General features: G+C 62.8%; 51 protein-coding genes and 5 pseudogenes (2 of these 56 running past the window's edge). 27 read left to right on the forward strand and 29 right to left on the reverse strand.

All coding sequences use genetic code 11. The annotated features are described in order from the left end of the window. The 3 genes and pseudogenes from F3Y30_RS08265 to F3Y30_RS08275 form a co-directional block, all read right to left on the reverse strand. Window positions 1–130 (reverse strand): annotated as a pseudogene (locus tag F3Y30_RS08265) (biotin transporter BioY) (it extends 433 nt beyond the left edge of the window). Between the two features lie 26 nt (window positions 131–156). Next, on the reverse strand, window positions 157–768 hold the full coding sequence (locus tag F3Y30_RS08270) for an energy-coupling factor transporter transmembrane protein EcfT (protein WP_203425980.1): 612 nt from the start codon (window positions 766–768) through the stop codon (window positions 157–159). After that, on the reverse strand, window positions 765–1442 hold the full coding sequence (locus tag F3Y30_RS08275; protein ID WP_203425981.1) for an ABC transporter ATP-binding protein: 678 nt from the start codon (window positions 1440–1442) through the stop codon (window positions 765–767). The genes F3Y30_RS08270 and F3Y30_RS08275 overlap by 4 nt, the downstream gene beginning before the upstream one ends. A gap of 121 nt (window positions 1443–1563) precedes the next feature. On the opposite strand from F3Y30_RS08275, the pseudogene F3Y30_RS08280 reads away from it, so the two are divergent. Next, a pseudogene (locus F3Y30_RS08280) lies at window positions 1564–2756 on the forward strand (winged helix-turn-helix domain-containing protein). 17 nt (window positions 2757–2773) lie between these two features. On the opposite strand, the gene F3Y30_RS08285 reads toward F3Y30_RS08280, so the two are convergent. The 5 genes and pseudogenes from F3Y30_RS08285 to F3Y30_RS08305 all read right to left on the reverse strand — a co-directional run bounded on the left by F3Y30_RS08285 (window position 2774) and on the right by F3Y30_RS08305 (window position 10701). Further along, window positions 2774–3940: a sulfotransferase domain-containing protein gene (locus F3Y30_RS08285; RefSeq protein ID WP_203425982.1), complete on the reverse strand. Its 1167-nt coding sequence runs from the start codon at window positions 3938–3940 to the stop codon at window positions 2774–2776. A gap of 100 nt (window positions 3941–4040) precedes the next feature. Further along, window positions 4041–5234, reverse strand: coding sequence for a sulfotransferase domain-containing protein (locus F3Y30_RS08290; RefSeq protein ID WP_203425983.1), 1194 nt, complete (start codon window positions 5232–5234; stop codon window positions 4041–4043). Between the two features lie 13 nt (window positions 5235–5247). Then, window positions 5248–6348: a 3,4-dihydroxy-2-butanone-4-phosphate synthase gene (ribB, locus tag F3Y30_RS08295; RefSeq protein WP_203425984.1), complete on the reverse strand. Its 1101-nt coding sequence runs from the start codon at window positions 6346–6348 to the stop codon at window positions 5248–5250. An 11-nt stretch (window positions 6349–6359) separates the two neighbouring features. Further along, window positions 6360–7456 (reverse strand): annotated as a pseudogene (gene aroC / locus F3Y30_RS08300) (chorismate synthase). Window positions 7457–7575: 119 nt separating this feature from the next. Beyond that, the gene (locus F3Y30_RS08305; protein WP_203425985.1) at window positions 7576–10701 is read right to left on the reverse strand and encodes an EAL domain-containing protein; all 3126 of its coding nucleotides are present in this window, start codon (window positions 10699–10701) and stop codon (window positions 7576–7578) included. 385 nt (window positions 10702–11086) lie between these two features. Here F3Y30_RS08305 and F3Y30_RS08310 point away from each other — a divergent pair, with 385 nt between their 5' ends. Further along, on the forward strand, window positions 11087–11347 hold the full coding sequence (locus F3Y30_RS08310) for a DUF1344 domain-containing protein (RefSeq protein WP_203426532.1): 261 nt from the start codon (window positions 11087–11089) through the stop codon (window positions 11345–11347). Between the two features lie 40 nt (window positions 11348–11387). On the opposite strand, the gene F3Y30_RS08315 is transcribed toward F3Y30_RS08310, so the two are convergent. The 4 genes from F3Y30_RS08315 to F3Y30_RS08330 all read right to left on the reverse strand — a co-directional run bounded on the left by F3Y30_RS08315 (window position 11388) and on the right by F3Y30_RS08330 (window position 14557). Beyond that, window positions 11388–11969 carry a histidine phosphatase family protein gene (locus F3Y30_RS08315; protein WP_203425986.1) on the reverse strand — a complete coding sequence of 194 codons (582 nt, stop codon included), beginning with the start codon at window positions 11967–11969 and terminating at the stop codon, window positions 11388–11390. Window positions 11970–11980: 11 nt separating this feature from the next. After that, window positions 11981–12799 (reverse strand): enoyl-ACP reductase FabI, encoded by an 819-nt coding sequence (gene fabI / locus F3Y30_RS08320; RefSeq protein WP_203425987.1) that lies wholly within the window; start codon window positions 12797–12799, stop codon window positions 11981–11983. Between the two features lie 122 nt (window positions 12800–12921). Next, entirely contained in the window at window positions 12922–13977 is a 1056-nt protein-coding gene (locus F3Y30_RS08325; protein ID WP_203425988.1) for a DnaJ C-terminal domain-containing protein, read from the reverse strand. A 163-nt stretch (window positions 13978–14140) separates the two neighbouring features. Then, window positions 14141–14557 carry an RT0821/Lpp0805 family surface protein gene (locus F3Y30_RS08330; RefSeq protein ID WP_246752911.1) on the reverse strand — a complete coding sequence of 139 codons (417 nt, stop codon included), beginning with the start codon at window positions 14555–14557 and terminating at the stop codon, window positions 14141–14143. Window positions 14558–14640: 83 nt separating this feature from the next. Between F3Y30_RS08330 and pdxH the strand changes: the two genes are divergently transcribed. Beyond that, window positions 14641–15261, forward strand: coding sequence for a pyridoxamine 5'-phosphate oxidase (gene pdxH, locus F3Y30_RS08335; RefSeq protein WP_203425989.1), 621 nt, complete (start codon window positions 14641–14643; stop codon window positions 15259–15261). A gap of 9 nt (window positions 15262–15270) precedes the next feature. Here the strand turns inward: pdxH and F3Y30_RS08340 are convergent, their stop codons facing one another. From F3Y30_RS08340 to F3Y30_RS08350, 3 genes are all read right to left on the reverse strand, one after another. Continuing rightward, window positions 15271–16320: a polysaccharide deacetylase family protein gene (locus tag F3Y30_RS08340; protein ID WP_246752912.1), complete on the reverse strand. Its 1050-nt coding sequence runs from the start codon at window positions 16318–16320 to the stop codon at window positions 15271–15273. A 521-nt stretch (window positions 16321–16841) separates the two neighbouring features. Beyond that, complete coding sequence (gene tldD / locus F3Y30_RS08345; RefSeq protein WP_203425990.1) at window positions 16842–18257, reverse strand: metalloprotease TldD; 1416 nt, start codon at window positions 18255–18257, stop codon at window positions 16842–16844. 129 nt (window positions 18258–18386) lie between these two features. Next, window positions 18387–18917, reverse strand: coding sequence for an invasion associated locus B family protein (locus F3Y30_RS08350; protein ID WP_203425991.1), 531 nt, complete (start codon window positions 18915–18917; stop codon window positions 18387–18389). 403 nt (window positions 18918–19320) lie between these two features. Here F3Y30_RS08350 and coxB point away from each other — a divergent pair, with 403 nt between their 5' ends. The 12 genes from coxB to rnhA all read left to right on the forward strand — a co-directional run bounded on the left by coxB (window position 19321) and on the right by rnhA (window position 28906). Next, the gene (gene coxB / locus F3Y30_RS08355) at window positions 19321–20205 is read left to right on the forward strand and encodes a cytochrome c oxidase subunit II (protein WP_203425992.1); all 885 of its coding nucleotides are present in this window, start codon (window positions 19321–19323) and stop codon (window positions 20203–20205) included. Window positions 20206–20224: 19 nt separating this feature from the next. Then, the gene (gene ctaD / locus F3Y30_RS08360) at window positions 20225–21901 is read left to right on the forward strand and encodes a cytochrome c oxidase subunit I (RefSeq protein ID WP_203425993.1); all 1677 of its coding nucleotides are present in this window, start codon (window positions 20225–20227) and stop codon (window positions 21899–21901) included. A 93-nt stretch (window positions 21902–21994) separates the two neighbouring features. After that, complete coding sequence (locus F3Y30_RS08365) at window positions 21995–22939, forward strand: heme o synthase (protein ID WP_203425994.1); 945 nt, start codon at window positions 21995–21997, stop codon at window positions 22937–22939. Beyond that, complete coding sequence (locus F3Y30_RS08370) at window positions 22939–23079, forward strand: hypothetical protein (RefSeq protein WP_203425995.1); 141 nt, start codon at window positions 22939–22941, stop codon at window positions 23077–23079. Before F3Y30_RS08365 ends, F3Y30_RS08370 begins: the two co-directional genes overlap by 1 nt. Before the next feature lie 3 nt (window positions 23080–23082). Beyond that, the gene (locus tag F3Y30_RS08375) at window positions 23083–23682 is read left to right on the forward strand and encodes a cytochrome c oxidase assembly protein (protein WP_203425996.1); all 600 of its coding nucleotides are present in this window, start codon (window positions 23083–23085) and stop codon (window positions 23680–23682) included. Window positions 23683–23746: 64 nt separating this feature from the next. Then, complete coding sequence (locus F3Y30_RS08380) at window positions 23747–24625, forward strand: cytochrome c oxidase subunit 3 (RefSeq protein WP_203425997.1); 879 nt, start codon at window positions 23747–23749, stop codon at window positions 24623–24625. Window positions 24626–24814: 189 nt separating this feature from the next. Continuing rightward, window positions 24815–25198 (forward strand): DUF983 domain-containing protein, encoded by a 384-nt coding sequence (locus F3Y30_RS08385; protein WP_203425998.1) that lies wholly within the window; start codon window positions 24815–24817, stop codon window positions 25196–25198. Further along, window positions 25191–25934 carry an SURF1 family protein gene (locus F3Y30_RS08390; protein ID WP_246752913.1) on the forward strand — a complete coding sequence of 248 codons (744 nt, stop codon included), beginning with the start codon at window positions 25191–25193 and terminating at the stop codon, window positions 25932–25934. Before F3Y30_RS08385 ends, F3Y30_RS08390 begins: the two co-directional genes overlap by 8 nt. An 83-nt stretch (window positions 25935–26017) precedes the next feature. Then, a complete protein-coding gene (locus F3Y30_RS08395; protein ID WP_203425999.1) occupies window positions 26018–26383 on the forward strand; it encodes a DUF1304 domain-containing protein in 366 nt (121 codons plus the stop codon). A gap of 1 nt (window position 26384) precedes the next feature. Next, window positions 26385–27398 (forward strand): 4-hydroxy-3-methylbut-2-enyl diphosphate reductase, encoded by a 1014-nt coding sequence (ispH, locus tag F3Y30_RS08400; RefSeq protein WP_203426000.1) that lies wholly within the window; start codon window positions 26385–26387, stop codon window positions 27396–27398. Window positions 27399–27503: 105 nt separating this feature from the next. After that, complete coding sequence (locus tag F3Y30_RS08405) at window positions 27504–28469, forward strand: homoserine kinase (RefSeq protein WP_203426001.1); 966 nt, start codon at window positions 27504–27506, stop codon at window positions 28467–28469. Next, window positions 28466–28906 carry a ribonuclease HI gene (rnhA, locus tag F3Y30_RS08410; RefSeq protein WP_203426002.1) on the forward strand — a complete coding sequence of 147 codons (441 nt, stop codon included), beginning with the start codon at window positions 28466–28468 and terminating at the stop codon, window positions 28904–28906. The genes F3Y30_RS08405 and rnhA overlap by 4 nt, the downstream gene beginning before the upstream one ends. 262 nt (window positions 28907–29168) lie before the next feature. On the opposite strand, the gene F3Y30_RS08415 is transcribed toward rnhA, so the two are convergent. Then, window positions 29169–30491: an MFS transporter gene (locus F3Y30_RS08415; RefSeq protein ID WP_203426003.1), complete on the reverse strand. Its 1323-nt coding sequence runs from the start codon at window positions 30489–30491 to the stop codon at window positions 29169–29171. 242 nt (window positions 30492–30733) lie between these two features. Between F3Y30_RS08415 and F3Y30_RS08420 the strand changes: the two genes are divergently transcribed. Then, a complete protein-coding gene (locus F3Y30_RS08420) occupies window positions 30734–31612 on the forward strand; it encodes a LysR substrate-binding domain-containing protein (protein ID WP_246752914.1) in 879 nt (292 codons plus the stop codon). Here F3Y30_RS08420 and F3Y30_RS08425 read toward each other — a convergent pair. Both F3Y30_RS08425 and F3Y30_RS08430 read right to left on the reverse strand, forming a co-directional pair. Beyond that, entirely contained in the window at window positions 31609–32094 is a 486-nt protein-coding gene (locus tag F3Y30_RS08425) for a peroxiredoxin (protein ID WP_203426005.1), read from the reverse strand. The genes F3Y30_RS08420 and F3Y30_RS08425 overlap by 4 nt on opposite strands. Window positions 32095–32183: 89 nt before the next feature. Next, window positions 32184–33008 (reverse strand): protein-disulfide reductase DsbD domain-containing protein, encoded by an 825-nt coding sequence (locus F3Y30_RS08430; RefSeq protein ID WP_203426006.1) that lies wholly within the window; start codon window positions 33006–33008, stop codon window positions 32184–32186. A 187-nt stretch (window positions 33009–33195) separates the two neighbouring features. Here F3Y30_RS08430 and F3Y30_RS08435 point away from each other — a divergent pair. From F3Y30_RS08435 to F3Y30_RS08445, 3 genes and pseudogenes are all read left to right on the forward strand, one after another. Next, window positions 33196–33800: pseudogene (locus F3Y30_RS08435) on the forward strand (YqgE/AlgH family protein). Between the two features lie 100 nt (window positions 33801–33900). Then, window positions 33901–34962, forward strand: a complete 1062-nt coding sequence (locus tag F3Y30_RS08440) for a putative zinc-binding metallopeptidase (protein ID WP_203426007.1) — start codon at window positions 33901–33903, stop codon at window positions 34960–34962. A 170-nt stretch (window positions 34963–35132) separates the two neighbouring features. After that, on the forward strand, window positions 35133–35450 hold the full coding sequence (locus F3Y30_RS08445) for a hypothetical protein (protein ID WP_203426008.1): 318 nt from the start codon (window positions 35133–35135) through the stop codon (window positions 35448–35450). Window positions 35451–35497: 47 nt separating this feature from the next. On the opposite strand, the gene F3Y30_RS08450 is transcribed toward F3Y30_RS08445, so the two are convergent. The 4 genes and pseudogenes from F3Y30_RS08450 to thrC all read right to left on the reverse strand — a co-directional run bounded on the left by F3Y30_RS08450 (window position 35498) and on the right by thrC (window position 41883). Continuing rightward, window positions 35498–38413 (reverse strand): EAL domain-containing protein, encoded by a 2916-nt coding sequence (locus tag F3Y30_RS08450; RefSeq protein WP_203426009.1) that lies wholly within the window; start codon window positions 38411–38413, stop codon window positions 35498–35500. 64 nt (window positions 38414–38477) lie between these two features. Beyond that, window positions 38478–39071, reverse strand: coding sequence for a GNAT family protein (locus F3Y30_RS08455; RefSeq protein ID WP_203426010.1), 594 nt, complete (start codon window positions 39069–39071; stop codon window positions 38478–38480). A 93-nt stretch (window positions 39072–39164) separates the two neighbouring features. Further along, window positions 39165–40462: pseudogene (locus F3Y30_RS08460) on the reverse strand (pitrilysin family protein). Window positions 40463–40479: 17 nt separating this feature from the next. Next, the gene (thrC, locus tag F3Y30_RS08465; protein WP_203426011.1) at window positions 40480–41883 is read right to left on the reverse strand and encodes a threonine synthase; all 1404 of its coding nucleotides are present in this window, start codon (window positions 41881–41883) and stop codon (window positions 40480–40482) included. Window positions 41884–42160: 277 nt separating this feature from the next. Between thrC and F3Y30_RS08470 the strand changes: the two genes are divergently transcribed. Then, window positions 42161–42712 carry a hypothetical protein gene (locus tag F3Y30_RS08470; protein WP_203426012.1) on the forward strand — a complete coding sequence of 184 codons (552 nt, stop codon included), beginning with the start codon at window positions 42161–42163 and terminating at the stop codon, window positions 42710–42712. 88 nt (window positions 42713–42800) lie between these two features. On the opposite strand, the gene F3Y30_RS08475 is transcribed toward F3Y30_RS08470, so the two are convergent. Together F3Y30_RS08475 and F3Y30_RS08480 are read right to left on the reverse strand one after the other, a co-directional pair. Then, the gene (locus F3Y30_RS08475) at window positions 42801–43490 is read right to left on the reverse strand and encodes an HAD family hydrolase (RefSeq protein ID WP_203426013.1); all 690 of its coding nucleotides are present in this window, start codon (window positions 43488–43490) and stop codon (window positions 42801–42803) included. A 221-nt stretch (window positions 43491–43711) separates the two neighbouring features. Then, a complete protein-coding gene (locus F3Y30_RS08480; protein WP_203426014.1) occupies window positions 43712–44389 on the reverse strand; it encodes a winged helix-turn-helix domain-containing protein in 678 nt (225 codons plus the stop codon). Between the two features lie 75 nt (window positions 44390–44464). Here F3Y30_RS08480 and F3Y30_RS08485 point away from each other — a divergent pair, with 75 nt between their 5' ends. The 3 genes from F3Y30_RS08485 (at window position 44465) to F3Y30_RS08495 (ending at window position 46531) form a co-directional block, all read left to right on the forward strand. Next, complete coding sequence (locus tag F3Y30_RS08485) at window positions 44465–44791, forward strand: NIPSNAP family protein (protein ID WP_203426015.1); 327 nt, start codon at window positions 44465–44467, stop codon at window positions 44789–44791. Beyond that, window positions 44788–45141 (forward strand): antibiotic biosynthesis monooxygenase, encoded by a 354-nt coding sequence (locus F3Y30_RS08490; RefSeq protein WP_203426016.1) that lies wholly within the window; start codon window positions 44788–44790, stop codon window positions 45139–45141. Before F3Y30_RS08485 ends, F3Y30_RS08490 begins: the two co-directional genes overlap by 4 nt. 262 nt (window positions 45142–45403) lie before the next feature. Further along, a complete protein-coding gene (locus F3Y30_RS08495; RefSeq protein WP_203426017.1) occupies window positions 45404–46531 on the forward strand; it encodes a site-specific DNA-methyltransferase in 1128 nt (375 codons plus the stop codon). A 134-nt stretch (window positions 46532–46665) separates the two neighbouring features. Here F3Y30_RS08495 and F3Y30_RS08500 read toward each other — a convergent pair whose 3' ends face one another. Together F3Y30_RS08500 and mutY are read right to left on the reverse strand one after the other, a co-directional pair. Next, a complete protein-coding gene (locus F3Y30_RS08500) occupies window positions 46666–47283 on the reverse strand; it encodes an HAD family phosphatase (protein ID WP_203426018.1) in 618 nt (205 codons plus the stop codon). Between the two features lie 11 nt (window positions 47284–47294). Further along, window positions 47295–48377, reverse strand: a complete 1083-nt coding sequence (mutY, locus tag F3Y30_RS08505) for an A/G-specific adenine glycosylase (protein ID WP_203426019.1) — start codon at window positions 48375–48377, stop codon at window positions 47295–47297. Between the two features lie 103 nt (window positions 48378–48480). On the opposite strand from mutY, the gene F3Y30_RS08510 reads away from it, so the two are divergent. The 3 genes from F3Y30_RS08510 (at window position 48481) to F3Y30_RS08520 (ending at window position 53546) form a co-directional block, all read left to right on the forward strand. Further along, window positions 48481–49005 (forward strand): DUF721 domain-containing protein, encoded by a 525-nt coding sequence (locus F3Y30_RS08510; RefSeq protein WP_246752915.1) that lies wholly within the window; start codon window positions 48481–48483, stop codon window positions 49003–49005. 149 nt (window positions 49006–49154) lie between these two features. Further along, window positions 49155–50000 (forward strand): DsbA family protein, encoded by an 846-nt coding sequence (locus F3Y30_RS08515; RefSeq protein WP_203426021.1) that lies wholly within the window; start codon window positions 49155–49157, stop codon window positions 49998–50000. Between the two features lie 81 nt (window positions 50001–50081). Next, window positions 50082–53546 (forward strand): chromosome segregation SMC family protein, encoded by a 3465-nt coding sequence (locus tag F3Y30_RS08520; RefSeq protein ID WP_203426022.1) that lies wholly within the window; start codon window positions 50082–50084, stop codon window positions 53544–53546. Window positions 53547–53553: 7 nt separating this feature from the next. Here F3Y30_RS08520 and F3Y30_RS08525 read toward each other — a convergent pair whose 3' ends face one another. Then, a complete protein-coding gene (locus F3Y30_RS08525; RefSeq protein ID WP_348649867.1) occupies window positions 53554–54741 on the reverse strand; it encodes a peptidoglycan-binding protein in 1188 nt (395 codons plus the stop codon). Next, the gene (locus F3Y30_RS26700) at window positions 54654–55361 is read right to left on the reverse strand and encodes a caspase family protein (RefSeq protein ID WP_348649865.1); all 708 of its coding nucleotides are present in this window, start codon (window positions 55359–55361) and stop codon (window positions 54654–54656) included. The genes F3Y30_RS08525 and F3Y30_RS26700 overlap by 88 nt, the downstream gene beginning before the upstream one ends. A gap of 168 nt (window positions 55362–55529) precedes the next feature. Between F3Y30_RS26700 and F3Y30_RS08530 the strand changes: the two genes are divergently transcribed. Continuing rightward, window positions 55530–55676: a hypothetical protein gene (locus tag F3Y30_RS08530; protein ID WP_203426024.1), complete on the forward strand. Its 147-nt coding sequence runs from the start codon at window positions 55530–55532 to the stop codon at window positions 55674–55676. 6 nt (window positions 55677–55682) lie between these two features. Here F3Y30_RS08530 and F3Y30_RS08535 read toward each other — a convergent pair whose 3' ends face one another. Beyond that, on the reverse strand, window positions 55683–56032 hold the 3' end of the coding sequence (locus tag F3Y30_RS08535; protein ID WP_203426025.1) for a hypothetical protein. The gene runs 1936 nt beyond the window's last position; only the last 350 of its 2286 coding nucleotides appear in the window; its start codon lies off the right edge, out of view — the gene reads right to left on this strand; it ends in the stop codon at window positions 55683–55685.

Here is a 56032-nt window from a genome sequence, read left to right on the forward strand (position 1 = left end):
CAAGCATGATCCCGAGGGACTGTGCCGTGATCGGCACGGGGATGAACCCGAGAGTGACGGGAGGAACGATGCCGAGCGCCACGATGATCGCCGCGAACAGGGCAACAAGGACGATGTCTCTGGTATTCATACGCGAATCCTCAAAGCGTTCACTGCTCAGTTTTCTTGCCGCCGAAAGCCCCGTGCGTCAATCGCCATGGCAATCGTGTCGGCATCCTTCAGTGTCAGGATGATCAGGGGAACCACCAGTGTGAGTGGCCTGAGGGGTAATCCGCGCGCCCTGTGGGCATCGCGGATGTCCTCGTACGTTGCGAAGATCTCCGGGACGAAGCGGATGACGAGGCCGACAGCGAGGCTTACATCCGCGGCCCGCACCAGTCCGGTGCGTTCCAGGGGCCGGAGCAGCCGCGTTATCTCGTCCATGAAGGCAGAAATGCCGGTCGTCGCGGTCACCGCTGCGGCGAGGAACACCAGGCATGAGAGGCGAAAGAGTACCGCCAGCGCTTCCTGATGCGAATGGAATATGTAGTTTGCCGCGGCAAGCATGATCACGGTCAGGAGCACGAAGCGCACCCGTCGCACTGCCTCCGCGAAAGGCAGGCCTACAGTGAAGTAGAGGAGGGCGGATACGGCGCAGACCGGTGCCAGCAGCCAGAGGTTCGACGTCAGGAACAGAAGCACGCCGGCGGCAAACAGGATCCCGAGCTTCCGGCGTACTGTCATCCGGTGGAAGAGCGTGTCTCCCTCGATCTCGAGACTGTCGATCATGCGGCGATCTCCCGGTATCTGGCGATCGCTTCGTCGGGTGAAGCATCTGCCGCCAGACGGCCCTCGTGGAAGAGAAGCACACGATCGTATCCCGAGAGCAAAGCGAGGTCGTGGGTGATCACGATCGCCTGTTCGTGAAGCTCGCTGATGGTACGCTCGATCAGGGCTCGGTTGCGCAGGTCCAGCTGGTTGGTCGGCTCGTCGAGGATCAGCACATCCGGTTCGGTCACCAGGACGCTGGCGATCGCGCCGAGCTGCGTTTCCCCTCCGGACAGTTCGTGAACCCGCCGCTTACCGAGATGCTCGATGCGAAACCGCGCCAGCACGCCTTGCGTGCGCGCGGCGATGTCGTCCTTCGCGAGGCCGCGGTTCTTGAGGCCGAAGGCGATGTCTTCCGCAAGCACTGGCAGGATCATCTGGTGCTGCGGGTTCTGGAAGATGAACCCGACGCGGCCGCGTGCGGCCTCGCTGTCGGCAACCGTGTCCAGCCCCCCGACGGTGACATTGCCCTCCGTCGGCTGCACCAGCCCGTTGATCAGGCGCGCAAAGGTCGTCTTGCCGGATCCGTTGAGGCCGATGACGCCGATCCGCCTTTCGGAAAGGCTGAGCGTCAGGGGATGAAGGGCAGGGCGCCCCGCAAAACTGACCGATGCGGCAGCGAAAACGATGTTCAATGTGCGTCCCCGTCTCAAGGTTTCGCCGTTCTATAGCGCTGGATGACCGTTGTTCAAACGAAATCACCTTGCCGGATAAAACCGGGTTGGAATGAATGGGAATATATGCCTATCATTCCCCATGTCGAATCTTCTCGCCAACAGTGATGCGCGGCGCATCTTTCTCACGAAACAGGGCCTTTGCGGGCATCCCGGCCGTGCGCTCGACAAGCAGGGCCTGCTCAAGCTCATCCACGACATGGGTTTCGTGCAGGTCGACAGCATCGCCACGGTCGAAAGGGCGCATCACCAGATCCTGTTCTCGCGCAATCAGACATACCGGCGCGAGCACCTTGCGCAATTGCTCGAGGAGGACGGCGAGCTTTTCGAGAACTGGACGCACGACGCCTCCATCATACCAAGTGCCTTCTTCCGCTATTGGAAGCACCGCTTCCGCCGCGAGGACGACTCGATCATCGAACGCTGGCGCAAGTGGCGGGGGGAGGGATTCGAAGAAGCCTTCGACGAAACCTATGAACGCATCGCCAAGGGTGGTGCGGTCATGTCGCGCGAACTGAAGGCCGACGATCACCAGTCGGGCGGATGGTGGAACTGGCACCCGAACAAGACGGCGCTCGAGTATCTCTGGCGAACCGGCAAGGTCGCGATCGCGCGGCGGGAGAACTTCCAGAAAGTCTATGATCTGTCGGAGCGTGTCCTTCCGGCCAGGCACCACGAACCCAGTGTCGAGCACGACGAGTTCGTCGACTGGGCATGCCGGAGTGCGCTCGAGCGGCTGGGCTTTGCCACCCATGGGGAGATTGCGGCCTTCTGGGATCTGATTTCCCCGGAGGAGGCGAGGGACTGGGTGCAGTCCCATCGTGATGAGCTGCATTCGATTGCGATAGAGCCTGCGGACGGCGGCAAGCCCCGGATCTCCCATGCCTTCGACCGCGCCGCTGAATTGCTGGACGCTGCAGGCGAGCCACCGGGCCGGATTCGTGTCCTATCCCGTTCGATCCCCTGATCCGTGACCGGAACCGGACCGAACGGCTTTTCGGCTTCGTCTATCGCATCGAGGTGTTCGTGCCGGAGCCGAAGCGCCAGTACGGATACTACGTCTTTCCGCTGCTCGAGGGAGACCGTCTCGTGGGCCGGATCGACATGAAGGCCGACCGAAAGTCTGGAAACCTCGATGTGCGGCGCCTGTGGCTCGAGGATCGTGTGAAGCCGTCAGCAGGGCGCCTGGAGAGACTCGAGGCCGAACTCGACCGGATCGCCCGCTTTACCGGTGTCGAGAAGGTGCGTTTCCTGGATGGCTGGCGCGAGGCCTGAGGGCGGCCGGCCGTAGGTCAGTAGTTCCCGAGCGCCTTCTTCAGCATGCGCCAGCGGATGATGGCGCGTTTGGTGAGATGTGCCAGAACAAGCGCCGGATTGGTTTTGCGCGTCTTGCGCCCCGCTTTTTCGAGAAGACGCGCGACCGCCGGAACCTGCCTCAGCTGCTTTTCGTCGTAATAGGTCCAGCGTGAAGGCTCGGTCGAGAAGAGCTTGCGCCCCACCGGCGGCGGCTGCATGAACGAGCCGTACTTCAACAGCAGGCGCCGCTCCATCATCAGGAATTCCGGCGTCGTGCGAGAGACTTCCACCGTGCGCTTCGCTGCCGAGCCCTCGTTTCTGACCGTGACGAGGATCTCCGCCTTTTCCTTTTCGCTGAACAGGAACTTCATCACATACCCGATGTGCATGAAGCGGCGGCTGTTCTTGATCCCGGTCGGTTGGCCGCGATCGATCGACATCATGCGGATGAATTCCGTCATCTCGATCGGGAGCCGTTCGTTGGCTGTGTCCTTGTAGGGCTTGATACCCTCGATTCCCAGAACGTTTGAAAGGAAGTACGTGAAGATATCGCGGTTCTGGCGGAGCAGCTCGTCGTACCGCAGGATCGTGACATCCGCCCCGCTGTTGTTCAGCAGCAGGCCGATCTCGAGCGCCGGATTGAGCATCTTGGATTGAAGCGGATTGGCAAAGTCCGGCTTCATCCTTTCCGGGAGACCCTGCTTGCCGCCCGTCTTCGCCTTTTGCGCCCAGAACGAATAGTAAGCGTCCAGGGGATCGCGAAGGGTGTAGACGATATGGAGCCGGCGGTCACCGGTCAGTTCCAGGATGGCCTTGTAGTGTGCAGGCTTGAACTTGCGGAACCCCTCGGAGGAAAGGAGCAGGTTCAGCTGCAGGGCGTCCGCCCTCTCGATGACCCGCTTGAGGTCCTCGTAGGCCTTTCCGCGGCGTCGGATAAGCTGTGCGGGGTCGTCGGAAAGGTCGTGATGCGTGGTCGCCGTGCGTTCGCTGATCTTCGGATAGAGCCATCCACGTTCACGCAGACTGTCCGCATGGTGCCGGAAATTCGACTGCATGTAGGTCGTCCCGGTCTTGTGCGGGCCGATGTGCATGACCAGCCTGAGGCCGGTCCTTGTGTCCGCGCCTCGTGCTCCTGCCGGGTTGGTGGATGCCTGATCTGCCATGGCTATGCCCTGCGGCCCGCCGGGACCAGCAATGCCGTGGACTGGCGGATCGTCCCGCGAGGCGCTTCGACGAGCATTCTGTCTTTCCTTGCGCTTGGCCTCAACCCTTGCTCGACGACTGTGCGCCCGGACCGGAGAAACGCCAGAACTTTTTCAATGACCGGCGGTGGTATCGGATCAGTTTCTTGAGGTTGGTAATGATGAGAGCGGGGTTGGTCGGTCGCGTCTTGCGGAGTCCTTTTTTGAGCAGTTTGACGAAAGCCGGATTCCGCCTCAGTTCGGCCTCGTCGTAATAGGTCCAGCGCGCCGGTTCGCGGGAGAAGAGCTGGCCACCTTCCGGTGGCGGGGACATGATGGACTTGTAGCGATGAATGAGGTGCCGCTCGATGTGCAGGAATTCCGGCGTCGTGCGTTCGAGTTCCAGGGTCCGCTTGGCCGGCGCCGCGGCATCGCGAATGGAGTTCACGATCTCGGCCTTCTCCTCTTTGTTGAAGAGCAACTTCAGGACGTCGCCGATGTGAATCTTCGTGCGCGTGTGTTCTTTGCCTGAGGGATGGCCGCTGTCCTTCGACAGAAGCCTGATGAACTCCGTTATCTCGATCGGATGGCGGATATTATTGGAGGGCTTCGACGCACGCAGATCGTCGATACCCAACACCGTCGACAGGAAATATTCGAAGATGTCGATCTTCTTTCGGCGCAGTTCGTCGTAAAGGAGGATCGTGTAGTTGACGCCTGCCGTCTCAAACACGGGCCGGATCTCGCGGACGGGATTGAGGAGCCTCGAATGCAGCGGATTGTCGAAGTGCCGGCTCATCCATTCCGGCAGGCTCTGGGTCATCCCCATCTTAACCTGCTGGGCCCACCAGGAATAGAAGGAGTCGTAGGGATCGCGCAGCATGTAGACGATGTCGAGTTCGCGGGTGCCGATGATCTCCTTCACCGCCGCGAAGTGCGCCGGCTTCCACTTCCGGAACCCTTCCGACGACAGGATAATGTTCAGGCCTTCCCTGTCGGCCTTTTCCAGGACGAGCATGAAATCGCGATAGGAACGGCCCTCTCTGGCGACGAGATGCTCTCCGTCGTCGGAAAGGTCATGGTGCGCCAATGCCGAGCGTACGCTGATGGACGGATAGAGCCATCCCCTCCTGCGCAGGGACTTCCGCCTGTGGCGGAAATTGGCCTGCATATAGGTGGTACCTGTCTTGTGCGGACCGATGTGCATGACGAGGCGTAGCGGCTTCGGTGTCTGCTCTTCGATATGCGTGTCTGTATCCGTCCCGAAAGCCGTCATGCCATGTCTTTCTTCAGCCGATGTCCGTTTCGGTGATGCGTATGCCGAATCCTTCGAGGCCTACGTAATGGCGTTCGCGCGACGCCATCAGCTTGATGGATGAGATGCCGAGGTCCTTGAGGATCTGTGCCCCAAGCCCGATCTCCAGCCATTCGCTCTCGCGCATGCGCGCTTCGCTGTGGCCCTCGCGGTCATGTTTGCCCTTGCGGCTGGTCGTCGACACGCCGACGCCGACGGACCCTTCGCGCAGGTAGACGATCACGCCACGACCCTGCGCCGCGATCCGTTTCATGATGCTGTCGATCTGGCGTTCTGCCCCGAACACGTCGCCGCCGACGTTCTCCAGATGCAGGCGGACCGGGATATCGATGCCGTCGCGGATGTCGCCGAACACGACGGCGAGATGCTGCATCGGATCCCAGGGAAGCGAGTAGGTGTAGGCCGTGGCCTTGCCATAGGCCGTATCGACCGTGAAGGACGAGCCCTGCTCGATCAGCGTTTCCTTGCGCTGGCGATAGGCGATGAGATCGGCCACTGAAACCTGCTTGAGCCCGTGGCTCTCGGCGAAAGAGGCGACCTGCGGACCGCGCATCACAGTGCCGTCGTCGTTGACGAGCTCGCTGATCACGCCGATCGGCGGAAGGCTGGCGAGCCTGCACAGGTCGACCGCAGCTTCGGTGTGTCCCGAGCGCATGAGCACGCCACCCTCGCGGGCGACCAGGGGGAAGATGTGGCCCGGACGCACGAAATCGGTCGGCCCGACATTCGGGTTGGCGAGATTGCGCACTGTCAGTGTGCGGTCGTCGGCCGAGATGCCGGTCGTCGTGCCGTGCTTGAAGTCGACCGATACGGTGAAGGCCGTCGTGTGGGCGGAATCGTTCTCCGCCACCATGGCGTTGAGGTTGAGGCGCTTGGCCTCCTCGCGCGGCATCGGCGTGCACACGATGCCGGACGTGTGGCGAACGATGAAGGCCATCTTTTCCGGCGTGCAATGGACGGCGGCGACGATGAGGTCGCCCTCGTTCTCGCGCCCGTCGTCGTCGGTCACGACCACGATTTCTCCAGCTTCGAACGCCCGGATGGCTTCGACCACTCTCTTCTGATCATAGGGCATGGTTTCGATCCTTACTTCAGTCGGCCGGTCTGGCCCCGGTCGCGCAAATAGTGGTCCGCAATGGCGCAGGCGACCATCGCCTCGCCGATCGGCACGGCCCGGATTCCGACGCATGGATCGTGGCGGCCCTTGGTGCGGACGTCGACCTCGTTGCCGTCGCTGTCGATGGAACGGCGTTCCGTCAGGATGGACGAGGTCGGCTTGATGGCAAAACGTGCAATGACGGGCTGGCCCGTCGAGATTCCCCCGAGGATTCCGCCGGCATGGTTGGAAAGAAAGACCGGCTCGCCGTCCGGGCCGATACGCATCTCGTCGGCATTGGCCTCGCCGGTAATGCCGGCTGCAGCGAAGCCGTTGCCGATCTCCACTCCCTTGACGGCATTGATCGACATGAGGTTGGCGGCGATGTCCTGGTCGAGCTTTGCATAGATCGGGGCTCCGATCCCCGCAGGGACTCCTTCAGCCACGACCTCCACGACCGCGCCGACGGACGATCCCGCCTTGCGGATACCGTCCAGATAGTCCTCCCAGACCGGCACGATGTGCGGATCGGGAGCGAAGAACGGATTGTTGCCGACCTCGTTCCAGTCCCAGTTGTCCCGGTTGATACGGTGCTTGCCGATTTGCACCAGCGCGGCGCGGACCGTCATGCCGGGCACGACGCGACGGGCAAGCGCACCTGCGGCCACGCGTGCCGCCGTTTCGCGGGCGGAGGAGCGTCCGCCGCCTCGATAGTCGCGAATGCCGTACTTCACGTCGTAGGTGTAGTCCGCATGACCCGGGCGGTAGCGCTTGGCGATCTCCGAATAGTCCTTGGAGCGCTGGTCGGTATTCTCGATCATCATGGACACGGGCGTTCCCGTGGTGATCATCGTCTCGCCGTCGTCGTCGAGCATCACGCCCGACAGGATCCTGACGAGGTCATCTTCGCGGCGCTGGGTGACGAAGCGCGACTGTCCGGGCTTGCGCTTGTCGAGCCATGCCTGAACTTCTGCCAGGGTAAACCGGATGCCGGGGGGCAGCCGTCCACGACGCAGCCGAGCGCCGGGCCGTGGCTCTCACCCCAAGTGGTGACGCGGAAGAGGTGACCGAAGGTATTGTGCGACATGACTGCAACCGACTGTGAGGACTTGGCGTGCGCCTACAGGCACGGCGCCTTCTTAGAGCAATGAATGCCCAAAGGGAACCGTTGTTGTTGACTGGCGGGACGGGCAGGGCAGGGCCTCGTCAGGAGGCCCGCTTCCAGGACATTTCCGTGCCGAAGGAGAGGAAGTCTTCGGCGGCCAGCGGCCTGGCGAACGCATAGCCCTGCAGGGCATCGCAACCGAGTGCGCTCAGCATTTCGGCATGCTCCATCGTTTCCACGCCTTCGGCCACGATTTCGATGCCGAGCGAGCGGCCGATCTCGATGATGGAGCGCACGAGCGCCTGTTCGTGCCGGGACGACAGGACGGGCGCCACGAGCTGGCGATCGATCTTCAGGCGCTTCGGCCGGAGCTTCAACAAGCTGACGATGGAGGTGTGGCCCGTGCCGAAATCGTCGATCTCGATGTCTATGCCGAGCTCCTTGATCTGGCGGATGTTGTTGAGGACGACGTCGTCGCTCTCGTCGAGGAAGATCGATTCCACCAGTTCGAAGGAGATCTGCCCGGGCGTGATCGCGAGCCCGGTGAGGCTCTGGACCAGCATGTCGTCGCGAAGGCGCTTTGCCGAGACATTGACGGAGATCTTCGGAATGACCAGCCCGCGCGCTGCCCAGCGGGTGCAGTCGATCAGCGTCTTCTCGAGCATGATCCTGTCCAGCGTGGCCATGACGTTGAGGTCTTCCGCAATCTTCAGGAAACGGTCCGGCGTAAGCAGCCCCTCGCGCGGGTGGCGCCAGCGGATGAGCGCCTCCGCACCGAGGAGTTTCAGTGTCCCCGCCTCGATCTGCGGCTGGTAGTACGGAATGAACTCGTCGTTCTCGATACCGGCGAGAATTTCGTCGGCGATCCGCTTGTTGGTGACGATCTCCTGCTGAAGGGCCTCGGAGAAGAATTCGTGGCGGCTTCGCCCGAGCGCCTTGGCGCGGTAGAGCGCGATGTCGGCGTTGATGAGGAGCTGGCGCGTGTCCACGTCCCACCCCTTGGCTGAGGCCACTCCGATGCTGACGCCGTAGCGGCATGGGTGCCCGTTGTAGTCGACCGGCTGCTGCATGAGACCGATGATGCGCAGCGACAGTTCCGTCAGGTATGCCTGTCCGGCCGCGCCGGTCACCACCACGACGAATTCGTCGCCGCCTATCCGGGCAACCAGGTCTTCGGGGCGGACGGAGGTGCGCAGGATCTCCGAGGCATGCACGAGGAGCGCATCGCCGGCAGCATGCCCAAGGGTATCGTTGATCTGCTTGAAGCGGTCGAGGTCGATGTGCAGGATGCCGATCTCGATCTCTCCCCCCTGGCTGAGAACGGCAAGCGCGTGGAGCTCGTCGTCGAGCTTGCGGCGGTTGCCGAGTCCGGTCAGCGGATCGTGCAGGGCGTTGTGCTCGATGCGGCTCTTCGCCTGCTCGAGTTCCTGGTTCTGCCGGTCGGCCTGCTCCTTGGCCGCCGTCAGCCTTTCATTGTTCCTGACCTCGTCGGTCACGTCGAAGGCGAGGCCGACCAATTTGCGCTTGCCGTCCCGGTCGATCTGCAAGGTTCCGACGGATTTGACGTGGCGAATGTTGCCGCCCTTATGCAGAACCCGCGATTGCCGGCGATAGGGAGATCCGCCGAGAGCGGCGAGGCTGGCCTTCTCTTCGGCTTCCGCCCGGTCATCGGGGTGGATCGCGTTGATCCAGGCCTCGTGGGTTACGTGCTCGCCTGTGTTGGGCAGGCCGTAGAGCTGGAACATCCGGTTGTCCCAGTAGGTCAGCCCCTCGTCGAGATCGGCTTCCCAAAGGCCGCATTGGTAGGAGTCGAGCGCAAGCTCGAGCCGGCGCGTCAGTTTCTCCAGAACCTTGTTCTGGACATCGGACTGCTCCTTGGCCGCGGTCAGCTTTTCGTTGAGCAGGACGTCCTGGGTCACGTCCCAGCTGATGCCTGTCATGCGCTCACCGCCATCGGGGCAGGTGAGCCGCGAGCCGACATGGCGCAGATGCCGCACCGATCCGTCCTTGAGCATCACTCGGTACTGCGAGAAATGGTGGCGTTCGCTGCGCAGCAGCGCGGCAAGGGCAACGGTCGGGGGCGGAACGTCATCCGGATGAACGACAGCCCGCCACTCGTCGTCGGTAGGGGTGCGACCCGGCGGGAGGCCGTGCAGTGCATACATGCGCTCGTCCCAGATCCGGCGACCGGTTTCGAGCTCGTATTCCCAGATTCCGGTCTTCGAGGCGGCGAGCGCCAGATCAAGGCGCTGCGAGAGTGCCAGAACTTCCCGCTCTCGCGTCTTCAGATGGGTGATGTTACGCTGGCGTTCGCTGACGAGACCGCCGGTCAGGAAGATCGGGACTATGATGAGGATGGCGCCGCCGACCATGAGGAGGCGCGTCTGCAGGAGGCCTTCAGGCGGCCGGTGCCAACCGCCTCGGGGAATTGCCGCAAGCTCCCATCTACCGCCGGGAAACTCCATCACTTTCGTGACCGGCGTATCGCGGAAGATCTCGGGATCGCCGAAGAAGGGGTCCTGGACCCTGTCGGCCACGCTGACATCGCGAATGGAAAGGGCGATGTCGCCGACGCCGTTCTGTCCCGATATGGTGCCGCGTCCCAGCAGGCCCGCATCCCTGTAAAGCCTTGCCTCGTCGATTGCACCTTCGATGTAGCCCCAGAACCGGGGGCGTCCGTCGGCCTTTGCGAACACCGGGAGGAAAAGGTTGAAGCCGCGGTGTCCATCGGGCAACTGGACGGGCCCAATCATTACGGGGCGGCCGATGGTCGACTTATCACCCTCAGCCGCACCGCGGAACGAACTGAACCGGTTGTAGTCGGTGCCGGGATAGTTCTCGTTTCTGAGTATGGGGAGGGTCTGCGCGACGATGGCGCCTGGTGCCGTGCTGATACGTCTGAAACGCGAGTTTTGCAGTATCAGCTTGCGCGCGAAAAGATTGAACTCCTGGCTTGCCCGTTCCGGAGAGACCGAGAAGAGGTTGGCGAGCCCGCGTATCGCTGCGACGTCGGCGTCGATCTTTCCCTGCAGGCGGGCGCTGACCAGTCCGAGTTCATTGGCGACGTTGGTCCGCAGTTCGTTGCGATAGACCTCTTCGCTTTCACGCTCGTTGTAGAGGCCGGCGGTCAGGATGACCGTGGTGGCGATCAGTACGGGGAAGAGGGAAGGTCTCGCCCAGTCGGCGACGGTGCGAATGCGATGTCGGATGCCTGCCGGAAATGCCAACGACTCTGTTCCCCGTTCAAAGGATCAAGGAGCCGCCCGGCGGACCCGCACCTCATTGTCGCGAGGAATGCTGATGACCGACGCTGCCCTTACAGTTCGCGGTCCGTCATGATCCCAGGTCTTGTCCGCAATGCGAAGACTACTTGCCTTTGATTAAAATTGAATTGCGGGCACGGACCATCGCCGCCCACGGCCGATCGGGCTTCATCCCGGCCGTCGGCCCGGCGGCAAATGGATCGCACAGACGTGTGAAACACGGGGAAGGAGCCTGTTGGGGACTTGAACGTGGCGCTCAATTTTGATCGGTTGAGGCAAATTCTGCCATATTCGGGGGCATCTAGCGGTGGTTAAAAATAATACTGATTCTTCCATGAGGGTACCGAAGATGCGTTTCCTGATCGCTGCACTGATGGCGACCGCTGGATTTCTTTCGCCAATAGCCGCCTTTGCCGAAAGCGCGGACGTGGAAGCCGTAATCACCAGCGTCGACACGTCGAAGCTTAGCCTGTCGCTCGATGACGGCAAGAACTACCAGGCTCCGGAAGAGTTCAATTTCGAAGGGCTCGAGCCTGGCGTGAAAGTTCTGGTTTTCTATACGGAAGTTGATGGCAAGCGGGTCATCAACGACCTCGAGATCGTCCAGTAACAGGCTCCAGCGAGCTGTTGCATGGACTGCGCCGGTGGCTCTAGAGCCAGCGCGGGCCATCCTCGTCCAGTTTGAGAATGCGGTCCTGATGTATCGGGATGCCGGCTGCCTCGGCGGGGTCCATGCCGTGCAACTTGAAAATTGCCCTGAACACCCCGCCATGGCTCACGCAGACCGTCGGGCGGTTTACCTCCCTCAGCCATGAACCCACACGCCAGGAGAGGATCTCGTAGCTCTCGGCATTGTCTCCAGGCGGGATGAAGTCCCACTTGGAGCGCGAGCGCTCTTTCACGCGTTCCGGGATACGCTGTCTCAATTCGCTGAGAGTGTGGCCTTCCCAATCGCCGAACGACACTTCCACGAGGCGGTCGTCGGTGCGATAGGCCGCCTGGTCGCGGCCCATGGCGGCGAGCATGCGTTCCATTGTTTCGCGGGTGCGTCCGAGCGGGCTGCTGACGTAGTCGAACCGCTCCGCCGTGTCACCGAGAATGGCCTTCAGGGCCACCCCGTTTCCGGTCGCCTGCTGGCGACCGGTCGTATTGAGCGGGATATCCTTCTGTCCCTGAAGCCGGCCCTCGGCGTTCCACGACGTCTGGCCGTGGCGTATCAGATAGATCAGCAACGGACCGGTGCTCAGTCCTTGATGACGGAGATATCGGGGGCGTCCACGGCCTTCATGCCGACGACATGGTAGCCGCTGTCGGCGTGGTGCACTTCGCCCGTGACCGAGCGCGACAGGTCCGACAGCATGTAGAGGCCGACATCGCCTACCTCTTCGATGGTCACGGTGCGACGCAGCGGTGCGTTGTACTCGTTCCACTTGAGGATGTAGCGGAAGTCGCCGATGCCGGAAGCTGCAAGCGTCTTGATCGGGCCTGCCGAAATGGCGTTGACGCGGATGTTCTTGGGGCCGAGATCGACCGCGAGGTACTTCACGCTTGCTTCGAGGGCTGCCTTCGCAACGCCCATGACGTTGTAATTGGGCATGACCTTCTCGGCGCCGTAATAGGTCAGCGTCAGCATCGAGCCGCCATCGGCCATCAGCTTCTCGGCCCGCTTGGCGACGGCCGTGAACGAATAGACCGAGATCTGCATGGTCTTGGCGAAGTTCTCGGGCGTGGTGTCGATGTAGCGACCCGTCAGCTCGTCCTTGTCGGAAAATCCGATGGCGTGCACGAGGAAGTCGATCTTGCCCCACACCTTCTCGATGTTGGCGAACACGGCGTCGATGGACGCCTCGTCACTCACGTCGCAATGACCGGCAAGCACGCCACCGAGTTCGGCGGCGAGCGGCTCGACCCGCTTTTTCAGGGCATCGCCCTGATACGTTAGGGCAACTTCGCCGCCCTGCGCCTGGATCGCCTTTGCGATGCCCCACGCGATGGAACGGTTATTGGCAACGCCCATGATGACGCCGCGCTTGCCCTTCATCAGACCCGTTGCCTGAACCATGGAATGCCCCCTGATGCTTTCGTCAGGTTTTGCCTATGGCATAGGCCGCAAGGCTGTTCAAGCTTGCCTAGCTTCAGGAACTGTTAGCACACGTAACATTGGGTGCTTATTTCATTCGACCGTCACAAATAGAGGCCTTCCTTGAGGCTTCTCATCAGGTCGATGACCTTGTTGTTGGGTTCCTCGCCGAGCAGTAGGCGTATCTCGACCAGTAGGTCGCCGCGGTTTCCGGAGCCATCCGGAAGACCTTCGCCCTCAATGCGGATGACGCGGTCGGATCCCGACCAGGCGGGTACGCTGACGGCGAGGCGTCCGCCAAGACCGTCAATGGTGGTCTCGCAGCCGAGGACCGCATTTTCGATCGTGATCGGCAGTTCCGTGCGCAGGTCGAAGCCTTCGGCCCGGAAACGGCCGGGCGCCACACGAAGGGTGATCACCGCATCGCCGCGCTTGAGGTCACCCACCCGGTAGCCCTGATCCGCCAGACGCACCACGTGGCCATCAGTCATGCCGGGGGCAAGCGACAGCTTGGTCGTGCGGTCCTCGTCGAGATTCACGGTGACTTTCTCGCGGGCGAAGAGATCCTCCACCGAGACTGTCACTTCGCGGACCAGATCGGGAACCTTTTCGGTCTTTGCCCTCATGGCCCGGATGCGGCGTACGATGGCGGAGAATATGTACGAACCTGCTGCCGGCGGCGCACCATCGGGCCTTTCGTCCTCCTCCATCGGCGCGGTTCTTGCGGCCGGCTTGGGGTCGACGATCTTCTCGGCGCGTGTCGTGCCTGGCTGCGATTGCGGCTGCGCCTGAGCCTGAGGCGATGCCTGGTTCCCGCGGGAATCGACACCGAAGATCCGTGCAATCATGTCTTCGGCGGATTCGTCCGGGTTCTTCGTGGTGTCGGAGGATGCGCGCACCTTGCGCTCGGACTGCTGGCGGCGCATCTGCTCCATTCGCCGCAACTCGGCTTCGCGCTGGGCGCGGTCGTAGCGGCTGCGCTTTTCCGGATCGCGCAGAAGGTCGTAGGCGCGGCCCGCTTCCGTGAACCTCACGGTCGCAAAGGGGTCGTCCTGGTTCTGGTCCGGGTGGACGGCCTTGGCGACCGAACGCCAGGCAGCCTTGATCTCGTCCTGGTTGGCGTTGCGCTTGAGGCCGAGTACCGAATAGGGATCACGCATTACTTCCACCCGTTCTGACCGTGAGGAAAGGTTGTCTCCTCTCCCTCTACCTTGTGGGAGAAGGCGTTCCACGGCGTTCTCCTGCTCTCAGGATAGTGACAGCAACCTCCTAATCAGTCGTTACAAGACATCACGCGGGAATTGCGGAGATTGGGGACAACCTTCAACCTTGCCGGTCGAAGCTCAGAAGCATCCAGTCGCCGTTGTTCGTCGTGCAGGTGCGGCCGGCGAACTTGGCGATGCCTTGATAGGAGTGACGCGTGGTGGTGAAGTCGCGGCATACCCGGCCGGTCTCTTCGTGCGTCTCCGCGATGCTGCTGATGACGCCCGCGCTACCGGAGGCGGTGTTCGCCCAGGAAATGGGATTGCCCCCGTTGCGCGAGAGATCCGTGGAGGTGACTGCGTTGCGAACGGTCGATTCGTCCGAAGCGTTGTCCTTGGCAAAACCGGGAACCGAGCCCGTCTTGACCACCTTGTCGACCTTCATGCTCGAGGCGAGGTCGAGGCCCGTGCCCATGCAGCCGGAAAGCGCGAGCACGGGCAACACGATTGCGGCGGCCGCGACACGGCCTTTCCACAATATCGTTGTCTCCTGTCGCGACTTTGCTATGACTGCCAACCCTGTCCGCCTATTCGATACACGAAACGTTATTGGATTCGATCATGAGCGAAAATGCGTTAACAAGCGGTGACTTCACCAACGAGAATGAGCCCTATTCCCTCTTTGGCACATGGCTCGAAGACGCGGGCCGCAGCGAACCGAACGATCCGAACGCCGTCGCTCTTGCGACTGTCGACGCCTCGGGCCTGCCCAATGTGCGCATGGTCCTCCTGAAGGATTTCGGCCCCGAGGGCTTCGTCTTCTACACGAATTTCGAAAGCCAGAAGGGCAGGGAGATCCTGGACACCGGCAAGGCGGCGATGTGTTTCCACTGGAAGTCGTTGCGCCGCCAGGTGCGGGTCCGCGGCGCCGTGGAAGTGGTTTCCGACGAGGAGGCCGACGCCTACTACGCGACCCGTCCGCGGGGCAGCCGCATCGGCGCCTGGGCATCGAAACAGTCGCGCCCGCTGGAGAGCCGCTTCGCACTCGAGAAAGCCGTCGCCGAGTACACGGCACGCTATGCGATCGGCGAGATTCCCCGTCCGTCCTACTGGTCGGGCTTCCGCATCGTACCTGTCTCGATCGAATTCTGGCACGATCGGGCGTTCCGGCTGCACGACCGCATCGAGTTTCGCAAGGCGGAAAGCGGCGAGGGATGGACCAAGGTCCGCATGTATCCCTGACAGAAGCGTCTATCGGCGCATCAGCTTGAACGGGATTCCGGAGGCGAGCGCCGAGACGTACTTGCTCTTCTGGTAGAGCCCGTTCAGCGAGATGCGCGAGAGCGCGAACGGATTTTCGAGCGATCGCCGGTCCAGCGTACCCGGCTCGGTGGTGACCGCGAGCTTGAAGCCCAGCTCATGGGCGAACCTGTGTTCGCGTCCGGAGACGGCCGACGGGAAGCCGTAGGGGTAGGCGAAGGTCATCGGTCGCTTGCCCGAGATTTCCTGCACCCTGTCCGCCGAGAGGTTCATCTCCCCGCGCGCACCTTCCTCGGTCAGTCGCGCCAGGGCGCGGTGGCTCATCGTGTGTGCGCCGAGGGTTACCAGCGGGTTCATCGTCAGGCTCTTGAGCTCAGGCTCCCGCAGCACGAGCCGCTCCGTGATCATCAGCGGATCGATGCCGTATGACCGGGCGACGCGATCGAGCACGGTGACGGCCGCGGCCTCGTCGGGATTGGCGTGGATCGCGGCAGCGATCCGGCGGAAGGCCGCATTCTTCTGGTGCGGTGTCGCCAGTGGCAGCGTCACCGGACCGGTGCCGAGTTCGTACTCGATGCTCGGGACGCCGCGCAGAAGTTCGGCCAGCGTTTCCCACCATATGCTGTGCGTTCGTGCTGCGAAGCCGCCAGTGACGAAGACCGTGAACGGCACCTTGTGCCGGGTGAACACGGGTTGGGCATGAACCGCATTGTTGCGGTAGCCGTCATCGAGCGTGAACGCGGCGAAGCGCTCGGTTTCGCCGGCGCCCGCAAGTCGGTCGAGGAGATCCTCCAGCGGCACGAAGGTATAACCTTCCGCCGCAAGGTTGCCGATCGCTTCCTCGAGGAATTCGGGGGTGATTTCGAGATGGGCGTTGGGATCGAACGCATGTGCGGTTTTGGGACGCACATGGTGGAGAGTGAAGATCGCGCCGCGCCCGCGGGCCGAGGTCATCCAGCCGGCGCGTCCTGCAAGATGTGCAAACTCCAGCCCGCCCGCGATCGCGGCCTGTCGGGCAAACTGGCGAAGCACCGTCTTCACGTTTCGAAGTCTCCCGCTCGCGTCGGGCGGACGACGCCCAGACGATCGACGAGAGAAACTAATGCCTCACGGTTAATCCTTGCTGAAGATGGAAAAAGGTGGAAGTGCGCAAAAGCCGCGACTTTCTCCGCGCTGGAAGCCGGCCTCACGCGCCAATGAAGCGGTAGGCAGTCCCGGCCGGCCCGGGCCACGTCGGTCGCCCGACCGGGCCGGGAAGGGAAGATCCGGCCGCGCGGGCCGCCTCTGTCGATCCTTCCTCGGCCATCGCACGATCCCGTTCAGCGGAACAGGAAGTATATGAGGATAATGAGTGGTATCGGAACTCCCAGTAGCCAAAGCAGTATACCGCGTCCCATGACGACCTCCCGGATCAAGTGTTGCTCGCTGGTTTACTTGAAAACCGAAAGCGTAACCGAGATGGGGGCGATTTTGTTCCGTGACGCTATTGCGCGGCGTCACGGTGTACGCCGGCAACAATTGCCTTGTTCGCCGAGGCGGTCAGCTAAGAGAACAGGGCAGTCTCAGGCCTTGGTGCCGCCGACGGTGATCTGGTCCATGCGCAGGTGCGGCTGGCCGACACCGACGGGTACCCATTGTCCGCCCTTGCCGCAATTGCCGATCCCCGTGTCGAGCTTGGAATCGTTGCCCACCATCGTTACGCGCCGCATGGCGTCCGGCCCGTTGCCGATGAGCATCGCGCCCTTGACCGGCGCTCCGATGATGCCGTCCTCGATCAGATAGGCTTCGGTGCATCCGAACACGAACTTGCCGGAGGTGATGTCCACCTGGCCGCCGCCGAAGGAAACGGCATACAGCCCCTTCTTCACCGAGCCGATGATTTCGTCCGGGGTCTTGTCGCCCGAGAGCATGTAGGTATTCGTCATGCGCGGCATGGGGGTATGGGCATATCCCTGCCTGCGCCCGTTGCCCGTCGGCTTCATGCCCATGAGGCGTGCGTTCTGGCGGTCCTGCATGTAGCCGACCAGCTTCCCGTCCTCGATCAGGACATTGTAGGCGGAAGGCGTTCCCTCGTCGTCGACGGTAATCGAGCCGCGGCGGCTGTCGATGGTGCCGTCGTCGACGACCGTCACGCCCTTGGCTGCCACCTGCTCGCCGAGCAGACCCGCGAAGGCGGACGTCTTCTTTCTGTTGAAATCGCCCTCGAGGCCATGGCCCACGGCTTCGTGCAGCATCACGCCCGGCCAGCCGGAGGCGAGCACGATATCCATGGTGCCGGCGGGCGCTTCGATGGCCTCGAGATTGACGAGCGCCTGGCGAAGCGCTTCGTCGGCGCCGTACTGCCAGCTGTCTGTCGTCAGGAACGCGCCGAAGTTGCGCCGTCCACCGATGCCATAGCTGCCGGTCTCCTGGCGGTCGCCTTCACCGGCGACGACGGAGATGTTGATGCGTGTCATCGGACGGATATCGGTTACCCGGTGCCCGTCGGCGCGCAGGATGTTGACGACCTGCCAGCTCGCGGCAACCGACGCCGTGACCTGGCGAACCTTCGGCTCCTTGTCGCGCAGGTAGGCGTCGATCTCGGTCAATAGAGCCACCTTCTCCTCGAAGGTCGGACTGCCGATCGGGTTGTCCGCGCTGTAGAGGTGGCGGTTGGTGCCCTGCGGGGCGGCCGCATAGCTACCCGAGTGCCCGCGCGTCACGGCGCTTGCGGCCTCCGACGCCCGCTTCAGCGCCGAAATGGACATCTCGCCGGAATGCGCATAGCCGACCGCCTCGCCGGCGACGGCACGAAGCCCGAAGCCCTGGTCCGTGTTGAAGCTGCCGCCCTTCAGCCGGCCATTGTCGAAGGTCAGCGTTTCCGCCTGCGAATGCTCCAGGTAGAGCTCGCCGTCGTCGGCCTTTGCCAGCGTCTCCTCCAGCACCGCGCGCACCGATGCCTCGTCGGCGTCGAAAAGGGTCAGGAGATCGGTGTTCATGGCAGGCTCCGCTCATGCATGGTTTCGGTGCCTCCCATGTAGAGATGCGCCAGCCGCTCGGCAAGTTTAGACCTGCACGCGCTTCGTGTTGCTTGCGATATCCGGGTTTCTGTCGATAGGCGAGGGGGCCTACGGCAGCGCGTCGTAACCTTCGCCGAACCCCTTGAGGTCGACCGGTATGCCGATGCCTTCCTCGGGCGACTGGAACACGATGAATGTTGCGGTGGCGCCCGAACGGAAGGTTTTCAACAGTTCGTCTTCCAGCACCACTTCGGCGTAGCAGCCATCGGCAAAACAGCGCACGAAATAGGCGCGGCCGATGTCCTTGCCGTCGACGTTGAGGCCGAGACCGTTCGGCAGAAGCACGCCGAGCGGAGCCAGCACGCGCAGGATGCGCGCTTTGCGGTCGGCGGTCTTGAGCACCACGACGGAAAGGCCGACTTCGGGGCGGTCCTCCGCGATGACGTTCTGCATCAGGGCGCATTGCTCGCCGGTCGCGCCGGCCGGCTGGTCGCAGACGATCGACCAGGCACCATGGTTCGATTTGACCGTACCGGGCTGCTGCGCCGAAGCAGCCGGTGCGAACGCCGCTGCCGCAAATGCCAGCGCGGCAAGGCCGCATGCCGCTCTGGACAGCCGGGGAAGGGAACCGAAACCCATGAAAACCTCAAAAACTCGAATCAGACGCGCTATTCTTGAATAGCCGTCATTGAAATGAAAAGCCCCGCGCAGTCATTTCCAGTGCTTCAAGGCGGAAATTGGACCGAGAATGCCTTGTATCATCACCCTTCGTGGATGTGGACCCGGCCCGGGAGTAAAACCATGCGGACATGTGTCGGCCGGAGACGGGTTCTGCCACATTCGTAAAGGCGCAACATCCTATGTTATAAGGTGTCGCCGAATTCCCGCCACGGTTTCGCCACCCTTGTGTTTGCGCAAAAATGCCGCATGAGCATACCCCCATGGCTGTTGCGGCGGCGAGGAAACTGTGATTTTAAGCACACGGTATAGCAGGGATTCTGCGTCTGTTTGATCCCAATCAAACGCTTTGGGGAGATACGTTGTGAAAAACAAAGCTTTTGCAGTACTGGCCGCGATCGGCTGTCTGCTTTTTGCTTCGAGCGCTTTTGCGGACCAGCCGGTCGCGTGGCAGCATGGGCTTCAGCCCGCCGCCACCTCGATCATGGAAGAGATCCGCTGGTTTGAGCAGTATACATTGTGGTTCATTATCCCGATCACGCTCTTCGTTCTCCTCCTGCTGATCGTCGTCGTGGTCAAGTTCCGTGAAGGTGCAAACCCGGTTCCTTCCAAGACGAGCCACAACACGCTGATCGAAGTGATCTGGACCGTCGGTCCGGTAGTTATCCTTCTCCTCCTCGCAATTCCCTCCTTCCAGCTTCTGACCGCCCAGCTCGCGCCGACCGAAGAGCCCGAACTGACCGTGAAGGCGACCGGCTACCAGTGGTACTGGGGTTATGAATATCAGGTCGGAGAGAACCCTGTCTCCTTCGACTCGCTGCTGCTCCAGGACGCCGACCGTGCGTCGCTCGGCAAGGAAGACCGCGCCACCTATCCGCGCCTTCTCGCCGTCGACAACGAGGTCGTGGTTCCCGTCGGCAAGCATGTCCGTCTTCTCGTGACCGGCGCCGACGTGATTCACGCCTTTGCGATGCCGTCCTTCGGTGTCAAGATCGACGCCGTTCCTGGCCGCATGAACGAGACATGGTTCAAGGCTGACCGCGAAGGCCTGTTCTACGGCCAGTGTTCCGAGCTCTGCGGCAAGGACCACGCCTACATGCCGATCGCCATCCGCGTAGTCTCGCAGGAGAAGTTCGATACCTGGCTTGCTGCCGCCGCGACCAATCTTGGCGATGCAAACAAGGCCTTGATGGCGTCCATCGATGGTCCGGCAAAGTCCGTGACCGTCGCTGAAAACGCCGCGCAGTAATTCCAAGGGAGTAGTATCCATGGCCGGAACAACCGCTGCTCGCGATGCTCATCACGAACATCACGAACACCACGAACACAAGCCGCTGACCTTCTTTCAGCGCTGGTTCCTTTCCACGAACCACAAGGACATCGGCACGCTCTATCTGATCTTCGCGATCATCGCCGGCATCGTCGGCGGCACGCTCTCGATCTTCATGCGCGCCGAACTCCAGGAGCCGGGGATCCAGATCTTCCACGGCCTGGCCCAGATGGTCTACGGCTTCGAAGGCGACGCTGCCATCGACGGCGGCAAGCACATGTTCAACGTGTTCACCACCGCGCACGCACTGATCATGATCTTCTTCATGGTCATGCCGGCGCTCATCGGCGGCTTTGCCAACTGGATGGTGCCGATCATGATCGGCGCGCCGGACATGGCCTTCCCGCGCATGAACAACATCTCGTTCTGGCTCATCATTCCGGCCTTCCTGCTCGTCCTTCTGTCGATGTTCGTCGAAGGCCCGGCAGGCGCATACGGCGCGGGCGGTGGCTGGACGATCTATCCGCCATTGTCGACTTCCGGTCAGCCAGGACCCGCGATGGACTTCGCCATCCTCGGCCTGCACATCGCCGGCGCGTCGTCGATCCTCGGTGCGATCAACTTCATCACCACGATCCTGAACATGCGCGCTCCGGGCATGACGCTGCACAAGATGCCGCTGTTTGCCTGGTCCGTGCTGATCACCGCCTTCCTGCTGCTGCTTTCGCTGCCGGTTCTGGCAGGCGGCATCACCATGCTGCTCACCGACCGCAACTTCGGCACGACGTTCTTCGCGCCTGAAGGCGGCGGCGACCCGATCCTGTTCCAGCACCTGTTCTGGTTCTTCGGTCACCCGGAAGTGTACATCCTGATCCTGCCCGGCTTCGGCATCGTCAGCCACATCGTGTCGACCTTCTCGCGCAAGCCGATCTTCGGCTACCTCGGCATGGCCTACGCCATGGTCGCCATCGGCGCAGTCGGCTTCATCGTGTGGGCGCACCACATGTACACCGTCGGCATGTCGCTCGACACGCAGCGCTACTTCGTCTTCGCCACCATGGTCATCGCGGTCCCGACGGGCGTGAAGATCTTCTCCTGGATCGCGACGATGTGGGGTGGCTCGATCCGCTTCACCACGCCGATGGTCTGGGCGATCGGCTTCATCTTCCTGTTCACCGTCGGTGGCGTCACGGGCGTTCAGCTCGCCAACGCCGGCCTCGACCGCGCTCTTCACGACACCTACTACGTGGTTGCACACTTCCACTACGTTCTGTCGCTCGGCGCCGTCTTCGCAATCTTTGCGGCCTGGTACTACTGGTTCCCGAAGATGAGCGGCTACATGTACTCGGAGTTCATCGGCAAGCTGCACTTCTGGGTCATGTTCGTGGGCGTGAACCTCGTGTTCTTCCCGCAGCATTTCCTCGGCCTCGCCGGCATGCCGCGTCGGTATATTGACTACCCGGATGCATTCGCGGGCTGGAACAAGGTTTCGTCCTACGGCTCGTACATCGCTGGTATCGGCGTACTGATCTTCCTCTTCGGCGTCTTCGAGGCATTTGCGCGCAAGCGCCTTGCTGGCGACAACCCCTGGGGCGAAGGTGCGAACACGCTGGAATGGCAGCTTTCTTCGCCGCCGCCGTTCCACCAGTGGGAACAGCTTCCGAAGATCAAGTAACAAGATCGCAATCGAAACGCAGGAGGCCGCCATTGCCGGCGGCCTCGGCAATCGGGGCCACAAAGGCTCCCTTGAACGGACGGCAGGACGCAAATGGCAGTCATCGATCATCACGAAGCGGCGGTGGAGGGGACGGACGTGTATCTCTCCGAGGCGACCGCCCGCGACTATTTCGAGTTGCTGAAGCCGCGCGTCATGTCACTCGTGGTCTTCACGGCGCTTGCCGGCCTTGTGCTGGCGCCCGGACACATCAACGCTTTCATCGGCGTCATCGCGATCCTCTGTATCGCGGTCGGCGCCGGCGCCTCCGGTGCACTCAACATGTGGTATGACGCCGACATCGACGCGGTCATGTCGCGCACGGCGTCCCGGCCGATCCCCTCCGGCCGCATCCGGCCGCAAGAAGCGCTCGCCTTCGGCCTGACGCTCTCGGCCTTTTCGGTGGTCATCCTCGGCCTTGCGGTCAACTGGCTGTCGGCCGGGCTGCTCGCCTTCACCATCTTCTTCTACGCCGTCATCTACACGATGTGGCTGAAGCGCTCGACGCCGCAGAACATCGTGATCGGCGGTGCTGCCGGCGCCTTCCCGCCGATGATCGGCTGGGCCTGCGTCACGGGCGGCGTCTCGATCGAGAGCATCGTGCTCTTCCTCATCACCTTCCTGTGGACGCCGGCGCATTTCTGGGCGCTCGCGCTGTTCAAGATGCGTGACTATGACGCCGTCGGCGTTCCGATGCTGCCGAACGTCGCGGGCGAGGCCACGACGAAGACGCAGATCCTGATCTACGCGGTGCTGACTGCGGTGATCTCGGTCATTCCAAGCTGTCTTGGCTTCGCGAGCCTCGCTTACGGGGTCTTCGCGGCGGCAATGGGTCTCGGTTTCGTCTGGTATTCCATCGGCGTGCTGCGCATGCCGGAGTCAGACCGGGTGATGCGTCCGGCAAAGAAGCTCTTCGCTTTCTCGATCCTTTATCTCTTCGCCATCTTCTCGGCATTGATGATCGATCATCTGGTGCCTGTGATCGGAGGGCTGATGTAATGGAAACTGTAAGCCTCAACGAAAAGCAGAAGAAGTCCCGCCGCGGGCGCAACATCGCGCTTGCTGTCGTGCTCGCCGCGCTGGTGGGCCTGTTCTACGTGATCACGCTGGTGAAGTTCGCCAGCGGAATGGCGGGCTGAACGATGAGCGGCGAGAACGGACAAGCGCAGAAGGGCATCGGCAACGGCACGATCGTCGCTGCCTGCGCGACCTTCGTTGTCGCGATGGTCGGCATGGCCTATGCCGCCGTGCCGCTCTATCAGATGTTTTGCCAGGTCACGGGCTACAACGGCACGACGCAGCGCGTCGAGCAGGCCTCGGATGTGGTGCTCGACAAGAAGATCAAGGTCCGTTTCGACGCCAATGTCGGCAACGGTCTTCCCTGGACGTTCGAGCCGGTGCAGCGCGAGATCGAGTTGAAGATCGGCGAAACTGTGCAGGTCGCCTACAAGGCGAAGAACATTTCCAGCCGAGAGACCACCGGGCAGGCAATTTTCAACGTCACGCCGCAGCAGGCGGGCGCCTATTTCAACAAGGTCCAGTGCTTCTGCTTCACGGAGACGAAGCTGAAGGCGGGAGAGGAGATGGAAATGCCCGTCGTCTTCTTCGTCGATCCGGCGATCGTCGATACGGTCGAGACGAAGAACATCCACACCATAACCTTGTCGTACACTTTCTATCCGCATGAGGGCCCGAAGCCGGTGGCTTCGGCGGCGGACAAGATCGTCAATTCGACAAACTAGCTTTTGGAAACATGCGTTTCCGGTTAAACGGGAACGGAACGCGACACATTCGGGATTGATTGACATGGCCGATGCGCATCAGAAGAAACACGACTACCACATCATCGACCCGAGCCCGTGGCCGCTGCTCGCTTCGATCGGCGCTTTCGTGCTCGCGCTCGGCGGCATCATCTACATGCGTTACCTGGCCGGAAGTTCGCTGAAGATCTTCGGCATGGAGTTCGCGAACCCCTGGGTTTTCATCCTCGGCTTCGTGCTCGTCCTCTACACGATGTACGCCTGGTGGGCTGACACCATCAAGGAAGCACACGAGGGCCATCACACGCGGGTGGTTTCGCTGCACCTGCGCTACGGCATGATCATGTTCATCGCTTCGGAAGTGATGTTCTTCGTCGCCTGGTTCTGGGCATTCTTCGACGCGAGCCTGTTTCCCGGCGAGGAAATCCAGGCCGCCCGCACCGCCTTCACCGGTGGTGTCTGGCCGCCGAAGGGCATCGAGGTCCTCGACCCCTGGCATCTGCCGCTCTACAACACGGTCATCCTGCTGCTGTCGGGTACCTGCGTGACCTGGGCGCACCACGCGCTGCTGCACAATGACCGCAAGGGTCTGGTCAACGGTCTGATCCTGACCGTGCTGCTCGGCATTCTCTTCTCGACCGTCCAGGCATACGAGTATGCCCACGCTCCCTTCGCCTTCAAGGAGTCGATCTACGGCGCGACCTTCTTCATGGCGACCGGTTTCCACGGCTTCCACGTTCTGGTCGGCACGATCTTCCTGCTCGTCTGCCTGATCCGTGCGATGCGCGGCGACTTCACCCCCAAGCAGCACTTCGGCTTCGAAGCTGCGGCCTGGTACTGGCACTTCGTTGACGTCGTCTGGCTGTTCCTCTTCTTCTCGATCTACATCTGGGGAAGCTGGGGCGCGCCGCTGGCCCACGGCTGATCGGCAGAGAACGGTTCTGGAACAGGAAGGCGGGTGCTTCGGCGCCCGCCTTCTTTCTTTTGGGAAGGTCGGATTGGACCGCGCCGTGACCCCGGGGGAGGTGAGCCCTTTGGTCGCGGTCCGCATGCTATCGCAGCGTCTGCCGATCGGCTAATGATGTCCCGCGCGGATGGAACAGAAGAATAAGACATGAGCGAAGACAGTGCGCATTACCCACCAGTGGATCCGGTCAAGGCAGGCATTCGCGGCTGCTGCCCGCGCTGCGGCGAAGGCAGGCTGTTCGAGGGCTTTCTGAAGGTAAAGCCGAAGTGCGCCAATTGCGGGCTCGACTATTCCTTTGCGGACGCGGGTGACGGTCCTGTCGTCTTCGTGATCCTCATCATCGGCTTCATCGTCGTGGGGGCCGCGCTATGGATGGAAGTCAATCTCGATCCGCCGTTGTGGGTTCATTTCATCCTGTGGATCCCGCTCGCGATCGTGCTCAGCCTCGCGCTGACGCGCGTCCTGAAGGGCGTGCTCATCACGCTGCAATACCGCAACAAGGCGCGGCCGGGTGAGATTGACCGTGGCTGAGCGTGGCGCCGTGCAATCTCCCCGTCGCTTTCGCGCCTTGGTTTCGGGAGCGGTCGTCCTCGCCGCGCTCGCGGTCCTCGTGTCGCTTGGAACCTGGCAGTTGCAGCGTCTCCACTGGAAGGAGCGGCTTCTCTCCGAGATTGCCGGTCGACGCACCGCCGCCGCCGTGTCTCTGTCCGAGCTCGAGAAGCTTGCGGCTGACGGCGAGGACATCGACTATCGTCCCGTCACCGCCCAGGGAACCTATGTGAACGACGGGGAGCGCCACTTCTTCGCGACCTGGAACGGGCAGTCGGGATATTACGTCTATACGCCGCTCGCCCTTGAGAATGGGCGTTTTGTCCTCGTCAATCGCGGTTTCGTTCCCTACGAGAAGAAGAAGCCCGAGACCCGTGTCGAGGGCCAGCTTTCCGGACCGCAGACGGTCACCGGCCTCGGTCGCGGAAGGCTCGAGGGCAAGCCCTCCTGGGTCGTGCCGGACAACGATCTCGCCGGAAACATCTTCTACTGGAAGGACCTCGACGCAATGGCTTCGAGCGCGGGTATTCCCGCAAGCTCGCTGGTGCCGTTCTTCATCGATGCCGATGACACGCCTAATCCGGGCGGTTTGCCGGTCGGCGGAGTCACGCAGTTCGACCTCCCGAACAACCACCTGCAATACGCGTTGACCTGGTATGGCCTGGCCGTCACCCTTGTTCTCGTGAGCGGTCTCTACGTCCTCAGACGGAAGGACTGAGGGCCGGGAACCGCTCCGGTGTCTTCCAACTGCGCACATTTGTGGTAAACCCGGCGCGACTGTGTATTTTTAAACGGTAGCCAATGATTGCGCTCGCCACTGTTCTTGTTCTGCTGACTGCCATAATCCATACCGGCTTTCTGTTTATGGAAATGTTCCTCTGGACGTCGCCGCTGGCGATGGCAGCATTCGGCATGGATGACGTACAGGCGGAAGAATCGAGCTTCCTGGCCGGGAGGCATGGCGTATACAATGGCTTCCTCGCGCTTGGACTGATTTGGGGACTACTGCATCCGGACCCGCTGTTTTCCTTCCAGCTCAAGCTTTTCTTCCTGCTCTGGGCCATCGTCGCGGCGTGCTACGGCGCGTGGTCGGTGAACCGGCGGATTCTCTACGTGCAGGGCGTTCCGGCGATCCTTGCCTTCATCTTTGTCGCGGTGACCTACTGATATGGCTTCTTCTGTCGCAAAATCTCCGCTCACGATACGACTGTGCGGGCCGCGCGGTTTCTGCGCCGGCGTGGATCGCGCCATCCAGATCGTGGTGCTCGCGCTCAAGGCCTACGGCGCTCCGGTGTACGTCCGCCACGAGATCGTCCACAACCGCTACGTCGTCGAAGGGCTAGAGGCCAAGGGCGCGATCTTCGTCGAGGAGCTGGATGAAATTCCGCCGGAGCACCGGTCGCAGCCGGTCGTCTTCTCGGCCCACGGCGTTCCTAAATCCGTTCCCGAGGACGCGGTTGCGCGCAATCTCTTCTATCTCGACGCGACCTGCCCGCTCGTCTCGAAAGTGCACAAGCAGGCCATGCGTCACCAGCGTCTCGGCCGCCACGTGGTCCTCATCGGCCATGCCGGCCACCCCGAGGTGATCGGCACCATGGGACAGCTGCCGGAAGGGTCGGTATCGCTCGTCGAGACCGTGGAAGATGCCGACACCTATCAGCCGATCGATCCCGACAATCTCGGCTTCGTGACGCAGACGACGCTGTCCGTCGATGATACCGCCGGTGTCATAGCGCGCCTTCAGCAGCGCTTTCCCAATCTGACGGCGCCTGCGGCCGATTCGATCTGTTACGCCACCACCAACCGCCAGGAGGCGGTGAAACAGGCTGCCCCCGGCTGCGACCTCTTCCTCGTGGTCGGAGCGCCGAACTCGTCCAATTCCAAGCGCCTGGTCGAAGTGGCGCTCAGGGCCGGGGCGAAGAAATCCATCCTCGTCCAGCGGGCCTCCGAGATCGACTGGGACGATCTCGGTGACGTCAGGACCGTTGGCCTTTCCGCCGGCGCATCCGCTCCCGAGGTGATCGTCAACGAGATCATCGAGGCTTTCCGCGAGCGCTACGATGCGATTGTGGAGCTTGCCGATACCGTCGAGGAGAACGAGAATTTCCTCGTCAACCGCGAGCTTCGTAATATCGAGTTGACGGCGGGGGACATGGCCTTCGTCAACGGCGAACAGAATTGACAATGGCGGATACCGGCGGCTACCTCCTGCGCTTGCGGCGAGAGTCGATGCGCAGGCCTCGTCCTCTATTGCTCCCGACGTTCCCAAAAGCGTGAGACCGACATCTTGGCAGTCTATACCGATATCACCGAGGACGACCTCGCCCGCTTCCTGACCGCCTATGACACGGGCACGCTCACCTCGTACAAGGGCATTGCGGAAGGCGTGGAGAATTCCAACTTCCTCCTTCACACCACGAAGGGCGCCTTCATCCTCACGCTCTACGAAAAGCGCGTCGATCCGAACGATCTGCCTTTCTTTCTGGGCCTGATGCACCATCTCGCCGATCGCGGCGTTTCCTGCCCGCTGCCGCTGCCTCGCAAGGACGGTAAGCTGCTTGGCGAGCTTTCCGGGCGCCCCGCTGCAATGATCTCGTTCCTCGAGGGCATGTGGCTGCGCAAGCCCGCCGTCAGGCATTGCCATGAGGTCGGGCGGGCGCTTGCGCAGATGCATGTCGCAGGCGAGGGGTTCGACCTGACACGGCACAACGCGCTCTCTGTCGGCGGCTGGCGTCCGCTGTGGGACCGGTCTTCGGAACGTGCCGACGAAGTGGAGGCGGGGCTCCAGGGCGAGATCGCGGACGAGCTCGACCATCTGGAAGCACTATGGCCGAGCGATCTTCCCGGCGGTGTCATCCATGCCGATCTCTTCCCTGACAACGTCTTCTTCATCGGCGACCAGCTTTCCGGCCTCATCGACTTCTATTTCGCCTGCAACGACCTGCTCGCCTATGACGTGTCGATCTGCCTCAATGCCTGGTGCTTCGAGAAGGATGGCTCGTTCAATCTCACCAAGGGCATGGCCCTGCTTTCGGGTTACGAGAGCATCCGGCCGCTCTCTGAAGCAGAGGCAAATGCACTGCCGCTGCTCGCGCGCGGCTCTGCCCTGCGCTTTTTCCTCACGCGGCTCTATGACTGGCTGACGACGCCGCCGGGAGCCCTGGTCGTGAAGAAGGATCCGCTGGAATATCTGAGGAAGCTGCGGTTCCACCGGCAGGTCGGATCGCCCGCAGAGTATGGGCTCGTTCGATGAAGCATGTGGATATATTTACCGACGGTGCCTGTTCGGGAAATCCAGGCCCCGGTGGCTGGGGCGCGGTGCTGCGCTATGGCGACGTCGAGAAGGAACTTTCCGGCGGTGAGGCGGCGACTACAAACAACCGCATGGAACTGATGGCCGCCATCACGGCGCTGAGCGCGCTCAAGGCTCCCTGCGAGGTCGACCTCTATACCGACTCCAAATACGTCATGGACGGCATTGAGAAGTGGATCCATGGCTGGAAGCGCAACGGCTGGAAGACCGCGGACAAGAAGCCGGTGAAGAACGGCGAGCTCTGGCAGGCGCTGGATGAAGCGCGGGGCAGGCACAAGGTGACGCTGCACTGGGTGAAGGGCCACGCCGGCCATCCCGAAAATGAACGGGCGGACGAACTGGCCCGCATGGGCATGGAACCCTTCAAGCGACGCTAGCGCGCGTTGCCGCTAAACTGCCTCAACACAGTCTGGAAGATTTCCGGCTTCCCTGAGAGACGGCTGTTTCCCGACCCTGTGTCCGTATTCAATTGCGGGCGCACGGCTGCCCGTGGCTGCTGGGCACGCTTCCTGAAATCTCTCCGGCCGTTCATTGCAACCGGACACGGCGTCACGCGCCCATGAGCGGATATTACAAACGAAATTGCCCGGGTTTGACCCCCGGGCAATTGCTTTTCTGTGTTCCGCCTGCGGGCCAGACTTATGCCTGCACGGGTTCCCGGATCTTCCCGGCGATCGAGAAGGCGAGAATTCCTGACAGCAGCATCAGTCCGCCGACGATGAACATCGGCAGTTCGTAGACGCCGGTCGCATCCTTCACGAGGCCGGTGACATAGGGAGCGGCGAAGCCGGCGATGTTGCCGATCGTGTTGATGAGCGCGATGCCTGCCGCCGCTGCCGGACCTGCCAGGAAGCGGGACGGAATGGCCCAGAAGTTCGGGAGCGCCGAGAAGATCGAGCATGCCGTGATGGTGATTGCCAGCACCGTTGCCTCGGGCGAATTCATGAGGAGCGCGGTCGGAATGCTTGCGGCACCGACGATCGCCGGAATGCCGATATGCCAGGCCTTAACGCCACGGCGGGCTGCATCACGGCTCCAGAAGAACAGCGCGACGGCGGCCGGCAGGTAGGGGATCGCGGTGATCAGGCCCTTGTCGAACACGTCGAACTTGGTGCCGAACTTCGCTTCGAAGCCGGCAATGATCGTCGGCAGGAAGAAGGCGAGTGCATAGAGGCCGTAGATGAAGCCGAAGTAGATCACCGAGAGCAGCCATACACGGCCATCCGTCAGTGCCAGTCCCGTCATCTTGCCGTGGGCGTGTGCCTTGGCCTTTTCTTCCTTGGCGAGCTCGGCATTGAGCCAGTTCTTCTCTTCCTGCGTCAGCCACTTCGCATCGTCGGGCTTGTCGGAGAGATAGAACCAGGCAACGACACCGACGACGATCGCGGGAACAGCGACGCCGAAGAACATGATGCGCCAGCCTTCAAGGCCGAATGCGCCGTGGGCCTGGATGAGCAGGGCGGCGAGCGGTGCACCGACGACGGTCGTCAGCGGCTGGGCGATGTAGAACAGCGCAAGGATCTTGTTGCGGTGCCGTGCAGGGACCCACATGCTGAGGAAGAGGATCGCTCCGGGGAAGAACCCGGCCTCGGCCACGCCGAGCAGGAAGCGGAGCACATAAAGTTCCGTAGCACTGCTGACCCAGGTGAACAGCAGGGCGACGATGCCCCAGGTCACCATGATGCGAGCCAGCCACCGGCGCGCGCCGTACTTGTGAAGCGCGAGGTTGCTGGGAATCTCGAGAACGATGTAGCCGAAGAAGAAAATGCCGGCCGCAAAGCCGAATTGCGCGGCCGTCAGCGCGAGATCGTTGGTCATGCCGTTGGGGCCGGCAAACGAGATCGCGGTACGGTCGAGAAAGTTGATGAAGAACATCAGGGCGATGAAGGGCACCAGCCTGCGCGAGATCTTGCTGATAGCCGATCTCTCGACCTGTGAGTTATTGTGGACTGCTGCGTCCATGAACGAACCTCCCTGGGTTTTCGCTGCAATGTTTGGAGAGAGTGATCGTTCGAACTGCGGCAATGAAGCGGAATCCAAGATTCCCTTCCGTCTCCTGCCCGTTATCTGCCTGCCTCCAAATTGCCGCGAGTCCTAACGGAGTGTATACAGTGCCCGCAAGCGATTAAAAATCGTCATCGTGTGAAGAAAAGTCACAACACGACGTGGCGGGAGTAACCAGTTTGAGCCGAACGATGCCATCTATGAATGCGCTCAGGGCCTTTGAGGCGACGGCGCGCCACCGTTCCATGACGCTTGCTGCCGATGAGCTGTGCGTCACGCATGGGGCGGTCAGCCGGCACATAAAGTCACTTGAGGAGACACTCGGCGTCGTGTTGCTCAACAGGAAGGCGAGAACGACCGAGCCCACTCCAGAAGGTATACGCCTTGCCGAGGGGCTCGCCAGTGCCTTCAGCCTGATGCAGGCGAGTGTGGACAGGGTCCGGCCCGCGCCGCTCACCTTGTCCTGCTCGTCCTCGATCATGATGAGCTGGATCATCCCGCGGATTTCGAGGTTCCACGATCTTCATCCGAACATCGAGCTGCAGTTCAACATGAACTACGATCGCATCGATTTCGTGCGCGACAAGATCAGCATTGCAATCCGGACGAACGTCATCGCACCGCCGGACGACGCGATCATTCGCGAGCTTTCGGGTGAGTGGATCGGGCCGGTCTGCGCCCCCCAGTATCTGGAAGCCTCGGGCCTCGGTGCGCCTGAGGACATGGAAAAGGCGCTTCTCCTGTCCACGAGAACCCGTCCCGAGGCGCTCATCGATTGGCAGAAGGCTGCAGGCTACGAAGGGCTCTCTCTGGAGCCGAAGGCGGAATTCGATCACTTCTACCTGCTGATCCAGGCGGCAGCCTGTGGCCTGGGCGTTGCGGTCGTGCCGCGCATGCTGGTGCTGGATCAGATTCAATCCGGCCGCCTTGTGGCGCCGTTCGGCTTCAGGCCGGGACCCCGTCGTCTTCTGCTCTGGATCGCGCCGCACCTCGTGGGGCGACCCGACACGTTGGCGATCGAGAACTGGCTCACCCGCGAGATACACAGCAGCGCGGGCGAGCCGAGGGACGCTTTCTAGAGCTGCTCGAGCATCGCGGCCGCGGCGGAAACGGTCGCCTGGCCCGGATTTTCCTCGACGTTCAGCGACTTCACGACGCCGTCTTCGACAAGCATCGAGTACCGCTTGGAGCGAACGCCGAGCGTGCCGGCCGATAGGTCGATGTCCATGCCGAGAGCCTTGGTGAAAGCCGCATCCCAATCGGCGAGGAAGCGGATCTTGCCGGCGCCTCCGGTGGAGTTGGCCCAAGCGCCCATCACGTGGTGATCGTTGACGGCCACCACGAAGATGTCGTTCACGCCCTTGGCGAGGATGGCATCCCGGTTTTCGAGATAGCCGGGCAGGTGGTTGAGGGAGCAGGTCGGCGTGAAGGCGCCGGGGACCGCGAAGATCACGACGCGCTTGCCCTTGAAGAGCTCGGAGGTCGTTGTATCCACCGGTCCGTCCGGCGTGCGCTCCCTGATCTTGAGGTCGGGCAGCTGGCTTCCAACGGCAATGGTCACGGTCGTTCTCCTCGTTCTTGGGTATCAACAGTCCTGCACTGGAACGGTGGTGTTCGAGCGGCAGTCTGACGGCGCACTATAGGGGATGGTCAATCGAGGACAAGCGGCGTTTCCATCGTTCTGGCGCCGCTTCGCACCGTCAGCAGGAGCTGTGCTGTCTTGCCATCGGCAGCCTTCGGCTTGCGCACCAGGGGGACCTCGTAGCTGTAGCTGCCGTCGCCCTGGCCGGTGGGCCGGGCAACACCGAACTGGAAACCCTCCGGTCCAGATACCAGGACTTCGGGCGGCGCACCGTCGTCGTCCGGCGCACGGAACATGACCGAGAGCGTCTTGCCGTCTCCGCTCCAGGACGCGGATGTGGCTCGAAAATCCTCACTGGCCCGCTCCGGCAGGCGTGCTTCTGCGTCGTCCAGCGCGGCAATCTCCAGCGGATTGGCAAAGCTTTCCGCGCCGACGTCCACCGAGAGCTCGGCCTGCACGGGCACGCAGATCTCGTCGCAGATACCGAGGAAAACCGAGGCCTTGATCGTGTCCGCACGGGCGCCCGGCGATTGCCTCAGCTTGAGCGGCAGGGCGACTGAATGGTCGTAGGCGATGTAGCGGGTGGCGCCATCATCGAATTGCCGCGGCATGGGAAAGCCGGTGCCTTCGAGTGTCACGCCCGGTGTGCCCTTGACATCGATGACAGGTGGAATGCCGCTTTCGCCGGGATCGCGCCAGTAGGTTTTCCAGCCGGGCTGCAGGCGGATGTCGAGCATTGCGCGGATGCTGCCGTCCTCTGCGGCGGGTAGCGCCACGAGCCGGATCCTGCCGCCTTCGCTTTCGTACCACTCCGAGCTGGCGGCAGCGGCCTGGGAGAGCGGTGCGAGACTGAGGCAGAGTGCGAGGAGGTGAGGGCGCCAGGGCATCGTCATGCGGGAGGTGTAGCGCCGCCGTCGTCCGCTTTCCAGCGAGATTTATGTTCGGCTGATCATATTCACTTGATTGATTCGCTTCCGGACCTAGTTGCTTCCTTGTGCTCCACGGCAGATTGCACGCGATATTGCAAGAAACGCGGATAAGGTTCTTTCCATTTGGCCGCGAATTGATAGGCTGTTTTCCATGGCTATGTCGGTTTTGAAGAACAGACGGGAGCGAGGTTTCCTTGACGGTCAGTTCCTGATCGCCATGCCGGGAATGCTCGACTCCAATTTTGCCCGCAGCGTGGTCTACATCTGCGCCCATTCCGAGGATGGAGCCATGGGCTTCATCATCAACAGAGCGCAGCAGTTGAGCTTCTCCGACGTCTTGCTGCATCTTCAGCTCGTGCAGGAGGACGATGTGATCCGACTGCCGGGCCGCACCAGGGATTTCCCCATTCGATCCGGCGGTCCCGTCGAAAGCGGGCGCGGCTTCGTACTCCATTCGGACGACTACATGTCTGAATCGAGCATCCCCGTCAGCGATGACATCTGCCTGACGGCGACGCTCGACATCGTTCGGGCGATCTCCCGGGGCAGGGACCGAAGCGTGGCCTGATGATGCTGGGCTATGCCGGCTGGGGTGCCGGTCAGCTTGAGAATGAAATCACGTCGAATGGTTGGCTGACCTGCCCGGCCCACGAGGACCTGATCTTCGATGTCGGGCTCGAGGACAAGTACGACCGCGCGCTCGCCCTGATGGGCGTGACGCCGGCGATGCTGTCGACCGAGGCCGGACACGCCTGACCCCTGAAACACCTTGCGTCCCGGAACATGTCCGTGCCGTTGGCGTTAACGGCGCAGGCGAGACATCGTGCCTTCGCCTGCGATTATCTTCGGGGACAGTATGCGTCTTTTCCAGTGTGAAACCTGCGGCCAGACCCTTCACTTCGACAATCGGGTCTGCGTCCGCTGCGGATCAACGCTCGGCTTCAATCCCGGGGACATGCGCATGCACGCGCTCGTGGTCGGCGACGACGGCCTGTGGTACGTGGCGCCGGGCGGCGGCTCCGGCTACCGGCAATGCGAGAACGCGGCGATCGACGTGTGCAATTGGCTGGTGCCGGCCGAGGATCCCGACGTCTTCTGCCTCTGCTGCCGGCACAATCGCATCGTACCGACCACCGATCCGGTCGGGCTTTCGCGCTGGCGGCGGATCAGCCAGGCACAGCGCCACCTTTTCTATTCGTTGCTGCGCTGGCGCCTTCCTCATCCGACGCGGCAGGAGCAGCCGAACGGCGGTCTCGTATTCGATTTCCTCGCAGATGAGGTGGATGCCTCCGGTAACCTCGTCCCGGCCATGACCGGCCAGCAGGACGGGCTTATCAGCCTTCGGGCAGCGGAGGCCGAAGACGTGGTGCGGGAGACCGTTCGCGTCTCCATGCAGGAGCCTTACCGTTCGCTGCTCGGTCACTTCCGCCACGAGATCGGACACTTCTACTGGGTGCAGCTCGTCCGCGACCGCGAGGTGGTCGAAGAGGCGCGGTCCCTGTTCGGAGACGAGCGATCCGACTACAACACGTCCCTTCAGCAGTACTACTCGGAAGGGCCTCCGGCCGATTGGCAGGCGAGGTTCATCAGTCCCTACGCGAGCGCCCATCCGGCCGAGGATTTCGCCGAATGCTGGGCGCACCTCTTCCACATAGCCGATACGCTCGAGACCGCCCGGGCTTTCGGCTTGGTGACCGGTCCCGCCGGGCACGAGGAACTGGAGGCAGAGGTCACGTTCGATCCCTATCGCGCGCCGAATGCCGGCAAGTTGGTGGAGGCCTGGGTGCCGCTCAGCGTCGCCATGAACGCGGTACAGCGTTCGATGGGCCAGCCGGACAGCTACCCCTTCGTCCTCACGCCGCCCGTGGTCGAGAAGCTCGATTTCATGAACCGCCTCCTCACCAGAGTGCAGGGGTGAAAACCCGGTGCCAGGGGATTTCCCTGTGAGCGGCAGAACTTCTCACTTATAATGGGTCGGGCGGCACCGCGTGTCGCAAGAGGTGTCCGTCCGAAATGCCGGATAGAGCGGCAGGACAGGCCAGCGCAACTCCTCGACTGTCGGGAACGCCCGGCGAAAGGAGGTGCGTCATGTTTCGCAAGATAATCCTTGGACTTGTCGGGCTATGTCTGCTGACGGCCGGTACGGATTCGGCAGCCGACCCGCCGGACATGCAGCTCACGCCGAAATGCGCCCGGCATTCGGAACTCGTGGACTTGCTTCAGTCCCTCTACGCGGAAAAGCTCTCCGGGGTCGGGCTTGTCAGCCCCTATGCGCTAGCCGAACTCTACGTGGCCGGTGAGGGCAACTGGACACTGATCCTCACGGGAACGGACGGCCTCAGTTGTCTGATACTTTCGGGGAACGGATGGCAATCGCTGCCTCCGCCGCCCGGGCAGCGGGCATAGAGGGAGCGGCCTTGACCAGGCCCCGTCCACTGCTTTGGGTTCGACCCCTATGCCCGCCTCATGAGCGGAAATCGCTCCTTCAGCAACCGCAGGACCGAGTCGTAACCGATGGGCGGTCCGAACAGGTAGCTCTGGCCGTACTCGCAGCCCATGTTGCCGAGTTCGATCGCATCCTCTTCGGATTCGATGCCTTCCGCCACGACCTGCATCTCCATCTCGCGTGCCATGGTGATCACGGAGCGCAGGAGGATCGTGCGCTTGTCCGACTCGTCGCCGCGCACCAACGCCTTGTCGATCTTGATCGTATCGAAGGGGAAGCGCGTGAGATAGGCGAGGGACGAATGGCCGGTGCCGAAGTCGTCGAGAGCGAGGCCGAGCCCGATTTCCTTGAGCTTCCTCAGAACCAGCAGCGCCTGCTCCGGGTTCTCCATCACGACCGATTCCGTCAGCTCCAGCTTGATCTTTGACGGCTCGCAGCGTGTCTTCGCCAGAACGGCGCGGGCGTCGCTGTAGAGCTCGTTGTTGAGCAGCTGCGCGCTCGACAGGTTCACGGAGACGAAGATCGGCAGGTCGCCGGTCTGCAACTGCCAGTCCATCAGGTCGCTTGCCGCCTTGTCGAAGGCGAACATGCCGAGCTGGTTGATGAGATCGGAGGTCTCGGCGATTGGGATGAACTCGGTCGGCGAAATGTTGCCGCGCTTCGGGTGATCCCAGCGCATCAGCGCCTCGAAGCCGGCAATCTCCGCGTCGTTCAGCCGGACGATCGGCTGGTAGACGAGGGAGAGTTCCTTGCGGTCGATGGCGCGGCGCAGATCGGTCTCTATCTGGAGCCTGTCGGTGCCGAAGGTGCGGAACGCCGGCCGGAACGGTTCCACGCGGTTGCCGCCCGCCTTCTTGGCCCGGTACATCGCCAACTCCGCATCGTTCAGCAGCCCGGCCCCGTCTTCCTGCTGGTCGACCCACGAAACGAGGCCGATGGAGGCGGTGAGGATGACCTCCCTGTTTGCGAAGTTGAGCGGCACCATTATCGCCTTGCTGACGGCCTCGGCGAAATCCGCGACCTTGGCGGGATCCCGTTCGGACATCAGGATAAGTCCGAACTGGTCGCCGGAAAGGCGAGCCAGGGTGTCCTGGGGCTTCAGCAGGCGGCGTAGCCGGCGGGTCAGCGCGATCAGGATGTTGTCACCCGCCGCAATTCCCAGCGCGTCGTTGACCTGCTTGTAGCGGTCGATGTTGATCGCCAGCACCGTCGGCCGGACGTTCTCTCCGCTGCTCGTCAGCGACAGGATGGCATCCAGCCGGTCCAGGAAGATCTGGCGGTTCGGCAGGCCGGTGAGGTTGTCGTGCAGGGCGTCGTGGAGCAGCCGGTCGACCGAATTGCGCTGCTCGGTGATGTCGATGATCGTCCCTACGCAGCGAATGATCTCGCCGTTGGCCGCAAGGACCGGGCGCGCGCGGATGGAAAGCCAGTGGTAGTGGCCGTCCTCGGCGCGGACGCGGAACTGATGGTTGAGCCGACCCTTGCGATGTTCCAGCAGGACGTCCAGCGTGGCGCGGAATCGGTCGCGGTCATCGGGGTGCAGGCGGGGCAGCCAGGTGCGTGCGGGACCGTGCATGACACCGGGCGCAAGGCCGAGTTGCGCGGAAATGTCCGGGATCGTCACGATGCGATCGCGCGCCACGTCCCAGTCCCAGACGGTGTCGCCCGAGCCTGTCAGGGCGAGAGACTGGCGTTCGAGGTCGGAAAACAGACCCTGGCTGTAGGCGCCGCCCGCAAAGGCGTGCTGCATCACGGTAAAGCCGATCAGGAGGACGATCAGCACGAGGCCCCCGCCGAGCGCCGGCTGGATGATGTCGTTGTTGAGCTGTCCCGTTACCGTCATCCAGGCGCCGAACAGCCAGACGAGGATCAGCGCCCAGGCGGGTACGAGCAGGATCGCCCGGTCGTAGCGGTTGAAGCCGAGATAGGCGATGAGGAAGATCCCGACCGTGCCCGTGAGGGCGAAGGAGAGGCGGGCGATACCGGCCGCAATCGGCGGATCGTAGATCGCGACGCCGAAAAGCAGCGCCAGTCCGATAATCCAGGCAAGCGTCGCGTAGGCAAGATGGGCGTGCCACCGGTTCAGATTGAGGTAAGTGAACAGGAACACGACGAGGCCGGCCGCCAGTGCCACCTCCGTGCCCGCTCGCCACATTCGCTCGTCACCCGCGGTGATGCTGATGAGCTTGGAAAGAAAGCCGAAATCGACGCAGATGTAGCCGAGCACCGCCCAGGCGAGTGCCGCCGTCGCCGGAAGCATCGAAGTGCCCTTGACCACGAAGAGGATCGTCAGGAACACGGCGAGCAGGCCTGCGATACCGAGCACGATGCCCCGATAGAGCGTGAACGCGTTGACCGTGTCCTTGTAGGCGTCCGGTTCCCAAAGGTAGATCTGGGGCAGTTCGGGCGTGGCCAGTTCCGCGACGAACGTTACGACCGAACCCGGGTTCAGCGTGATGCGGAAGACGTCGGCCTCGTCGCTAGGCTGCCTGTCGAGTGCGAAGCCCTCGCTCGGCGTGATCGACAGGATACGCTGGGCGCCGAGGTCGGGCCAGAACAGCTTCGATCCGACCAGCCGGAAATGCGGCGCCACGATCACCCGTTCGAGCTGCTCCTCGGAGACGTTGGCAAGCGCGAAGACAGCCCAGTCTCCCTGGTGGTTTTCCGCGGTCGCTCGCACTTCGATGCGCCGCACGATGCCGTCGGATCCGGGCGCAGTCGAGACCTGGAAGGCCTCGCCGCGGCCCGTGTAGATCTCCGTCGTAGCGGTGAGGTCAAGCGCGGTATCCTCGCGCGAGATCTTGACGGGCTCGACGGCGCGCGCCATTCCCGCCAGCGGCCCAACGAACAGGACCGCTGCCATCAGGATGAACGCAAGCAACCGGCTGACGGGCAGCGTCTGCGGCACGGAACGGATTTTCATCTAGACTGCGATATCCTGTGGTCTGCGGGTCTTATGACCCATTATCCAACACTACGATTTGTCCTCAGGGCCGTCTGTCCTCGGCCAGGAGGGAATACATGACATGGTCTCGCCACTCACCATTTATCTTCAAATATTCCCGAAGGTAGCCTTCACGCTGAAAGCCGGCCTTTTCAAGGAGACGTATGCTTCTGAGATTGTCTGGAATACAGGCTGCCTCGATACGGTGCAACTGAAGAGCCGTAAAGATATGGGGGATGGCGAGGTTCAGCGCCGAATACATGTGTCCCTGACCGGCATGGCGCTCGCCCATCCAGTAGCCGATCATGCAGCATTGCGCCGCACCGCGCCTGAGGTAGCCGATTGTCAGGCCGCCGTAGAGCACTTGCTCCTGACGGGAAAAGAGGAGCAGCGGCACGGCCTGTCCTGAAGCATATTCCTGCTCGTTGCGAACCACACGGGCGCGAAACGACGCCTCGCTCAGCTCGTCGCTGCGCCACGAAGGTTCCCACGGTTCGAGGAAGCGGCGGCTCTCCGATCGCAGCGCATACCATTGGCGGTAGTCGGAAAATCGGGGAAGCCGCAGGAGATGCTGTTCGCTGGCGAGCTCAATGGTATCGGACGGCCTCGACAGGAACCGAAAAACCGACCTTGCCATTCATGCCTCCGCCCCGGATTGCTGCGCATTCGGCCCAAGAAAGCCCATCACCCGCTAATATGACAGGAGAGCGTCAATGGCGTCAACGCGATGTCAGCTGGCAACGCGTCGCGGTGTTTCGACACGGGAAAGCGCGTGGGTGATGTCCGAACTGGAGGCCAGCTGTTCGAGCGGACCGATGGCCGAAAGCGTCGGAACCGTATCGAAGAACAGGCGCCCGGAAAGGTCGGTGAGCCTCTCGGTCGTTATGCCCTGCAGTCGTTCCATCAGCTCGTCGTTCGGGATCGGTCGTCCGTAGAGCATCATCTGGCGGGCGATCTGGCCTGCGCGTGCGGCGGGGCTTTCCTGTCCCATCAGGAGCTGGGCGCGGATCTGGGCGCGTGCGCGCTCGATTTCCTGCTGCTCGATGGACTGGGAGGACTTGCGCAGCTCCTGCACGATCACCGGCAACAGTTCCGGCAGGTTCTCGCCGCTCGTTGCAGCATGGATGCCGAAGATACCGGTATCGGAGAACCCCAATGGAAGGCATAGACCGAGTAACAGAGGCCGCGGTGCTCCCGCACTTCCTGGAACAGCCTCGACGACATGCCGCCGCCGAGAATGTTGGCAAGGATCTGCGAACAGTAGAAATCACGCGCATGGTATGCCTTGCCCTCGAAACCGAGCAGCACCTGGGCATCCATGAGGTCGCGCGTCTCGCGGATATCGCCGCCGGTGTAGCGCGCCGTCTCGAAGACGGGAGGTGCCGACGGCTTGACGGGCAGCGTCGAGAAACGGTCTTCGACCTGGCGGACGAAGGCATCGTGGTCGACCGCGCCTGCGGCAACAACGAACATGCGGTCGGTCGTGTAGTTGCGGCCCATATAGCCGCGAATCTCGTCCGGGGAGAAGGACATGACGGTGTCGGGCGTGCCAAGAATCGCGCGGCCGATCGTTTGTCCCTTGTAGGCGACTTCGGAAAACTGGTCGAAGACGACATCATCAGGCGTGTCGTTGGCAGCGCCGATTTCCTGGAGAATGACCTGCTTCTCGCGTCGAAGCTCTTCTTCGTCGAAGACGGATTCCGTCAGGATGTCGGCGAGGATGTCGACCGCCAGCGGCACGTGGTCCTTGAGCACGCGGGCGTAGTAAGACGTCGTCTCGGTCGAGGTCGCGGCGTTGACTTCGCCGCCGACGTTCTCGATTTCCTCGGCGATCTGTCGAGCGGACCGGCGCGCGGTTCCCTTGAAGGCCATGTGCTCCAGCAGATGGGCGATACCGTGCTCATCGACCGTTTCGTTCCGCGAACCCGACTTGATCCACACGCCGAGAGCGACGCTCTCGAGGTGCGGCATGTTTTCGGTCACTACCGTCAACCCGGACGCGAGCCGGGTGCACTCAACTTTCATCATCCGTCTTTCTGCAATCGTCATTCCCGGATGCGGGCATGGTTGCCGATGTAGGCTTCCACGATCTTGATGTCTGGATCCAGGATGTCGAAACGCTCCTCCCTGTGCATCAGGTCAGCAAGCCACGTCGGAAGCGCGGGGTCAATACCGCTTGCCGATTTTACTGCAGCCGGGAACTTCGCCGGATGCGCGGTCGCAAGCGTAACCATTGGCGCACCGGGCTTTTCGTGCTTGCCTGCAACGAAGACCCCGATCGCCGTATGCGGATCGAGAAGGTAGCCGGTGCGCTCGAGCGTCTCGCGGATCGTTGCGGCCACCTGCTTTTCCGAGGCGCGTCCGGCCCGGAATTCCTTGCGGATCGCCGCCAGCGCTTTTGCCTCGATCTCGAAGGAGCCGGACTGCTTGAGACTGTCCATTGCTGCGCGCACAGCCTGGGCGTCGCGGCCATGGGCCTCGAACAGCAGCCGTTCGAAGTTCGAGGAAATCTGGATGTCCATCGAGGGCGAGGTCGTTGCCTTGACGTCGCGCATCTCGTAGCGGCCGGTCTTGAGTGTCCTTGCCAGGATGTCGTTCTCGTTGGTGGCGATCACCAGCCGGTCGATCGGCAGTCCCATCCGCTTTGCGGCGTAGCCTGCGAAGATGTCTCCGAAATTGCCGGTCGGCACGGTGAAGGAGATCTTCCGGTCCGGCGAACCCAGCGAAAGGGCGGTCGTGAAGTAGTAGACGACCTGCGCCATGATGCGCGCCCAGTTGATCGAGTTTACGCCCGAGAGCTGGACACGGTCGCGGAACGCTGTGTCGTTGAACATGCCCTTTACGAGGTTCTGGCAGTCGTCGAAGTTTCCGCGCACCGCCAGCGCATGGACGTTCGCCTCCTTCGAGGTCGTCATCTGGCGCTGCTGGACAGGCGATACCTTCCCTTCGGGGAAGAGGATGAAGATGTCGGTGCGCTCGCGCCCTGCAAAGGCATCGATTGCCGCCCCGCCCGTGTCGCCGGAGGTCGCGCCCACGATCGTCGCGCGCTGGCCGCGCTCGGCAAGAACGTGATCCATCAGCCGGGCCAGGAGCTGCATCGCGACATCCTTGAACGCCAGCGTCGTGCCATGGAAGAGCTCGGCGACGTAGGAATTCGGCCCGGTCTGGACGAGGGGGGCGACCGCCGGATGGCGGAAGGTGGCATAGGCCGCGTCGATCATGTCGCGGAACTTGTCGTCGGGTATCTCGCCGTTGACGAAGGGCGAAAGCACCGTGAACGCGATTTCCTGATAGCTCTTGCCGCGCAGCGCCCGGATCTGCTTCTTGGAGAAGCTCGGCCATTCACGCGGAACATAGAGCCCGCCATCGCGCGCAAGACCTGCCAACAGAGCGTCAGAGAAACCGAGGGCAGGGGCTTCGCCCCGCGTCGAAATGTAGTCCACGTTCATTCTTCCTTGCGATTGATCGGCGGTCGCGGCCGCTGAGACAGACGGATGCGGGTTGCGTTCCTGCTGCGGCATTTCATGACGATACGCTCGCAAGCACCCCCTCAATCGCCGGGCTTCGACGCGGAAGTGCAAAATGAGACAACGAGTGGTTTCGCCAATCGATTTTTTGCCGCGCCGCTGCTATAGACCATCCGCGCGGGTCGTAAAAGGTCCGTTTCCTTCGAGTTTCAACGGGCTCTTCGGGTCCTGGATACAAGGTCACCGTAACGTGTTTGTAATGTGTAGCCGCCGGCTTGCCGGCCTTGCCCTTCTCGCAGCCCTTGCCGGTTGCAGCCAGACCGACAAGACCGATCCGCTCGGCACGGCCGACAACAGCGCGCAAAAAACCGCAGCAGCCGAGCAGCAGGCGCCCGTGATACAGGGGGCATGCCCGCAGCTCTATCTGCGCGACGGCACGGCCGTGCACGTCGCCTATGCGAAGGGCGCCAAGAATGATCCGAAGCAGGTTCTCTATCAGGCGACCCTTGCCAACACCACGCGCCAGTGCCGCTTGAACGAAGACCAGCTGACGATGACCGTCATGGTTCAGGGACGCGTCGTGGTCGGCCCTGCCGGCAAGGCGGGCCCGGTAACGCTGCCGATCCGCGTTGCGGCGGCGGACGAGGACAAGACGCTCTATTCCGAGCTGAGGAAGCTGACTGTCGATGTTCCCGAAGACGGAGCGGCTCAGTTCGTATTCACCGACGATCAGGTCGCGATCCCCGGTGGCGCCGGCACCTTTACCAAGGTCTATGTCGGTTTCGACGAAGGTCCGTACAACACCAAGTAAGTAGCGGCCAAGAGCGGCCGATGACGCGGGATGAGGGGGCGCAATGCGAATTGCGCCGCTCCCCGAAGCCTCCCCGTGCCGTGTTGCGTCAGATGGCTTCCTGCCATTCCGCCAGCGCGCCGATGACGGCTGGCAGTTCGCTCATTCGCGAGATTACCGTTTCCGCCCCTGCGTCGGTCAGCCGGTCGGCGTGGGAGGGATAGGTGTGCGATGCGCCGGTGAAGCCGACAACGCGCATGCCTGCGGTGCGCGCGCCATGGATGCCGTGCACCGAATCCTCCACGACGAGGGTGCGTGCCGGGTCCGCGTTGAACTGCTTCGCGCCGTGCAGGAAGATATCCGGCTTCGGCTTCACGCGGTCCGGGCCGAGGTCCTTGGCCGAGTAGATATGCGGGGCGAAGACTTCCTTCAGGCCGACCTTGGTCAACATCATGTCGAGGCGGTGCGAGGAAGAGTTGGAGCAAATGCAATAGGGCTTGCGGATGCGCGAGAGCATCAGCTTCACGCCTTCGATTACCTTCACGTCGCGTGCGAGCCGTGCGTCGAGCAGCTTCTCGGACTTGTCGAGCAACGACGCCGAAAGGGGGATCGAAGCCTCGCGCTCGATGGTCAGCAGGATGTTGTGCCAGGTCATACCGGCAAAGCGCTCACCCATTTCCTCGACGCTGATCGGATAACCGGCTTCCGTGAGCAGGCGCGACTCGACCTGCGCCGCGATGATTTCTGAATCGACCAGCACGCCGTCACAGTCGAAGATGATGAGGTCGAAACCTTCCATGAGAACAGTCTTTCCTGTTGCGCGGGAGGGAGGACCCGCGGGCGCCGCAAAGCCTGGGCGCTGAAATCATAGGGGTGATGATACGGAGGGGCGAACGCGCCGCCTGCGGACGCGGGATTTCCTACACGAGTGGCGCAGAAAGGACAATCCGGCATGTTGTCACCGCCGGATTGCTTCACTGGCAGGGACGTGTTCGGGCTCACGCCCGGAGCCCCGTCGCGCTACGGAAACAGCGCCAGGAACGCCTTCTCTCCAGCCTCGGTGAAGCGGACGGCGCGGCTGTCCTTTTCCCGTTTCGCCCAGCCGTTTTCGACGAAGCGGGAAAGCAGTGCCTCGCCCAGCGACCCTGCGAGATGCGAGCGCCGTTCGCTCCAGTCGAGGCAGGTTCGGCACACCGGCCGCCGCTGGCGCTGCAGCGCGCCAAGATCGATCCCCATTGCGGCGATCCGGCTCTCTCCGTTCGCAGTCAGCGTGGCGTCATCGCCCGAAACGGTCACGTCCCCGTCGGCCACCAGCCGGTCGAGCATACGCACGCCGAAGTCTCCGGCCAGGTGATTGTAGCAGACCCGCGCCTTGCGCAGCGCCGGGTCCTTGGGGCCGGGCCGGGAGCGCAGAAAGCCCTTGCTGGCGGCAAAGCCCATCAGCCCCTCGAGCATCAGCCCCACCTCGTCGTCTGCGAGCGCGAAATAGCGATGCCGCCCCTGCTTGCGTTGCGCCACGAGGCCGCCGGCCTCGAGCTTCGCGAGATGCGAGCTCGCCGTCTGGAGCGTCACGCCGGCTGCGCCGGAAAGTTCCGTCGCCGTCAGCGCCTGCCCGCCCATGAGAGCCGTCAGCATGTTCGCGCGGGCGGGATCGCCGATCAGCGCACCGATCTGGGATATGTCCGGTCCTTCTTTCATACTTCGATAGTAATCGAAGCATTGACGACAGGCAATATGCGACAAGGGATCATCGAAACATACAGGAGTTGTCCGATGATCACCTGCTTCATCCGCTATCAGATAGATCCCTTCAAGCAGGAGGCCTTTGCTGATTATGCGCGCAACTGGGGCCAGGCTATCCCGCGCTGCGGTGCCGATCTCGTCGGCTATTTCGGCCCGCACGAAGGCTCGGCCACCATCGCTTATGGCGTTTACAACATCGAGAACCTTGCGGCCTACGAAGCCTACCGTTCCCGGCTTGCCGCCGATCCGCTCGGGCGGGAAAACTACGCCTTTGCAAAGCGCGAACGATTCATCCTGAAGGAAGACCGGATCTTCCTGAAGAACGTCTCGCTGCCGCACGGGGAGGTCGTGCGATGATCGCCGTCATCTTCGAGGTCACGCCCTTCCTCGGCAAGCGCAACGCCTATCTTGATCTGGCGGCTGCGCTGAGGCCGCGCCTCGAACAGGTCGACGGCTTCATCTCCATCGAGCGCTTCGAGAGCCTGACATTGCCCGGCAAGGTACTGTCGCTCTCCTACTGGCGAGACGAGGCGGCGGTCAGCGCCTGGCGCAACGGACCCGAGCATCGCGCCGCGCAGAAGGCCGGCAGGGGAGAGATTTTCGCGGACTACCGGCTGGGCGTCGCTGAAGTCGTGCGGATGTACGGGATGAATGATCGCCGTGAAGTTCCGAAGGATAGCCGCATGCAGTTGGGCATGCTCGCCTGAGCGAGATGGCCCGCCCAGGGAACCGGCGGGCCACCTCCTTCGTGGAATGGGATGGGATCATTCCACGGTGATGTTCATGGATCGGTGCGCTGGGGTCGAACGACCGGTCCACATCGTAAAGACGTATGCGCCGTCGCACTTATTCGCCAAAAGGGGAAAGCGAATTTCGCATTTTCTCCAGCGCCTTCAGTCTTTGGTAACCATCTTCGGTAACCATGACAGCATGAAATCCGTTCCGAGTAAGCGTATCAGCGAGTAACCCATGCCATCTGTTCTTTCGCTTGCAGACGTCCGTTCGTCCCGCCAGATCGGCTGGCTCGACACCATCATCAAGGGAGACTGCGTTGCAGCTCTCGAGGCGCTGCCGGACCAGTCCGTCGACGTCATCTTCGCGGACCCGCCATACAATCTGCAACTCGGCGGCGCGCTCACGCGTCCGGACCAGTCGCTCGTCGATGCTGTCGACGACGAGTGGGACCAGTTCGCCTCCTTCGGGGCCTATGACGCCTTCACCCGTGCCTGGCTGCTTGCCTGCCGCCGCGTCCTCAAGCCGGCCGGCACGATCTGGGTCATCGGCTCCTATCACAACATCTTCCGCGTCGGCGCGACGCTTCAGGACCTCAACTTCTGGATCCTGAACGACATCATCTGGCGCAAGACCAATCCGATGCCGAACTTCAAGGGACGCCGGTTCCAGAACGCCCACGAGACGATGATCTGGGCAAGCCGCGATCCTAAGGCCAAGGGCTACACCTTCAACTACGATGCGATGAAGGCCGCCAACGACGACGTGCAGATGCGGTCCGACTGGCTGTTCCCGATCTGCAGCGGCGGCGAGCGCCTGAAGGGCGAGGACGGCAAGAAGGTCCATCCGACGCAGAAGCCGGAAGCGCTTCTCGCCCGCGTGCTCATGGCATCGTCCAAGCCCGGCGACGTCGTGCTCGACCCGTTCTTCGGTTCCGGCACGACCGGCGCTGTCGCCAAGCGCCTCGGCCGCCATTTCGTCGGCATCGAGCGCGAGCAGAGCTACATCGACGCGGCGCGAGAGCGCATCGATGCCGTCGAGCCGCTCGGCAAGGCGACGCTGTCGGTATTGTCGGGCAAGAAGGCGGAACCCCGCGTGGCGTTCAACACCCTTGTCGAAAGCGGGCTCCTGAAGCCCGGCACCGTGCTGACCGACGAGAAGCGCCGCTACAGCGCCATCGTGCGTGCGGACGGAACACTTGCATCCGGCGGCGACGCCGGCTCCATCCATCGTCTCGGCGCGAAGGTCCAGAACCTCGACGCCTGCAACGGTTGGACCTTCTGGCACTACGAAGATGGGCAGTCCCTGAAGCCTATCGATGCATTGCGGTCGGTCATAAGAAGTGACTTGGCAAAACTCGACTGATCAACCAGTCTAACCAGGTCAGGTCAAAGCTTTTTCCGGTTTCGTACCTTCAGTCCCGGGGAGAGCTCATACGCCCGGAGCCTATGGCTCCGGGCGTATTTCATTTCAGCCCCGGCCGCCCGGGGCGGCGGCCTTCAGGCCGCTATTCCATGTGACGCCAGATCACTCTTCAGCTTCTCCGGTTCAGTGAAATGGACGGCGTTCCAGCCGAAGGCGCGGGCGGCCTGCACGTTGGCAATGCTGTCGTCGATGAAGAGTGTATGGGCGGGTGCGAGCGCGAAATCGCGCGTGTGTTTCTCATAGATCGCCGCGTCCGGCTTGATCATGCCGATTTCGCCGGAAACCGTCACGCCACGCGGCAGGTTGAGGAAGGGAAAGATCTTGCGCGCTTCCCGAAAGGTGTCTGCCGCGAAGTTGGTGAGCATCGTCACGTCCCGGCCCTCGTCGATCAGCGTTTCGAAGATCGCCACGCTGCCGTCATAGGCGTGCGAAACCATTTCGTGCCAATGGCCGCGGAAGGCGCGGATGTGGTCGGTCCGATCGGGAAATTCGGCGATCAGCAGTTCTTCCGCCTCGTCCCACGGGCGGCCTCGGTCCTGCTCCAGGTTCCACTCATGGGTACAGACATTGGCGAAGAACCACTGCCGCTCCGCCTCGTCGGGGATGATCCGCGAGAAGGGGATGTTGGGATCGTAGTGGATCAGCACCTTGCCGATGTCGAAGACGATGTGGCGGATTTCGCTGTTGCTCATGATTCTCTTTCTCACCTTTCGAAGGCGTCAGGTATCGCCTGCTTTATTGCCTTCTTCATGACAGTCGGCAGCGCCTGTTCGCCGAGCGTCTCGCGGGGTTCCCACCAGCCCGTGCCGGTCGCCGTGTCGCGCGGGATGGTCGAACGGAAGACGCTCAGCCTCAGCTCGAAATGGGTGAAGACATGGGTGACCGCGCCGCAGCCCTTCCACTCCGCTGCAAATGGTCCCGCGTCGGTTCCTGTCCGGCCATCCTGCCGCGCCGTCCAGGAACTGCCCGGAACCTCGGTCATCCCCGCAAGCAGGCCCTTGTCTGCGCGCTTGCGCAGGAAGATCGCCCCTGTTTCGTCGATGGCGACGAAGGCGGCTCCGAGACGGAGCGGCTTGTCCTTCTTGGCGGCCTTGATCGGAAAATGCTCCGGGTCGCGTTCCGCGAGCGCCCGACAATGGTCACGGAACGGACAGAGCGCGCAGGCCGGGCGCTTTGGCGTGCAGATCGTCGCGCCGAGGTCCATCATGCCCTGGGCGAAGTCGCCTGGCCGGTCGTCCGGTGTAAGCGCCGCCACGAGCCTGCGCATTTCCGGCTTGGCCGCGGGCAGGGGGGTGTCGATCGCGTAGAGCCTGGATATGACCCGCTCGACATTGCCATCGAGCACCGCACTCCGGCGGTTGAAGGCGATGGCGGCGATTGCGGCGGCGGTATAGTCGCCGATGCCGGGCAGTTGCTTCAGGCCATCTTCCGTGTCGGGGAAGTGTCCGCCATGCTCGAGGGCAACGCTCTCCGCGCATTTCTTGAGATTGCGCGCCCGTGCGTAGTAGCCGAGCCCCGCCCAGGCCTTCATGACATCCTCGGTCTCGGCGTCGGCAAGGTCGCGGACCGTCGGCCATCGCGCCGTGAAGAGTGCGAAGTAGGACCGGACGGCCTGTACGGTCGTCTGCTGCAGCATCACTTCCGAGAGCCATACGCGGTAGGGATCTGCTCGTACGCCACGCTCGGCCATCGGCGGACTTATTCGCCAGGGCAGGTCGCGGTGATGCCGGTCGTACCAGTCGAGAAGGAGGCGGGACAGCGACGCCTCCGGTGGCGATTTCGTCATGATTTGCCTAGCCGGGAGATGAGCGGTTATAACTGGCGAACCGCGCGCGGTAGTTCAAGCCGATTCGCACGTGGGCAAGCGAGTATTTGCCAGGAGTATGCGTGTGAGTTCCGGTTTCGTGCGAAAAGGCGTCGTCCAGATCAGTGAAGTTGCCAATGGCCTCATCGATCCCGTGCTGGCGCGCCGCGCTGGCATCAACACGATGCTGCTCGGTTCATGGGACGAGATCGTCGGTGTCGATTTTGCCGAATGCACAAGGCCGGAGCGCATCACCTGGCCGCGCCGCGCTTCCGAGATGTCGGGAGAGGACGGCGGCTACCAGCCGGGCGTGCTGACCGTCGCCTGCGAGGGGGCGCGAGCCCTTTTCTTCACTCACCAGCAGGGCGAGGTGATCCAGCGCATAAACGGCTTCTTCGGTTTTCCGGCAATCCGGCAAATGAAGATCGTGCAGAAGCCTGTGACGCCTCAGTCGCGCCACAAGCCGAAGCCGAAGCCTTTGACCGGCGAGGCCGCGCGCCATCTCGACGAGCTCGTGGAAGGCATCGAGGGAGACGCCCTGCGCGATGCGCTGAAACGCCTCGGAACGGCCGTTCTCGGAGCCAAGACGAAGCGGCGCCAGTCCTTCTGAGAGCATCCGGCCGGAAAACGCCGGTGCCCCAACACCAATCGGTCACATTTCTTTGAAGAACATGGTGTTGCACGAGCTTGTTACTGCCCCGAAGCCGGTATATCGGGTGACCAGACCGCAACTCTACAATCATCCTGACAGGAGAGACCATGTCCCTTTCCGAAATGAGCCCCGTGAAGCGTCTTCTTGCGGGCGTTGCCGTTGCGGCTCTCGCCGTGACGCTTGCCGCATGCAGCGACGAGAAGAAGGAGACCGCCAAGGCTCCCGAGACAAGCCAGACCGCGACGGAAAGCGCCGAGACGAAACCTGCTGAGACCAAGCCTGCCGAAACCACTCCGGCTGAAACGGCGACCAGCCAGCCGGCCGAGAAACCCGCGGCTGCGGCGACCGAGACCGCGCAGGCACCTGCTGCAACGCCTGCCAACGTAGAGATGCCGACCTCCCAGGGCAGCGTCGATATGGCGAAGGTACTGGAGCCCGGCCCGCTGCCGGAAATGGCCATCGGCCAGGCCAACGCGCCGGTCACGATCGTCGAGTACATGTCGATGACCTGCCCGCACTGCGCGCGCTTCCACAACGAGACCTTCGAGGCGATCAAGACGAAGTACGTCGACAGCGGCAAGGCGCGCTTCATCCTGCGCGAATTCCCGCTCGACCAGCGCGCTGCGGCCGCGATCATGCTGGCGCGTTGCGCACCGGAAGGCCAGTTCTTCCCGATGGTCTCCATGCTGTTCAAGCAGCAGGAAACCTGGGCGGCGGCACAGGACGGGCGCGAGGCGCTGCTTCAGATGTCGAAACTTGCCGGTTTTACACAGGAGAGCTTCGAGGCGTGCTTGACGAACCAGAAACTTCTGGATGATGTGAACGCGGTACGAGAAAAGGGCGGCAATGAATTCGGCATCGCCGCAACGCCGACCTTCCTCATCAACGGCCAGCGCTATTCCGGAGAGATGTCGGTTGACAGCATGTCGGCCCTTATCGACAGCATGCTCTAGTCTTCCCGCAGCTTGGCTGACGGGCGCCGGCAGAGGTCGCGCGCCCGTTTCCTGCTCCCTTCGCGTAGGGAGAGCGGGAACATGAAGTTCAACAAGCTCCGCCTTCTCGGTTTCAAGTCCTTCGTCGAGCCGACGGAATTCATCATCGAGCGCGGCCTGACGGGCGTCGTCGGCCCCAATGGCTGCGGCAAGTCCAACCTCGTCGAAGCGCTGCGCTGGGTGATGGGGGAAAACTCCTACAAGAACATGCGCGCATCCGGCATGGACGACGTGATCTTTTCGGGATCCGCGAACCGGCCCGCGCGCAACACCGCGGAAGTCGGCCTCTACCTCGACAATTCCGACCGCACGGCGCCCGCCGCCTTCAACGATGCCGACGAGATCCAGGTAAGCCGCCGCATCGAGCGCGAATCCGGGTCGATCTACCGCATCAACGGCAAGGAAGCCCGCGCCAAGGATGTCCAGCTGCTCTTCGCCGACGCCTCGACCGGTGCACGCTCGCCTTCGATGGTCGGGCAGGGGCGTATCGGCGAACTGATCCAGGCCAAGCCGCAGGCGCGCCGCCAGCTTCTCGAAGAGGCCGCCGGCATTTCCGGCCTTCATTCCCGCCGCCACGAAGCCGAACTGCGCCTTCGCGCCGCCGAAACCAATCTCGAACGCCTCGACGACGTCACCTCCCAGCTGGAAAGCCAGATCGAGAGCCTGAAGCGGCAGTCGCGCCAGGCGAACCGCTTCAAGACGCTTTCGGCCGAGATCCGCCGCCGCGAGGCGATGCTGCTGCACATCCGCTGGGTTCAGGCGAAGGAGGCCGAGGGCGAGGCGGAGAGCCAGCTCAACCAGGCGACCTCGCTCGTTGCCGAGCGGGCACAGGCCCAGATGGAGGCAGCCAAGGACCAGGCGGTCGCCAGCCTGAAGCTGCCGGAACTGCGTGAGAACGAGAGCAAGCTTGCAGCCGCCCTCCAGCGCCTGCAAATTGCCCGCGCGCAGCTCGAGGAGGACGCGGCCCGCCTTCTGCGCCGGCGCGATGAACTCTCGAGGCGGCTGGCGCAACTCGCCGAGGACATCCGCCGCGAGGAACGCATGGTCGCTGACAATGCAGCCGTTCTTGAACGGCTCGATGGCGAGGAAGCGGAGATCGCCGAGGTTCTCGAGGCGGCGGACGAGCGCGCGCAGACTGCGCGTGAGGCTCTGGACGCCACGTCCGAGCGCCTTGCAGCAAGCGAGCAGCTTCTCGGCACGATCACGGCGGAGCGCGCCGAGGCGCAGGCCGGGCGAAATCAGTTGGAAAAGGCAATCCGCGATCTGCAGGACCGCCATATGCGGCTGTCGCAACAGCTGGAGGGGCAGGCCCGCGAGCTAGAGGCGATCGACAGCCGCATCGGCGCCCTGCCTGACCCTGAAGAAAAGCGCGCAGGCGTCGAGCGGTCGGAAGAGACCGTGGAGGCGGCCGCCGCCCTGGTCGTCCAGATCGAGGAGGCGCTGGAAGAGGCGCGCACCATCGAGGTCGCGGCACGCGCGCCCGTCGAGGCTGCCCGGTCGGTTGTCGGCAGCATCGAGACGGAGGCGCGGACTATCCGGCGGATGCTGGAGGCGGGTGCTGCGGGCGGAACCTTCGCACCGGTCCTCGATGGAATTGAAGTGGACCGTGGGTTCGAGACCGCCCTTGGTGCGGCACTCGGCGACGATCTCGACTCGCCGGTGGATCCGGCAGCGCCCGTCTACTGGCGCGACGGCGTAGATGCTTCCGCCGATCCCGTCCTGCCGGCCGGCGTGCCTGCTCTGATCGAGCGCGTGCGGGCGCCGGACGTGCTAACGCGGCGACTGCGGCAGGTCGGCATTGTCGGAACCGTCGAGGATGCGCTTGCCCTGCAGCCCGGCCTGAAGTCCGGCCAGCGTCTGGTGACGCTGGAGGGCGCCGTCTTCCGTTGGGACGGACACGTCACCGGAGCGGATGCCCCGAGTGCATCGGCCCTGCGTCTTGCGCAGCGCAACCGCCTCAACGAGCTTGAGGCCGAACTGGAAACGGCAAGGGAGAGCCTCTCGCGCGCCGAGGAGGATCTCCGGCGTGCCGGGGACGCCATTCGTGCCGAGACCGAACGTCACCAGATGGCGCGCGATCGCCAGAAGGCCGCTGTTCGCGCGCTGGCCGAAGCCCGCGAGGCGCTGGATGCGGCGGAGAGGGCTTCGGGCGAGCTGGTTCGCCGCCGTGCCGTGCTCGCCGAAACGAAGGCACAACTGGAGCAGCAGGTCGAGGAAACGGCCGCGAGCCTGGAGGATGCGCAGGCAGCACTCGAGGATGCGCCTGACGTGGCCGAGCTCGACCTCGCCCTGAAGACGCAGGCGGCCGAGGTGGCGACGGACCGGGCGGCACTTGCCGAGGCCCGCGCCCAGCACGATGGCCTCGCCCGCGAGATGGGGGACCGTCGCCGTCGGCTTGCCGCCATTGCGGCCGAGCGCGAGACCTGGGTTGAGCGTGCCTCCAACGCGGAGAAACACATTGAGACGCTTCGCGAGCGCGAGGCGGAAGCTCATGCCGAGGCGGAGGAGATCGCCGAGGCACCGGACGAGATCGACGACAAGCGGCGGGCGCTCATGAGCGACCTCTCGCGGGCGGAAGAGGCTCGCCGGCACGCGGCCGACGAGTTGCAGGAAGCCGAAAACCGCCAGCGGGCCGCCGACCATTCCGCCGCAACCGCGCTGTCTCAGCTTGCCGAATCGCGCGAGAAGCGGGGCCGTGCGGAAGAGCGGCTCGTCTCCGCCCGCGAACGGCGCGTCGAAAGCGAGGGCCGCATCCGCGAGGCGCTCCATTGCGCTCCGCACGAGGCGCTGCGCCTGACCGAACACCCGGCAGATCGGCCGCTTCCCGATCCACGCGATACCGAGATAGACCTCGACAGGTTCAAGGTCGAACGCGAGCGCCTGGGCGCCGTCAACCTGCGCGCCGAAGAAGAGCAGAGCGAACTCTCCGAGAAGCTCCGCGCGCTCGTGACCGAGCGGGAAGACATCATCGAGGCGGTGCGCAAGCTGCGTTCGGCGATTCAGAGCCTGAACCGCGAGGGGCGCGAGAGGCTGCTGGCCGCCTTCGACGTGGTCAACGTCCAGTTCCAGCGCCTGTTCACCCATCTCTTCGGCGGCGGCACGGCCGAACTCCAGCTGATCGAAAGCGACGACCCGCTCGATGCCGGTCTCGAGATCCTGGCCCGCCCGCCGGGCAAGAAACCGCAGACCATGACGCTCCTCTCCGGCGGCGAGCAGGCGCTGACGGCTATGGCGCTGATCTTTGCCGTCTTCCTCACCAATCCGGCGCCGATCTGCGTGCTCGACGAGGTGGATGCACCGCTCGACGACCACAATGTCGAGCGCTACTGCAACCTCATGGACGAGATGGCGCTGTCGACGGAAACGCGTTTCATCATCATCACCCACAACCCCATCACCATGGCGCGCATGAACCGCCTCTTCGGCGTCACCATGTCGGAGCAGGGGGTTTCGCAGCTCGTATCCGTCGATCTCCAGACCGCCGAGCAGCTGCGCGAGGCGGTGTGACGCGGGTCTATTCGAGTTCTACGACGTAAGAATTCGTGGCGTCTCCAGGCCCCATGTCGTCCCAGGTCAAGACGCGAACCGATTTCATGTCCTTCTGGCCGCGCCGCTCGTCAAAGTACATTGCGAAATCGTCGCCTTTCTTGTGCTCGTTTGGCTTGCCCGAGTTCCAGTTTCCATATGCAAGCGGCTGCCCGTTCTGCCAGCGCCACCCGCTTCTCGGTTCGCGGCCGCCCTCATCCTGAACCAGACCGATCCACGATCCCATCTTGTATCCGGTGCTTTCGGAAACATCGAAGCCCATGTGGAAGAAGCTCTGGTCGCCGTTCATCAATGACGCGACGAACTCGTTCTCCGCCTTCGACGTAATGACGGCAAGATAGCCGCCGCATTTCTTCGCCAACTCGTCGGCGATCATATGCACGGCCATGATGTGCTGTACCACGATGTAGAGATGTCCCGAGAAGGAGCCGAAAACCTTGGGACTTCGAGGGGCACATGCCAGGGCCTTGAGGACGACGGGGTCGGTCTCCAGGCCGGAAAAGTCCTCGGGATCGTAACGACGGGCATTCGTGGAAGAATAGATACCGTCCTCTCGCCAGTTGAGAGAGACTCCGAGCCGGTCGGCCGTCTCCTCGTTCACGAAGCCGGTACCGGGGAGACCGACCGAACGCTGGAATGCTGTGATGGCCTGCCGTGTCTGGCTTCCAAAAGCCCCGTCCGCTGTTCCGGACGTGATGCCTTTGGCGGCGAGGGCGATCTGGATCTCCTTCCTCTTCTGCGGGCTCGTGACGAACCGGCTTTCCTTCTCCTGGGCCGTCGGCGTTATGGTGCTGCCCGCCGGCTGCATCTGCTGGAGGAACTGGCGGGCGAGCACGGCCTGCTCGCTCGAGCGGTGCTTGGCGACGAACTGCTTCCATGTCCTCGCGGTATTGATGCGAAGCGCCTTGCGGAAATCCGCCTCGGCCTCGATCGCGACAGGGTCGATCACTTCAGGCGCCTTCTCTTCGGGAATAGCGGCTTTCTCCGGCCCGAAATAGAACTCCAGCACCAGCGAGGAGAGCAGTTGCGGTGACTGGCGGTCTTTCGTCTCGCTGCGCACCTGGCGGATCACCCGCTTGAACGCGGTGCCGACTTCGAGGCCGGGCGCCGCCAGATTGCCAATGAGGGCCTTGGTGAAGGGCGAATGATCGCCGATACCGTCGAGCGCGACCTGACCGGGTGCTGCGGCAAAGGCGACCATCGTGCCCGAACCGCTGGACCTGATCGGCGCAAGTCCCGGGTTGCCGCTCCGCGTGAGGCACCCTCGACCTCGGCATTCAGCCTGTTCGCCAGGGGATTGTCGCGGCAGGCGTCGATGAAGAGGAGCGAGACCTTTGCCCGCCGTTCCATTGCGCTGATGACCTCGGAGAGCGCCAGCGTCTCGCCGGGCACATCGAATTCGCTTGCGAGCGCGGCCTCGGTTCCGAGCAGGAAATTCTCGCCGCGAAGCTGCATGCCGTGGCCGGCGAAATAGAACAGGGCCGTGTCCTCCGGGCCGATCCGCCGGACGAACTGCCCAAGCGCCTCCGCAAGGGTCTTCCGGTCCGTGTCGACAAGCAGCGTCGATTGAAACTTCTGGGCCAGCAGGAAGGCGTGGAATGCCTGCGCGTCCCGTTTGGCGTTCGGGAGCGCGCCCACCGATGCGTAGTCCGAGTTGCCGACGACGAGCGCGAGCTTGTTTCCGTTCTCCTGCGCATCGGCGCGGTTCGGAAGGAAGGCCAGCATGGCCGACAGGCAAAGCACGCTTAGAAGGATGAATGCGGATCCCGTCTTCATTTTCGCCCCCGGAAGCATCACACCCATGACGCGCTCCGCGGGCGCAATATTCAAGCCGTCCAATAGACGGTGTCGCGGTATCTTTCTGGTCCGATGGAACAAAATCCGCCTTCGGCGACTTACACGCCTGTTTTTGGCGCCGATCGTCGGGCCAGGCGGAGATACTGCATGAACAGGAATGCTCTCTACATGATCATCGGCGCACTCATCGTGGTGGTCGCCGGCTTTTCCTACTATGCCTACCAGGAAGAAAAGAAGCCGGATGGCGTCGAGATACAGATCGGCAAGGACGGCTTGTCTATTCAGGAGAACTGAGCCGCATCAGCGCGGCTCGCCGTTCTCGAAGAGCACCTTCACGGCACTGGTGTATATGCCGTCGGCGATATGGGCGTGGCCCTCGGCGGTCGGATGTATGGGGCCGCCGAGCGCGCGTGACGCGGTGTAGACCCGGCCGTTCGCCCCGCCGATGAGCTCCTCCGTGATCTTTGTCTTGAAGTAAAAGGCAAGGAGGTAGGAATCGTTGAAGGTTCTGACCCAGCGCTCCCGCATGGCATAGGGGTAGAAATCGGTTGCGGGGTTGTAGGCTGTCGTCCCGAAGCGCTTCCATCCCGCGTTGTCCCGGTTCGGCAAATCGAGGATCTCGGCTGTCGGTGCGGCGGCGTCGGAGACGG

Origin of the sequence: Sinorhizobium sp. BG8 (assembly GCF_016864555.1) — a bacterium.
GTDB lineage: Bacteria > Pseudomonadota > Alphaproteobacteria > Rhizobiales > Rhizobiaceae > BG8.

What these genes read in the sequence shown, in the direction of transcription:
- ribB (WP_203425984.1), bottom strand. Translation starts at nt 6,348, where the DNA reads ATGCCCTATGATCAGAAGAGAGTGGTCGAAGCCATCCGGGCGTTCGAA.
- fabI (WP_203425987.1), bottom strand. Translation starts at nt 12,799, where the DNA reads ATGGTTCAGGCAACGGGTCTGATGAAGGGCAAGCGCGGCGTCATCATG.
- F3Y30_RS08440 (WP_203426007.1), top strand. Translation starts at nt 33,901, where the DNA reads ATGCGTCTTTTCCAGTGTGAAACCTGCGGCCAGACCCTTCACTTCGAC.
- F3Y30_RS08325 (WP_203425988.1), bottom strand. Translation starts at nt 13,977, where the DNA reads ATGCGTGATCCCTATTCGGTACTCGGCCTCAAGCGCAACGCCAACCAG.
- F3Y30_RS08370 (WP_203425995.1), top strand. Translation starts at nt 22,939, where the DNA reads ATGGAAACTGTAAGCCTCAACGAAAAGCAGAAGAAGTCCCGCCGCGGG.
- F3Y30_RS08500 (WP_203426018.1), bottom strand. Translation starts at nt 47,283, where the DNA reads ATGAGCAACAGCGAAATCCGCCACATCGTCTTCGACATCGGCAAGGTG.
- F3Y30_RS08385 (WP_203425998.1), top strand. Translation starts at nt 24,815, where the DNA reads ATGAGCGAAGACAGTGCGCATTACCCACCAGTGGATCCGGTCAAGGCA.
- pdxH (WP_203425989.1), top strand. Translation starts at nt 14,641, where the DNA reads ATGAGCGAAAATGCGTTAACAAGCGGTGACTTCACCAACGAGAATGAG.
- F3Y30_RS08485 (WP_203426015.1), top strand. Translation starts at nt 44,465, where the DNA reads ATGATCACCTGCTTCATCCGCTATCAGATAGATCCCTTCAAGCAGGAG.
- F3Y30_RS08365 (WP_203425994.1), top strand. Translation starts at nt 21,995, where the DNA reads ATGGCAGTCATCGATCATCACGAAGCGGCGGTGGAGGGGACGGACGTG.
- F3Y30_RS08495 (WP_203426017.1), top strand. Translation starts at nt 45,404, where the DNA reads ATGCCATCTGTTCTTTCGCTTGCAGACGTCCGTTCGTCCCGCCAGATC.
- F3Y30_RS08270 (WP_203425980.1), bottom strand. Translation starts at nt 768, where the DNA reads ATGATCGACAGTCTCGAGATCGAGGGAGACACGCTCTTCCACCGGATG.
- F3Y30_RS08455 (WP_203426010.1), bottom strand. Translation starts at nt 39,071, where the DNA reads ATGGCAAGGTCGGTTTTTCGGTTCCTGTCGAGGCCGTCCGATACCATT.
- F3Y30_RS08415 (WP_203426003.1), bottom strand. Translation starts at nt 30,491, where the DNA reads ATGGACGCAGCAGTCCACAATAACTCACAGGTCGAGAGATCGGCTATC.
- F3Y30_RS08515 (WP_203426021.1), top strand. Translation starts at nt 49,155, where the DNA reads ATGTCCCTTTCCGAAATGAGCCCCGTGAAGCGTCTTCTTGCGGGCGTT.
- F3Y30_RS08375 (WP_203425996.1), top strand. Translation starts at nt 23,083, where the DNA reads ATGAGCGGCGAGAACGGACAAGCGCAGAAGGGCATCGGCAACGGCACG.
- F3Y30_RS08420 (WP_246752914.1), top strand. Translation starts at nt 30,734, where the DNA reads ATGAATGCGCTCAGGGCCTTTGAGGCGACGGCGCGCCACCGTTCCATG.
- F3Y30_RS08480 (WP_203426014.1), bottom strand. Translation starts at nt 44,389, where the DNA reads ATGAAAGAAGGACCGGACATATCCCAGATCGGTGCGCTGATCGGCGAT.
- tldD (WP_203425990.1), bottom strand. Translation starts at nt 18,257, where the DNA reads ATGAACACCGATCTCCTGACCCTTTTCGACGCCGACGAGGCATCGGTG.
- rnhA (WP_203426002.1), top strand. Translation starts at nt 28,466, where the DNA reads ATGAAGCATGTGGATATATTTACCGACGGTGCCTGTTCGGGAAATCCA.
- F3Y30_RS08395 (WP_203425999.1), top strand. Translation starts at nt 26,018, where the DNA reads ATGATTGCGCTCGCCACTGTTCTTGTTCTGCTGACTGCCATAATCCAT.
- thrC (WP_203426011.1), bottom strand. Translation starts at nt 41,883, where the DNA reads ATGAACGTGGACTACATTTCGACGCGGGGCGAAGCCCCTGCCCTCGGT.
- ispH (WP_203426000.1), top strand. Translation starts at nt 26,385, where the DNA reads ATGGCTTCTTCTGTCGCAAAATCTCCGCTCACGATACGACTGTGCGGG.
- F3Y30_RS08310 (WP_203426532.1), top strand. Translation starts at nt 11,087, where the DNA reads ATGCGTTTCCTGATCGCTGCACTGATGGCGACCGCTGGATTTCTTTCG.
- ctaD (WP_203425993.1), top strand. Translation starts at nt 20,225, where the DNA reads ATGGCCGGAACAACCGCTGCTCGCGATGCTCATCACGAACATCACGAA.
- F3Y30_RS26700 (WP_348649865.1), bottom strand. Translation starts at nt 55,361, where the DNA reads ATGAAGACGGGATCCGCATTCATCCTTCTAAGCGTGCTTTGCCTGTCG.
- F3Y30_RS08490 (WP_203426016.1), top strand. Translation starts at nt 44,788, where the DNA reads ATGATCGCCGTCATCTTCGAGGTCACGCCCTTCCTCGGCAAGCGCAAC.
- F3Y30_RS08290 (WP_203425983.1), bottom strand. Translation starts at nt 5,234, where the DNA reads ATGACGGCTTTCGGGACGGATACAGACACGCATATCGAAGAGCAGACA.
- F3Y30_RS08450 (WP_203426009.1), bottom strand. Translation starts at nt 38,413, where the DNA reads ATGAAAATCCGTTCCGTGCCGCAGACGCTGCCCGTCAGCCGGTTGCTT.
- mutY (WP_203426019.1), bottom strand. Translation starts at nt 48,377, where the DNA reads ATGACGAAATCGCCACCGGAGGCGTCGCTGTCCCGCCTCCTTCTCGAC.
- F3Y30_RS08475 (WP_203426013.1), bottom strand. Translation starts at nt 43,490, where the DNA reads ATGGAAGGTTTCGACCTCATCATCTTCGACTGTGACGGCGTGCTGGTC.
- F3Y30_RS08530 (WP_203426024.1), top strand. Translation starts at nt 55,530, where the DNA reads ATGAACAGGAATGCTCTCTACATGATCATCGGCGCACTCATCGTGGTG.
- F3Y30_RS08520 (WP_203426022.1), top strand. Translation starts at nt 50,082, where the DNA reads ATGAAGTTCAACAAGCTCCGCCTTCTCGGTTTCAAGTCCTTCGTCGAG.
- F3Y30_RS08430 (WP_203426006.1), bottom strand. Translation starts at nt 33,008, where the DNA reads ATGACGATGCCCTGGCGCCCTCACCTCCTCGCACTCTGCCTCAGTCTC.
- F3Y30_RS08350 (WP_203425991.1), bottom strand. Translation starts at nt 18,917, where the DNA reads ATGGGTTTCGGTTCCCTTCCCCGGCTGTCCAGAGCGGCATGCGGCCTT.
- F3Y30_RS08285 (WP_203425982.1), bottom strand. Translation starts at nt 3,940, where the DNA reads ATGGCAGATCAGGCATCCACCAACCCGGCAGGAGCACGAGGCGCGGAC.
- F3Y30_RS08380 (WP_203425997.1), top strand. Translation starts at nt 23,747, where the DNA reads ATGGCCGATGCGCATCAGAAGAAACACGACTACCACATCATCGACCCG.
- F3Y30_RS08470 (WP_203426012.1), top strand. Translation starts at nt 42,161, where the DNA reads ATGTGTAGCCGCCGGCTTGCCGGCCTTGCCCTTCTCGCAGCCCTTGCC.
- F3Y30_RS08445 (WP_203426008.1), top strand. Translation starts at nt 35,133, where the DNA reads ATGTTTCGCAAGATAATCCTTGGACTTGTCGGGCTATGTCTGCTGACG.